The organism is Kitasatospora sp. NPDC058048 (assembly GCF_042885555.1).
Lineage (GTDB): Bacteria > Actinomycetota > Actinomycetes > Streptomycetales > Streptomycetaceae > Kitasatospora > Kitasatospora lactacystinica.
Map to the genome: position 1 here is coordinate 343209 of NZ_JBHVRT010000002.1, position 56592 is coordinate 399800.

Here is a 56592-nt window from a genome sequence, read left to right on the forward strand (position 1 = left end):
GTCGGCACCCCGGCCCGGGCCCCGCGCCCGGGCCGGCTCCGCCCAACCGGGCCGGGCCCCGCGCCGCCCGGGCCGGCCGGAGGCGCCACCGCACCGCTCCGAGTCGTGAGGTGTACCCATGTCACTGCTCTCCCGCGTCACGTCGCCGGCCGAGCTGCGCAAGCTCCCGGCGGCCGAACTCCCGCTGCTCGCCGACGAGATCCGCGACTTCCTGATCGACGCCGTCACCCGCACCGGCGGCCACCTGGGGCCCAACCTCGGCGTGGTGGAGCTGACCATCGCGCTGCACCGGGTCTTCGACTCGCCGTACGACCGGATCGTCTTCGACACCGGACACCAGAGCTACGTCCACAAACTGCTCACCGGCCGCCAGGACTTCAGCCGGCTGCGGATGCGCGGCGGACTCTCCGGATACCCCTCGCGCGGCGAGTCCGAGCACGACCTGGTCGAGAACTCGCACGCCTCCACCGCGCTCTCCTACGCCGACGGCCTGGCCAAGGCCGCCCGACTGCTCGGCCAGCACGACCGGCACACCGTCGCGGTGATCGGCGACGGCGCGCTCACCGGCGGGCTCGCCTGGGAGGCGCTCAACAACATCGCCGAGGCGCGCGACCGGCCGCTGGTCATCGTCGTCAACGACAACGAGCGCTCCTACGCCAGGACCATCGGCGGCCTCGCCAACCACCTGGCCACCCTGCGCACCACCCAGGGCTACGAGCGCTTCCTCGCCCTCGGCAAGGAGGCCCTGCAGCGCACCCCGCTGGTCGGCCAGCCGATCTTCGACGCGCTGCACGGTGCCAAGAAGGGGTTCAAGGACGCCTTCGCCCCGCAGGGCATGTTCGAGGACCTCGGCCTCAAGTACCTCGGACCGATCGACGGCCACGACCTGGGCGCGGTCGAACAGGCGCTGCGCCAGGCCCGCAACTTCGGCGGGCCGGTCATCGTGCACTGCCTGACCGTCAAGGGGCGCGGCTACCGGCCGGCCGAGCAGGACGAGGCCGACCGCTTCCACGCCGTCAACCCGATCGACCCCTACACCTGCCTGCCGATCTCGCCCAGCGGCGGCGTCTCCTGGACCTCGGTGTTCGGGGACGAGCTGGTCACCCTCGGCGCCGAGCGGCCGGACCTGGTGGCGATCACCGCCGCCATGCTCCAGCCGGTGGGCCTGGCCCCGTTCGCCAAGGCCTACCCGGAGCGGACCTTCGACGTCGGGATCGCCGAGCAGCACGCCGTCACCAGTGCCGCGGGGCTGGCCACCGGCGGGCTGCACCCGGTGGTCGCGGTCTACGCGACCTTCCTCAACCGGGCCTTCGACCAGGTCCTGATGGACGTCGCCCTGCACCGGCTGGGCGTCACCTTCGTGCTCGACCGCTCCGGGGTGACCGGGCCGGACGGCGCCTCGCACAACGGCATGTGGGACATGTCGATCCTCCAGGTGGTCCCCGGCCTGCGGCTCGCCGCGCCCCGCGACGCCGAACAGCTGCGCGCCCAGCTGCGCGAGGCCGTCGAGGTCAAGGACGCCCCGACCGTCGTGCGCTTCCCGAAGGGGAACGTCGGGCCCGCGGTGCCGGCCGTCGAGCGGATCGGCGGGGTGGACGTGCTGCTGCGCACCGGGCGGGTGCCGGAGATCCTGCTGGTCGCGGTCGGCACCACCGCCTCCGCCTGCCTGGACGCGGCCCGGCTGCTGCTCGCCGAGGGCTTCACCGCGACCGTGGTCGACCCGCGCTGGGTCAAGCCCGTCGACCCGGCGCTGCCCGAACTGGCCTCCGCCCACCGGCTGGTGGTCACCGTCGAGGACAACGGCCGTACCGGCGGCGTCGGTTCGGTCCTCGCCCAGGCGCTGCGCGACGCCGACGTGGACGTGCCGGTGCGGGTGCTCGGCCTGCCCCAGGAGTTCCTCGGCCACGCCTCGCGCGGGGAGATCCTGGAGGAGGCCGGACTGACCGGCACCGGGGTCGCCGCCCAGACCGCCGTCTTCGCCAAGAACCTGCTACCGATCCGAGGAGCGAACCCGCGCCATGCCGGCTGACCCAGACCGCCCCTTCGACCTCGCCGCGCTGATCGCCGAACGCGGCGGCGAGCGCTACGAGTTGCAGAGCCGATACCTCAATCCGCAGCTGCCGCGCATGCTGCACACCATCGGCTTCGACAAGTACTACGAGCGTGCCGAGGGCCAGTACTTCTACGACGCCGAGGGCAACGAGTACCTCGACATGCTGGCCGGCTTCGGGATCTTCGCGCTCGGCCGCCACCACCCGGTGGTGCGCTCGGCGGTCCGGCAGGTGATGGACCTCGACCTGCCGGACCTGGTCCGCTTCGACTGCCCGCCGCTGCCCGGACTGCTGGCCGAGCGGCTGCTGTCGTACGCGCCCGGGCTGGACCGGGTGTTCTTCGGCAACAGCGGCACCGAGGCGGTGGAGACCGCGCTCAAGTTCGCCCGGTACGCCACCGGACGCCGGCGGATCCTCTACGCCGACCACGCCTTCCACGGACTGACCACCGGCTCGCTCTCGGTCAACGGGGAGAACGGATTCCGCAAGGGCTTCGACCCGCTGCTGCCGGACACCGCCATCCCGCTCGGCGATCTCGGCGCGCTGGCCAAGGAGTTGAAGCGCGGCGACGTTGCGGGGCTGATCGTCGAGCCGATCCAGGGCAAGGGCGTCCAGGCTCCGCCGCCCGGCTGGCTGCGCGCCGCCCAGGCCCTGCTGCACGAGCACAGGGCGCTGCTGATCTGCGACGAGGTGCAGACCGGCATCGGCCGCACCGGCGAGTTCTTCGCCTACCAGCACGAGGACGGAGTCCTGCCCGACCTCGTCTGCGCGGCCAAGGCGCTGTCCGGCGGGTACGTGCCCATCGGGGCGACGCTCGGCAAGGGCTGGATCTTCGAGAAGGTGTACTCCTCGATGGACCGGGTGCTGGTGCACTCGGCCAGCTTCGGGTCCAACGCCCAGGCCATGGCGGCCGGGCTGGCGACCCTGGAGGTGATGCGCGACGAGCAGGTGGTGGAGAACGCCCGCAAGGTCGGCGACCACTTCCGCGAACGGCTGGCCGCACTGGTCGACACCTACGAGCTGCTCGCCGAGGTGCGCGGACGCGGGCTGATGATCGGGATCGAGTTCGGCCGGCCCAAGTCGCTCAAGCTGCGCACCGCTTGGACCGCGCTCCAGGCGGCGCGCAAGGGGCTGTTCGCGCAGATGGTGGTGGTGCCGCTGCTGCAGCGGCACCGCATCCTGACCCAGGTGTCCGGCGACCACCTGGAAGTGATCAAGCTGATCCCGCCGCTGATCATCACCGAGCGCGATGTGGACCGGTTCGTGGATGCCTTCACCGACATCATGGACGAGGCCCACCGGGGGAGCGGACTGATGTGGGACTTCGGGCGGACGCTGGTCAAGCAGGCGGTCGGCGGCCGCTGAGACCGGGGCCGCGGGTGGCGCGGCGTGGGAAGTCGGCGGCGCGGAGCGGGAGTCGGGGGCGCGGAGTCGGCGGCGTGGGAGTGGGAAGTCCGTGGCGGGGAGTGGGAAGTCGGCCGGGCCGACTTCCCACTCCATGGGAGACACCGCGTCAGAGTTCGGTCCGGCGACGCCGGATCACCACCACGAGATCGACGGCGGCGAACAGGGTGAGCAGGCCGCAGGCCACGGCGAAGCCGGTGAGGGTGCCCCGGCTGGGTGCGCCGTTGGCGGGGGAGGCGGCCGCCCAGAGCGCGAAACCCACCGTCGCCAGTGCGAACAGCGGCGTGAAGGTGAGCGAGAGCAGGTAGCGGAGCTTGAGATCGCTGCGGGCGGTGGCCGGCTCGGTGCCGCTGCGCCACCGTCGCGGGGTGGTGGTGCGCATGCCGTTCACCTCTTGACCACGCCGGTCGGGCTACGATTCCAGCGTACGTCCGAGGAGGCGAGCCGGGGAGGCGCGATGTCGGGTTCGGGCGCGGTGGGGGCGGGGTCCGGCGCGGCGGGTCCGGGCGCCGGTGCGGGGGCGGGGGGCCAGGACGGCGAGGGATACGCGGGGCTGCGGATCGAGCGGGCCCGGGAGCTGGCCCGGAGGCACGGCTGGGCGTCGGTCCGGGTGCTGGAGCCGGGGGACCTGATGACCATGGAGTACCGCCAAGGGCGGCTCAACCTCGCGGTGCGCAACGGTGTGGTCGAGCGCAGCTGGGAGGGGTAGGTCCGGCCCGTTCCGTCGGTTCGGGGGCCGGGTTCGGCTTCGGGTCCGCGGTGGCTCGGGTCGGGTGCGATCCGGGTGCGGGTTCGGGTTCAGCAGGGCAGGTGCCGGCGGGCGAAGCGCCGGTGGAGCCGCTGTTCGGCGGTGGCTACCAGGGGCTCCAGCAGCGGCAGCGAGAGCAGGACGAGCAGTCCGGCGGCCCAGCCGGCCAGGACGTCGGTGACCCAGTGGGTGCCCAGGTAGACCGTGGTCAGGCCGATCGAGCAGGCGGTGGCGGCGGCGATCAGCGCGCCGGTGCGCCGCCAGCGGACGGCGAGGTAGGCGAGCACCCCCCAGGTGACCACCGCGTTGGCGGTGTGGCCGGAGGGGAAGATGGTGCCGCCGGAGAAGAGCTCGGGCGAGCCGACGTACTGGGCGTAGTGCGGGCCGAGCCGGCCGGTGACGATCTTGACCGCGCCGACGGTGACGTTGAGCAACAGCAGCGCGATGCCCATGACCAGCAGCGGGCGCAGCCGGCCGAGGCGGCGGGCCCGCCAGCCGAGCCAGCAGAAGGCGGCGATCGCCGAGGGCCCGCGTTGCCCGGCGACCACCCAGGTGTCGAGCAGCGGCTCCAGCCGGGGCCACCGCTCGTAGGGACGCAGCAGTCGGACCGACCAGTCGAGGTCGACCAGCTCGGTGTTGAGCAGGACCCCGGCCAGTACCAGCAGGTAGCCGGCGAGGGTGACGGCGAGCAGGGCGGCCTGCCGTCGGCCCATCGGGGGCCAGCCGGGTTCACCGGGGCCGGGGCCGGCCGGGGGGACGGTGTGTCCCGGGGTGGTGGGGCGTTCCCGGCGGTCGGGCTCGGGGGTGCGGCGCTCCGGCCTCTGGCGCGGAATGGGAGCGTGGGTACTTCTGGATTGCACGGGGTGACCTTACCCAGCCGGACAGGGCTATTCCGGTGGTAATTGTCATTTTCCCGGGAAATCGACAATTGGGTCGATCGGGGCTGGCTCGGGGGGTGATTTCCACTATTCCAGGATCGAAAGTCAGTGTGGTCGTCGAATGATTCTGCAAAAGCCCCGGTAAAGCAGACGGAGTGGGAGGCCGGTGCGGCCGGCTTCCCACTCCGTGGTAACCCTGTGTAGGTTCCGTGCTCAGTCGAGGGGGCCGCCCGCGACGTAGATCACCTGGCCGGAGACGAAGCCGGCGCCCTCGCTCGCGAGGAAGGAGATGGTGTGGGCGACGTCCTCAGGCTCACCGACCCGCTGGACCGGGATCTGCGAGGCCGCGGCCCGCTTGAAGTCTTCGAAGTCCATGCCGACCCGGGCGGCGGTGGCTGCTGTCATGTCCGTGGCGATAAAGCCGGGGGCGACCGCGTTGGCCGTGATGCCGAACTTGCCCAGCTCAATGGCCAAAGTCTTGGTGAAGCCCTGGAGCCCCGCCTTGGCGGCCGAGTAGTTGGCCTGGCCGCGGTTGCCCTGGGCCGAGGAGGAGGACAGGTTGACGATGCGGCCGAAACCGGCGTCGACCATGTGCTTCTGCACGGCGCGGGTCATCAGGAAGGCGCCGCGGAGGTGAACGTTGATGACCGTGTCCCAGTCGGACTCGGACATCTTGAAGAGCAGGTTGTCGCGGAGTACGCCCGCGTTGTTCACCAGGACGACCGGGGCGCCGAGCTCGGCGGCCACCCGGTCGACGGCGGCCTGGACCTGCTCGGCGTCCGAGACGTCGGCGCCGACGGCCAGCGCCCTGCCGCCGGCGGCGGTGATCCGGTCGACGGTCTCCTTGCCGGCCGCCTCGTCGAGGTCCAGGACGGCGACCGCGTAGCCGTCGGCGGCCAGCCGGACGGCGGTGGCGGCGCCCAGGCCGCGGGCGGCGCCGGTGACGACGGCGACCCGGGGGGCGGTGCTCTGCTCGGTCATGCTCGGTCTCGTCTCTCTCGGGGTTGCCTCCCGGGGAGAGCCCCCGGAGAGGGGTGGCCACACCCTACCGGCGGGTAGGGAGGGCGACCAGGGTGGAGAGACGCAGGTGACGGTGGGTAAGGACCGACCGGTCGGCTTTCTGCTGAGAACGGGTTACTGCAAGCCGTTCGCAGTCCGTAAATATGCCAATGTTGCCGAACCTGCGTCTACTATCCGCCCCTGCCTGCCAGCAAGGGCCCGCCGTTTGTATAGTGTCCGCCAGCAGCCACCGGCTGCACGGCTGGAGCGCCCTCCCTCATAGCTGGACGCCCACTCGCCGTTACTGCCCCACCCGGGTGTCCCACACACACCGGGTGTGACATCGGGACGGATACATGGTGCTGGGGGAGATCCCGACAACCCGCGTGTCTGCGCGACTGCAGCAGTCGCCCGGACACCTCATTCGCGTTGCACAGCAGGTCCACACCCGTTTGTGGTCCGAACACGTCGGAGCCGATCTCACGGCTCCGCAGTTCGCCGTGCTGCTGGTCCTGGCCCTGGAACCGGGTGCGGACCAGCGGACGGTCGGCGAGCGGGCCTCGCTCGACAAGGCCACGATGGCGGAGATGGTCGCGCGGCTGGTCCGCCGCGGCCTGGTGCTGCGCAGGCGCGACCCGGCCGACGGCCGGCGCAAACTGTTGGCGCTCTCGCAGAGCGGCGCCCAGGCGGTGCGCGAGGCCACCGGTGGTGTGGTCCGCGTACAGCGCGTCCTGTTCGAGCCGCTCACGGCGGAGGAACAGGTCGAGATCGTCCGGGTGATGGCCAAGATAGCCAGGCTGGAGCCCGCGGCGGTCGCCGTCATCACCGACGCGCGGCCGATACTGGACGCCCAGCGGGCGATCGGCTACCTGATCAGGGTGAGCCAGCAGGTGCACACCAAGCTCTGGTCGGAGCACGTGGGCGCCGAGCTGACGGCTCCGCAGTACGCGGTGCTGGACGCGCTGGAACTGGAACCGGGCGCCGACCAGCGCACGGTCGGCGAGCTGGCCTCGCTGGACAAGGCCACGATGGCCGAGATGGTCAGCCGACTGGTGCGCCGCGGTCTGGTGCAGCGCCGGCGCGACCCCTCGGACGGGCGGCGCAACCTGCTCTCGCTCTCACCGGCGGGACAGGACCTGCTGCACCGCTCGGCCGCCGGGGTGGCCGAGGTCCAGCGGCTGCTGCTGGCCCCGCTGGAGGAGAGCGAGCACGAGGCCGCGCTCGCGCTCATCGCGAAGGCGGGCAGGCTCTAGGTCAAGACTTCGCCGCAGTAGCCAAAACGATTCGCCAAAACGCTGAGGGTCCATGGCCATGGACTTTGGCGGATCGGGGTACACCTGAGGCCGCCCGCTCCCCCCACGGGAGCGGGCGGTCTTCGGCATGACGGCCGTCAGACGATCCGGGTGTCCGGGGGCCGGGCCCCCGGGCCGGGCGTCAGTTCCAGTCGAACTCCTGCGGGTCCGGGCCGATCCGCTTGCCGGTGGCCACGGCGGCGATCGCCGCGAGGTCCTCGGCGTCCAGCTCGAAGCCGGCGACGTCCAGGTTCTCGCGGATCCGGGACGGGGTGACCGACTTCGGGATGGCGATCACGCCGCTCTGGAGGTGCCAGCGCAGCACCACCTGGGCGACCGTGCGGCCGTGCTTCTCGGCGATCTTCACCAGGGCGGGCTCGGCGAGCAGGTCCTTGCCCTGGCCCAGCGGGCTCCAGGCCTCGGTGGCGATGCCGTGCTCGGCGTGGAACGCGCGCAGCTCCGCCTGGGGGAAGTACGGGTGCAGCTCGACCTGGTTCAGGGCCGGGGCGACGGAGGCCTCGTCCAGCAGGCGGCTCAGCTGCTCGGTGCCGAAGTTGGAGACGCCGATCGACCTGACCCGGCCGCCCGCCTTCAGCTGCTCGAAGGCCTTCCAGATGTTCAGGTAGCTGTCGCCGTGCATCGGGCGCGGCCAGTGGATCAGGTAGAGGTCGAGGTATTCGAGGCCGAGCTTGGCCAGCGAGGCGTCGAACTCGCGCAGCACCGCGTCGCGGCCCTGCTCGCCGGACCAGTCACGGGTGCCCGAGTTCCACAGCTTGGTGGTGACGTAGAGGTCCTCGCGGGCGACGCCGCCCGCCAGGGCCTCGGCGATCGCCGCGCCGGTGCCGGCCTCGTTCTCGTAGATGGCCGCGGTGTCGATGGAGCGGTAGCCCGCCTCGATCGCGGTGCGGACGGCCGGGGTGGCCTCGGCGTCCGGGACCTGCCACACGCCGAAGCCGAGCTGCGGGATCTGCGCGCCGTCGTTGAGGGTGACGGTGGGGATGGTGCTCACGGGAAGGGGTGCCCTCCTGATTGTCCTGTGGTTCCAGTGGGGCAACTGGCGTCCCGGTGTGATTGTTCCCGCCGAACGGGCGAATCTTGGGTGAAGCTTTGCGGGGGTTTGGTCGAGGGGTCGGCCGACCCGGGGCGGGGCGTGGACCGCCCTGGCGGGGCGTGCGGGGGGCGTGCGGGTCCGGCTCGCGGTGGCCGGGGTGCGGAGCGCGCGGGCCGGGGCGAAAAGCCGTGGTGAAAAACACGTTGCGCAGATCGCGCGGAGGTTGGCAGGCTCCCGATCATGACGTCCTGACTCTCGGGCCCTTCGTGCCCATCCCACCCCGTCCGGCTCCGCTCCGGGCGCATCGTCGACGTCGCGCCGCAGCCGTGCTGCCGTGCCGCGCGTCATCCGCCTGTCGGCTCGGGCCGCTCCTCGTCGGGCCGCCCGCCGTAGGGCTGCCGTCCGCACTGCGCGCACGTCACCCCGGTGCTCCGTGTGCGCCGTTCCTCGAACTCCTGTAGCTCTCCCGAACCCCTGTGCGCTCGTGGCCGCGCACCGCTCGTATCGGAGTGTCATGCTGCTCACCCCCCTGCCGCTGGCCGATCCCGGCAGTCCCGACCTCTCCTCACCCCCGGCCTTCCTGCGCTGGCTGCAGCGCCGCCAGCGGCGCGGGCAGGTGCTCGCCACCCTCTGGTCGCTGATCGAGATGGGGTGCCGGGCCGCCCTGCCGATACCGCTCGGGGTCGGCGTGCAGGCCGCCGTGGACGGTGACGCCGGCGGGATCTGGCGGGCCGGCGGGATCCTGCTGCTGCTCGGCGCGGGTGCCGCGCTCGGCGCCGTGCTGGTGCACCGCCAGGCGGTCTGGAACTGGATCCACGCGGCCACCCACGTACGGCAGTTGGTGTCCCGGCAGGCCTCGCACCTCGGGGCCGGGCTGTCCCGCCGGATCGCCACCGGAGAGGTCGTCGCGGTCGGCAGCGGGGACGTCGAGCGAATCGGCTGGTACGTCGAACTGGTCGCCCGGGTCCGGTCGGCGGTGATCGTCTGGCTGGCCGTCAGCGTGGCGGTGCTGCTGGTCGATCCGGTGCTCGGGGCCGGGGTGCTGCTCGGCGTCCCGGTGCTGGCGGCCTCCGTCTGGCCGTTGATCGGGCCGTTCGAGCGGCGCTACGAGCAGCAGCGCACCCTCGGCGGCAAGGCCACCGAGCTGGCGGCCGACACCGTCGCCGGGCTGCGGGTGCTGCGCGGCATCGGCGGCGAGGAGCTGTTCCTGGAGCGGTACCGGGCCGCCTCCCAGAAGGTCCGGGCCGCGGCTGTCCGCTCGGCCCGGATCCAGTCGCTGATGCAGGCTCAACAGGTTTTGCTTCCAGGCCTGTTCGTGGTCGGCGTCACCTGGTACGGCGCCCGGCTGGTGGCCTCCGGCGAGCTCGCCGTCGGCACCCTGATCGCGGTCTACGGCGCCACGGCCTTCCTGGCCGCCCCGCTGCGCATCCTGGGCGAGGCGGCGCACGCGTGGAGCGTGGCCCGGGTCTCCGCCGCGCGGACCGTCCGGGTGCTCTCGCTCGGCCGGACGGCCGGCACGGCGGAGGCCGCACTGGTCCGGCCGGACAAGGCCGACCTGCACGACCCGGCGAGCGGGCTGACGGTGCGGGCCGGCGAGCTGACCGCGGTGGTCTGCGGGGACCCGGACTTCGCGGGGGCGCTGGCCGAGCGGCTCGGCGGCCACGTCCCGCTGGCCGAGGGCGAGCGGGCGCAGGCCCCGGTGCGGCTCGGCGGCACGGAGCTGGACGCGGTGCCGCTGGCCGAGGCCAGGGCGGCGGTGCTGGTCCACGACAAGGAACCGGTGCTGCTCTCCGGCACACTGGCCGAGCTCTTCGACATCCCGTCCTCGGGGCGGGTCACGGCCGCCGCGGCCCTGGCGGCCGCCCGGTCGGAGGACGTGCTGACGGCCCTGGCGGACGGCTCGCCGGAGTGCGGGGGAGACCCGATGCGCGCCCGGATCACCGAGCGCGGACGCTCGCTCTCCGGCGGGCAGCGCCAACGGCTCGCCCTGGCCCGCGCCCTGCTGGCGGACCCGCCGGTGCTGGTGCTGGACGAGCCCACCAGCGCGGTGGACGCCCACACCGAATCGAGGATCGCCTCCGGGCTGCGGGACACCCGGGCGGGCCGCACCACCGTGGTGTTCGCGACCAGCCCGCTGCTGCTCGACCGGGCGGACCGGGTGGTGCTGCTGCAGGAGGGCCGGGTCGTCGCGGCCGGGCCGCACCGCGAGCTGATGCGCACCGAGCCGGCCTACCGGGCCGTGGTCACCCGCGGTGATGAGGCGGCCGCTCCGGTGGGTGAGGCCGTATGAGGAACATCGTCAACTTCCCTGCTACGCACGCGAGGAGCACGTCATGAAGCCTCCGTTCCAGGAGGAACAGGAGCCGGCCGCCACCCTGCCGGTCGGCTCCCCGGCCGCGGTGCGCGGATACCTGCTGCTGCTCGCGCGGCGGCACCGCGCCGGGTTCTCCGCGGTGGTGTCGCTGCACTCCGTGGCGACCGTGGCCGGGCTGGTCGGGCCCTGGGTGCTCGGGCGCCTGGTCGAGTCGCTGGCCACCGGGACCGTCGGGTCCACCATCGCGGTGACGGTCGCCTGGTACCTGCTGGCACTCGTGGTGCAGGCGGCCTTCACCGGCTGGTCGCGGATGCGCGGCGCGGTGCTCGGCGAGCGGGTGCTGGCCGACCTGCGCGAGGACTTCCTGGTCCGCTCGGTGGCCCTGCCGACCGGAGTGCTGGAGCGGGCCGGCACCGGTGACCTGGTCTCCCGGGGCACCACCGACATCGACCGGCTGGACAAGTCGGTGCGCGAGGCGGTGCCCGAACTCGCCGTCGCCGTGGTGTCGTTGCTGCTGGTGCTCGGCGCGCTGCTGGTCACCTCGCCACTGCTCGCGCTGACCTCGCTGATCGGGCTGCCGCTGCTGCTGGTCAGCTCCCGCTGGTACTTCCGGCGCGCACCGCAGTCCTACCGCAGCGAGTCGGCCGGGTACGCGGCGGTGAGCAACGTGCTGGCCGAGACGGTGGACGCCGGGCGGACGGTGGAGGCGCTGCGGCTGGGGGACCAGCGGGTCCGGCTGACCGACCGCAAGCTGCGCGAGTGGCTGGCCTGGGAGCGGTACACCCTGTGGCTGCGCTCGGTCTGGTTCCCGACCATCGACGCGGTCTACACCTTGGCGGTGCTCGCCACCATGCTGTTCGGCGGGCTGTTCGCCGTCCAAGGCTGGATCACCGTGGGCCAGTTGACCACCGGTGTGCTCTACGCGCAGATGCTGACCGGCCCGGTGGACATGATCCTGCGCTGGTACGACGAGCTCCAGGTCGGCCAGGCCTCGCTGGCCCGGCTGGTCGGCGTGCGCGAGGTGCCCGAGCACGAGGGGGACGAGTCCGTCCTGCCGGACGGCCGTCGGGTCGAGGCGAAGGACGTCCGGTTCGGGTACCGCGAGGGCGCCGACGTCCTGCACGGGATCAGCCTGGACGTTCCCCCGGGCAGCCGGGTCGCGCTGGTCGGGCCGTCCGGCGCGGGCAAGTCCACCCTCGGCCGGCTGCTGGCCGGGATCTACGCCCCCGGCCGCGGCAGCGTGACCCTCGGCGGGGCGGCGCTGGCGCGGATGCCGGCCGAGCGGGTGCGCGCGGAGGTCGCCCTGGTGAACCAGGAGCACCACGTCTTCGTCGGCACCCTGCGGGACAACCTGCGGCTGGCCGCGCCCGGGGCGGACGACACCGAGCTGCGGGCCGCGCTGGACGCCGTGGACGCCGGAGCCTGGGTGGACGCCCTGCCGGACGCCCTGGACACCGAGGTCGGCTCCGGCGGCACCTCACTGACCCCGCCGCAGGCCCAGCAGCTGGCGCTGGCCCGGCTGGTGCTGGCCGATCCGCACACCCTGGTGCTGGACGAGGCCACCTCCCTGCTGGACCCGCGGGCCGCCCGCCACCTGGAGCGCTCGCTCTCCAGGGTGCTGGAGGGGCGGACGGTCATCGCCATCGCCCACCGGCTGCACACCGCGCACGACGCGGACGTGATCGCGGTGGTCGAGGGCGGGCGGATCAGCGAGTACGGCAGCCACCCGGAGCTGGTCGCGGCGGGCGGTCCGTACGCGGCGCTCTGGCGGTCCTGGCGGGACGAGCGGTAGCGGGACTCCGGTCCGGCCGGAGTCGGACCGGAGGCGGGCCGGACTGGACCGGAGCGGACCGGAGCGGACTCAAACCCGTACGGGGCCTGATTGCCCCGTACGGGTTACTCCCTGCCCCGGAAGAGCGCGTAACCGGGCAAATCGGCCGTCAGGCCCGCAGACTGCTCCGGTGACCAAGATTTCAGACGGACCATCCCGTTCCCCGCGCGGTGAGATCGGCGGCATCCCCACGCGCTACATCGGGATCGGCGTCATCGTCGTCCTCGCCGTGTGGTTCCTGTTCGCCAACCTCGACAGGGTCCAGATCCAGTTCTGGGTCTTCACCGTCACCGCGCCGCTCTGGATCGCGCTGCTGGCCACGCTGATCGCGGGCGTCGCGCTGGGCTGGTTGCTGAAGGGACGGCGCAACAGGTGACCGCAGCCCCCGGGCCGGCGCCGGCCGGCGCCTCGGCCTTCACCCCGCTGATCGAGATGCGCGCGGTCAACAAGCGCTTCGGGGACCTGCACGTCCTGCAGGACATCGAGCTGACGGTCGGGCGCGGCGAGGTGGTCGTGGTCATCGGCCCGTCCGGCTCCGGCAAGTCGACCCTCTGCCGGGCGATCAACCGGCTGGAGCCGATCGAGGACGGCACCATCCTGATCGACGGCCGCCCGCTGCCAGAGGAGGGCAAGGGCCTGGCCAGGCTGCGCGCCGAGGTCGGCATGGTGTTCCAGTCCTTCAACCTGTTCGCGCACAAGACCGTGCTGCAGAACGTCTCGCTCGCGCAGATCAAGGTCCGCGGCCGGCCCAGGGCGGAGGCGGACGCCAAGTCCCACGCGCTGCTGGAGCGGGTGGGCCTCGCCGACCAGGCCGCCAAGTACCCGGCGCAGCTCTCCGGAGGGCAGCAGCAGCGGGTCGCGATCGCCCGCGCGCTGGCCATGGAGCCGAAGGCCCTGCTGTTCGACGAGCCCACCTCGGCGCTCGACCCCGAGATGATCAACGAGGTGCTGGACGTCATGCGCCAGCTCGCGAGCGAGGGCATGACGATGATCGTGGTCACCCACGAGATGGGCTTCGCCCGGGCCTCCGCGAACCGGGTGGTGTTCATGGCCGACGGCCGGATCGTCGAGGACCGCGCCCCGGAGGACTTCTTCAGCGCCCCTGAGAGCGATCGCGCCCGGGACTTCCTGTCCAAGATCCTGAAGCACTGAGGCGGCGCCGTGAACCGTGAGACGACGCCCGTGGTGCGCCCTGCGGGGAGGCCGGTCGCGCGGCCCGGGATGCGGTCCGCCGCCCGGGCGGGCAGACGCGTGCTCGCCGTCGCCCTGCTGCTCGCCGCGCTGGCGGCCGGCTGCGGCAAGCCCGGGACCCCGCCGCCCAAGGGCCCGCAGCCCAGCGCCCTGCCCAGCTACCAGGTGCAGGACGCCTCCGCGATCACCGGCTCGCCGACCCTGGACGCCGCCCGCAGCCGGGGCCACCTGGTGGTCGGCGTCAAGGAGGACCAGCCGTACCTGGGCCAGAAGAACCCGGCCACCGGCGAGTACTCCGGCTTCGACATCGAGATCGCCAAGATGGTCGGCGCCTCGCTGGGCTTCCCGCCGGACCGGATCCAGTTCAAGACCATCGCCTCGGCCAACCGCGAGACCGCCCTGCAGAACGGCCAGGTGGACTACTACGTCGGCACCTACACCATCAACGACAACCGGAAGAAGCTGGTCGGCTTCGCCGGCCCGTACTTCATCGCCGGGCAGTCGCTGCTGGTGCGCAAGAACAACGACACCATCCACGGCCCGGAGGACCTGGACGGCAAGAAGGTCTGCTCGGCGGCCGGATCGACGCCGTACCAGCGGATCCAGTCGAAGTACCCGAAGGCCGAGCTGATCGGCTACGACACCTATTCGGCCTGCGTGGACAACCTGATCACCAACCAGGTCGACGCGGTGACCACGGACAACGCGATCCTGCTCGGGTACGCGGCCAAGGCGCCGGACGAGCTCAAGGTGGTCGGCCCGCTGTTCTCGACCGAGCCGTACGGGATCGGGGTGCCGAAGGAGGACACCGTGCTGCGCGGCGCGATCAACGACGCGCTGGAGCACCACATCCAGAACGGCGACTGGCAGAGGGCCTTCGAGGCGACCCTCGGCCTCTCCGGGGAGCCGGCGCCCACCCCGCCGCAGATCGACCGGTACTGAGAGGGCCGCGCCGTGAAAACGCTGATCGACAACTGGTCGACCTACTGGGAGGGGTTCCTCGGCACGCTCTCGCTGTTCGCGGTGAGTGCCGTGCTGTCGCTGGTGCTGGGCGTGCTGATCGCGGGCTTCCGGGTCTCGCCGGTCAAGCCGCTGCGGGTGTTCGGGACGGTGTGGGTGACCTTGCTGCGCAACACGCCGCTGACGCTGCTGTTCTTCATCGTGGTGCTGGGCCTGCCCCGGTTCAACATCACCCTGCCCTTCTACACCTTCGCGGTGCTCGCGCTGGGCTGCTACACCTCGGCCTTCGTCTGCGAGTCGATGCGCTCGGGCATCAACACGGTGCCGACCGGGCAGGGCGAGGCGGCCCGCAGCCTGGGCATGAGCTTCGGGCAGACGATGAGCCTGGTGGTGCTGCCGCAGGCGTACCGCTCGGTGGTGGCGCCGCTCGGCAGTGTGATGATCGCGCTGGCCAAGAACACGGCGATCGCCGGCTCGTTCAGCGTCACCGAGCTGCTGGGCACCTACCGGACCATCAACGAGCTGGGCTACAGCATCGTCTGGACCTTCGTCTGGATCGCCGTCGGATACCTGATCATCACCCTGGCCATCAGCGCCGTCTTCAACCTGCTGGAACGACGAGTGGCGGTGTCCCGATGACCGTTGAATCCTCGGCGCTGTACGACATCCCCGGCCCGAAGGCGCTCGCCCGGCACCGGCTGTACGGCGGGATCGCGCTGCTGCTGATCGCGGCGCTGATCGGCTGGGTGATCTACATGCTGTTCCACACCAACCAGTTCACGTACGCCAAGTGGCAGCCGTTCGAGTACCGGGGCGTGCAGGAACTGCTGCTGCGCGGGCTCGGCAACACCCTCAAGGCCTTCGGCTGGACGGTGCTGTTCGCGCTGCCCTTCGGCGCGCTGTTCGCGGCCGGGCGGCTCTCCGACCACCGGGTGGTGCGCTGGCTCTCCACGCTGGTGGTGGAGTTCTTCCGGGCCATGCCGGTGCTGGTGATGATCTTCTTCGTCTTCGTCGCGCTCAAGGTGCAACCGCTCTGGGCGCTGGTGACCGGGCTGGTGCTCTACAACGGCTCGGTGCTGGCCGAAGTGTTCCGGGCCGGCGTGCTCGCGGTGCCCAAGGGGCAGCGGGAGGCGGCGTACGCACTGGGCATGCGCAAGACCCAGGTGATGTCGTACGTCCTGGTGCCGCAGGCCAACCGGGCGATGCTGCCGGCCATCATCAGCCAGCTGGTGGTCGCGCTCAAGGACACCTCGCTGGGCTTCCTGATCACCTACGAGGAGTTCCTCCACGCGGGCAAGCTGATCGCCACCAACCTGGACTACGACCTGCCGTTCATCCCGGTGGTGATGGTGATCGCACCGATCTACATCGGCATGTGTCTGCTGCTCTCCTGGCTCGCCCGCTTCGTGGAACGGCGCAGCCGGCGCAGCCCGGGCGTGCGCGGCGGGGCACCGGTGGTCAAGGCCGAGGTGGCGATGGGGCTGCCGCCGTCGGCGCAGCAGTGAGGAGCCCGGTTCGGGGCTGAACCATAGGTACGGGTGGGGTTGGGGTCGATACCTCCAAATTCCTCTTATGATTCTCGGGCGTCCGGGCGAGGCCCGGGCGCGGTCCGAGCACGGTCCGGGCGGGGCCGGAGCGGGGCTGTCGAGAACGGATGGGCGGGAGGGGTCATGGAGCCGATGTTCGATTCGCGGCACATCAGGACGTTCCACGAGGTCGTCCGGGCCGGTTCCTACTCGGCCGCCGCCCGCGAGCTCGGCTACACCCAGCCCGCCATCACCCAGCAGATGAAGGCGCTCGAACGCACCGTCGGTGTGCCGCTCTTCACCCGGGCCGGGCGCGGACTGCGGCTCACCGAGGCCGGCGAGGCACTCTCCCGGCACGCGGAGCTGATCCTCGACAGCATGTCCGCCGCCCAGCAGCAGCTCGCCGCACTGGCCCGGTTGCGCGCCGGGCGGGTGCGGGTCTGCGCCTTCCCCAGCGCCAACGCCACCCTGATACCCGAGGCGATGGCCCGGCTGCTGGCCGAGCACCCCGGCGTGCGGGTCGAACTGCTGGAGGCCGAGCCGCCGGACTCCGTCCAGCGGCTGCTGCGCGGGGAGTGCGACATCGCGCTGGCCTTCCGTTACCCCGGTGTGGCCACCGAGGTGCCGGAGGGCGTGGACGAGATCCCGCTGATGGAGGACCTGCTCACGGTGCTGCTGCCGGTCGGGCACCCGCTCGGCCGCCGGCACGCCGTACGGCTGGCCGACCTCGGCGGCGAACGCTGGATCGCCGGCTGTCCGCGCTGCCGGGCCAACCTGCTGCACGTCTGCGCGGAGGAGGGGTTCGCGCCGGACATCGTGTTCTCCACCGACGACAACCTCGCGGTGCAGTCGCTCGTCGCCGCCGGGGTCGGGATCGCGCTGATGCCGGCACTGGTGCTCTCCTTCATGTGCCACCGCAAGGTCACCGGGCGGGCCGTCGAACCGCACCTGCGGCGGCAGGTGAGCGCGTACGTGCTGCGCGAGCACCGCCGGATCCCGGCCACCGGGCTGGTGCTGGACCACCTGCGGCAGGCGGCGGCGAGTCGGGTCGGGTGCTGAGCGCCGATCCGGGTGACGACTCCCGGCGGCGAGCGGCAGCAGGAGGGCGCCGGCGACCGGCAGCAGGTGACCGGCAGGCGGTAACGGGCGAGCGGCAGTAGGTAGCCGGCAGTAGGTGACCGGTGACTGGCTGGCTGGTGACATATAAGCGTTAGTGGGGAGGTTCCTTACCAACCCTCCTTGGACGTGATAGGTCACCAGGGTCGAACCTGCTGGGATGACTCCCTCAGCCACGGTCGGCAGCGACCGACTCACCGAGCGGATGACCGCGCTGATCAGTGAGATCCGCGCCGTCGTGGACCGCGGACTCCCGCCGGAGCTCACCGCCTACCTGGTCGGCGAGCGACTCGCCCCGCACCTGCACGCCGACCCGGACGGTCCCGACGCGCTGCTCGCCCCCGCCCACCGTGAGGGCGACCCGCAGCGCTACCGTCAGCACGTCCTGCACGCCGAGGAGGACGGCAGCTTCTCCGTCGTCGCGCTGGTCTGGCTCCCCGGGCAGCAGACCCCGATCCACGACCACGTCTCCTGGTGCGTGGCCGGCGTCCACCAGGGGCAGGAGAGCGAGACCCGCTACCGGCTGGTCTCCGGCGGCCCCACCGCCCGGCTGGTCGAGACCGAGCACGTGGCCGGCCCGGCCGGTACCGTCGCCGCCTTCGCCCCGCCCGGCGACATCCACCTGGTGCGCAACTCCTGTAGTAGCACGGCGATCTCCATCCACGTCTACGGTGCGGACGTCTCCCGGCTCGGCACCAGCATCCGGCGGGTCTACCGGATGCCCGCCGACGGGCAGCAGTGATCCCGGCGTGGCACTGACCCTCCGACACCGCGCCGCCCGTACCCGCTCGTTGCCCCCGATGCGGGGGGACACCCCCGGGCTGCTGCTCGCCGCCCTCGGGGTGGCCGCCGCGCTCGGCGTCCACGCGCTGGTGCCGGCCGTGCCCAAGCTCACCGCCGCCGTCGTGCTCGGCATGGCGGCGGCCCACCTGCCCGGGGTGCGCCCGGTGGTCCGCGGGATCGCCCGGCCGGGGCTGTCCACGGCCGGGAAGCGGCTGATGCGGCTCGGGATCGTGCTGCTCGGGCTCAAGCTCAGCCTGGACGACGTGCTCGGCCTCGGCTGGGCCACCGTGGCCATGGTGCTGGCCGTGGTCGCGGCCACCTTCGCGGGCACGCTCTGGCTGGGCCGGCGGCTCGGCCTGCCCGGCGACCAGCCGCTGCTGGTCGCCACCGGGTACTCGATCTGCGGGGCCTCGGCGATCGGCGCGGTCAGCCAGGCGGCGGGCAGCGAGGAGGAGGACGTCGCGGCCTCGGTGGCGCTGGTCACCCTGTGCGGGACGCTGGCGATCGCCGTGCTCCCGCTGCTCCAGCATCCGCTCGGGCTCGACGAGCTGGAGTTCGGGCGCTGGGTCGGGGCGAGCGTGCACGACGTCGGGCAGGTGGTCGCCACCGCGCAGACCAGTGGGGCCGGGGCGCTGCGGGAGGCGGTGCTGGTCAAGCTGATGCGCGTGGTGCTGCTGGCGCCGCTGGTCGCGGGGGTGGCCGTCATGGTGCGGCGGAACCTGCGGGCGGCGCGGATGGTGCGGGTGGCTTCGGTGAAGGTCGCGGCGGGGGCTCCGGCGGGGGTTTCGACCGGGGCTTCGGCGGCGGTGACGTCGGCGGCGGTGACGTCGACGGCGGGGGCTCCGGCGGAGGGCGAGGCGGACGGGAAGCCGGGTGAGAAGTCGGTGAAGACCGGCAACCGTCCGCCGATCGTGCCGCTGTTCGTGGCGGGCTTCCTCGCGATGATCGTCCTGCGGACCACCGGGGTGCTGCCCGAGCGGGCGCTCGGCCTGGCCTCGGACGCCCAGGAACTGCTGCTGGCCGCCGCGTTGTTCGGTCTCGGCAGTGCGGTGCACCTGCCGACCATGGCCCGCACCGGCGGGCGGATCGCTCTGCTCGGGCTCGGATCCTGGGTGGTCGTCGCGGGAGTCTCGTACGCGGGGGTGCTGGTCACGACCTGACGGACCCCGGTGCGGACTCGGCTATTGTCGGGCGCAAGCCCACCCCGCCCGCCGGTACCAGGGCGGTGGTGCGGCCGAGTTCAACCGAGTTCACCCGAGTCCGCCAAGGAGGACGGATGACCACAGCACTGCCCGAACGCGACGGCCGCGAGGCCGTCGTCACGCTCGACCGGCGGGAGGGCCCGTACGGTGAGGTGGTGCTCCGGCAACGCGGTCGGGACTTCGAGATCATCGCCAACGGCTGCTTCCTGATGGACACCGCCGACGGGCGCTCGGAGCGGCTGCTGATCCAGACGGCGCTGGACGAGCTGGACCGTACGGGCGGCGGTCCGGTCGAGCGGCCGTCGGTGCTGATCGGGGGCCTCGGGGTCGGATTCTCGCTGGCGTACGCGGCGGCCGAGCCGCGTTGGGGGCGGATCGCCATCGTCGAGCGGGAGTCCGCGATCATCGACTGGCACCGGACCGGCCCGCTCGGCGCCTTCTCGGACGGCGCACTGGACGACGAGCGGGTCGAGGTTCTCCACACCGACCTGCTGGAGTACCTCGCGGCGGCGGACGGCGAGCGCTACGACGCGCTGTGCCTCGACATCGACAACGGGCCGGACTGGACCGTCACCGAGTCCAACGACGGGCTGTACGGCGCGGACGGGCTGACGGTGCTGTGGCACCGGTTGCGGCCCGGCGGGGTGCTGGCCGTGTGGAGTGCGCAGCCTTCGCAGGCCTTCGAGGACGCGCTGCGGGCGGTGGGCTTCTCGGACGTGGTGACGCACGAGGTCCCGGTCGCCCGGGGAGTGCCGGACGTGGTGCACCTGGGCCGGAGGGCGGGCTGAGCGCCGAAGCCGGTCCGGCCGGGGCGGAGCAGGTGCGCCCGGAGCGTGGGTGAACCCCTGGGCGGTGTGCGGCGGTTGACGGCGGAGCGGATCGCGGCCGACCTCCGACGGCGCTCGCGGCAGGGGAGTCGGCGCCGAGGGGAGAGGGGCCGGAAGCGGGTAACGGATGACAGCTGACAGATAACAGATTTCAGATTTCGTTCGCTGAAATCTGAAATCTGTCTGCTGTCGACTGTCGGCCGTCATCCGTTCGCCGTGTCACCGCGCGGTGGCTCGCCGCGCCTCCGGCTCAGCCGAACGGGCGGTTCTCCGGCTCGGCGCCGACCGCGGCTACCGGCTCCGGCTCGTCCGTCGGCAGGGCCGGGATGCCCTCCATGGAGAAGGGGTTGAAGTCCGGCGGCGGGACCATCACCGGTGTGCCCTTGCGCGGACCCGCCTCCTCCGCGTCCTCGGGCTGCTCCGATCCCTGTGCCGCCGCTTCCACCGCGACGGGCGGGGCCTGGGCCGGGACGACGGGCGGGGTCGAGGGCGGCGGCGGAACGGAGGGGCCCTGCGAGGGGAGGGTGGTGCCGAACGGATCGGCCTTCTGGTCGGCCGTGACCGTGGTCCCGAACGGGTCGGCGACCGGGGCGGCGTCGGCGGGCCGGGCCGCGGGTGCGTCGCCCGGCGCGTCCGGGATGCCCTCCATGGAGAAGGGGTTGAAGTCCGGCGGCGGGACCATCACCGGCGTGCCCTTCGGGCGGTCCTCGGCATCCGGCGCCGTGTCCTCCCCGCCGGAGGAGGGGACCTCCGCGACGGGCGCGAAGGGGTTGAAGTCCGCGGGAGGTACCCGTACCGGTGTGCCGCGCAGGTGCACCGGCTTCTCCTCCGCCTCCTTCTCTGCGGCGACGGCAGCGACGGCAGCGGGGGCTTGAGCCGGAACCTGAGTCGGAGCAGGGGCCTGCGCCGGGGCGGGCGTCCGGACCGGCGCGGGAGCCTGGACCGGAACGCCGCTCATCGCGGCCGGCACGCCGTCCCAGCCGAACTGGACGCTCTTCAGCAGCTCCGCGAACGCCTCCGTGTACAGCTCCCAGTCCTCCGGCCGCGCCGTGGACAGCTGGGCGCACAGCACCGTCCCGCCGTCCGGCAGCGGCACGAAGGCCTGGACGGCCGAGGTGACCACCCAGCGCCGCTGCCCGTCGGCGGCCAGCGGGCCGGGTACCGGGGCGGTCCGGCCCTCGACCAGGACGGCGGCCGGACCGGCCGGCAGCAGGACGGTCCACACCTCGGCGTGCCGCCGGACGGTGGCCAGTTCGGTGGCGAGCGCGGTGATCGGCAGCGGGTGCCGGGCGAGCGAGACGACGAGGGCGGCGTCCGAGGTGCGGTCGTCCAGCTCCAGGGCGCAGACGCCGGCGTAGACGACGCCCGCGTCGCGGATCAGGTCGGCCAGAGTGGCGGAGATCACCGCGAAGTCGCGCCGCGGCTCCGGGCCGGTGGCGCTGAACAGTTCCTCGGCGACCTCCGCCAGGTGCCGGGCCAGCTCGTCGGCGGCCGCCACGGTGGCCGGGTCCGCACCACCCGTCCGGTCCGTACCACCCGTCCGGTCCGTATCGCGGGGCCGGTGCGTGCCGTCGGGCAGTGCCGGCAGCGGGGGCACCGCACGGGCGGAGACGCCGGGCGGGCCGCCCGGGGAGGTCAGCGCGTGGAAGCCGGGCGGCACGACCAGCCGGACCTCGGCGCCCGCGCCGGTGGGCAGTTCGACCGGTTGCCGGGTCTGCTGCCCGGCCGCCAGCGCGGCCAGCGCGGGGGCGAACGGCGGGCGCAGCTTGGCGTCGGCGAACTCGCCGGTGACCGGGAGCTGGAACAGCGCGGCCGAGGTGGTGCCCCGGTCGGCGATGGCACCGCGCACCGCGCCGCCGCCGTACCGGGCCTGGAGCGCGGTGACCACCCGGTCGGTGAGCCGTGCTCCGGTGCCCGGCCGGGCGGTGCCGGCGGTGGTCACCGTGCCGAGCCGGTCGAGGGCGGTGTGCACCGGGCCGTTGGGGGCCAGGGGCAGGCCGAACAGCGTTTCGGCGGCGGGGTGTTCGGCCGCCCGCGGGGCGCTCAGCGAGGCCGCCGGGTGGCGCGAGGTGCGCTCGTCGAAGAGGGCGTCGGTGAGGGTGCCGAGGGTCGCGCAGACCTGTTCCGCCGCCGCGAAGGGATTGGCCTCCACGCTGAACTGCACGTCCTGGGTCACCTGGTGAGCCCCCCGCTCTGCTCCGTCTGCCGTCGGTGGTTCGGGTGGGACCGGGCCCGCCGCGGCGGCGGGTCGTCAGATCCCGGCTCATTCCTATCAGAGCCCGCCGTCCGGACCGAACCGCAGGATGACCCGATGATCACTCGGTGGTGGTGCCGGTGGCCTGCGCGGACCCGTCCTCGGGGGTGCCGGCGGCGAGCGCGGTGACCGCCTCGACGATCCCCGGCACGGCGAACAGCCCCGCGAGGTCCCGCACCAGGCGCCCGGTCGGGCCGTCCGGGCGTTCGTCGGCGAAGAAGGAGGCCAGTTCGGCGGCGAGGGCCGGTTCGCGGGCGGCGGTGAGGGTGAGCGAGGCGACGAACTCCTGCACCAGGTGCAGCTGGAGCTCCTCCAGCGGCACCGAGCGCTCGACCAGCCACTCCAGCGAGGTGATCTCGGCGTTGGCGATCCAGGCCCGGACGGTCAGCCGCAGTCCGGCGCTCGGCTCGGGGAGCGCCAGGTGGGCCAGGATCTGCTCCTGTGCGGCCCTGCGCACGTCGTCGATCACCGCCGAGGTGCCCGCGCTGGCCGCCACCGAGCCGCCGCGCAGCAGCGCGGCGAAGCCCGGCCCGTGGCTCTGCACGAAGTCCAGGTAGCGGCCCATCACCCGGTGGAGCCGCTCCGACAGCGGCCCGTCCATGGGCTCCTCGAACCGGGCCGACAGCTCCTGCCCGGCCCGCCGCAGCGACTCCTCGTACAGCGCCTGCTTGCCGGGGAAGTAGTGGTACACCAGGGGCCGGGAGGCTCCCGCGGCGGCGGCGATGTCGTCGATCGACACTTCCTCCGGCGGCCGTCGGCTGAACAGTTCCAGTGCCACGGCGATCAGCTGCTCCCGCCGCTCGTCCACGCTCAGCCGCCGACGCGGCCGCTCGCCCGCCGCCCGGGCGGAGGCGGAGGTCCGTGCTGCGCGATCGGCCGTCGGTGACGGCGTACGGGAGGCCATGCGCGCCACCCTAGTTCGTCGAGGGCCCTGTGGTGGAGACAGGGGCCCACTGCCCTCCGGCCCGCGCACCGGCGCCGAACGCCGAGGCCGTGGCGGCGCTACGCGGACCGGAGGTCCAGGTAGCGGCGGTAGGCCTCGCGGCCGTCGGGGACGAAGGAGTCGCGGGTGAGGCGGTCGGCTAGTTCGGCGGGGGTGAGCCAGGTGTGCCAGGCGACCTCGGACTCCTGGGGGGAGACCGGGCCGTCCCACTCGGCCTCGTACATGTCGCACCACCAGGAGAGCCGGTCCTGCTCGAAGAGGAACTTGAACAGGGGGCGCGGGGTGATGCCGTGCACGCCGAGCTCCTCCTCGGCCTCGCGGACGGCGGCCTCGGCGTAGGTCTCGCCGGAGCCGACCACGCCGCCGACGAACATGTCGTACGCGCCGGGGGCGAAGAGCTTGGTGTCGGTGCGGCGGTGGACGAAGATCCGCCCGGCCGGGTCGCGGACCAGGATGAAGACGCAGCGGTGGGTGAGCCCGCGCCGGTACACCTCGCCGCGCAGGGCGGTCCCGATCACGCGGTCGTGCTCGTCGACGATGTCCAGCAGTTCCTCGGCAGGGTTGGTCATGAGGGACAGGTTAGGGTTTCGGGGCTCGGTTCGAACGGATTCGATCGAAGGAGATCGAGAACGAACACGAGCGGCACAAGAAGCAACGGAACTGGTCGAGGGCGGCACGCGGTGGTGGAGATCTGGGGCGAGACGGCCGAGGGGTTCGAGCCCGTACGCGCGGCCTTCGTGCGGAACTTCGCCGACTACGGCGAGCTCGGTGCGGCCTTCGCGCTGTACGTGCGCGGCCGCAAGGTGGTCGACCTGTGGGGCGGTGACGCCCGGCCCGAGGTCGGCGGCCGGCCGGCGCCCGCGGTGCCGTGGACGGCGGACACCGCGCAGGTGCTGCGCTCGGTCACCAAGGGCCTGACCGCGACCACCGCGCTGCTCCTGGCCGAACGCGGCCTGCTCGACCTGGACGCCCCGGCAGCCTCGTACTGGCCGGAGTTCGCGGCGGCCGGCAAGGGCCGGATACCGGTGGGCTGGCTGCTCTCGCACCAGGCCGGAGTGCCCGCGCTGGACGTGCCGCTGCGGCTGGAGGACGTGCTCACCTGGGAACGCGCGGCCGCCGCCGTCGCCGCGCAGGCGCCCGCCTGGGAACCCGGCACCGCGCACGGCTACCACCCGTACACCTTCGGCTGGCTGGTCGGCGAGGTGGTGCGCCGGGTCAGCGGCCGGACGGTGGGCCAGTACTTCGCCGAGGAGGTCGCCCGGCCGCTCGGGCTGGACCTGTGGATCGGGCTGCCGGCCGGCGCCGCGCCCAGGGTCGGCAGACTCGTCGACCTCCCGGCGCCGGACGCGGCCCGGACCGGTCCGAGCGGGCTGCGGCTGCGACCCAAGCAGTCCGTCCGGGACGCCTACCAGGACCCGGCCTCGCTGACCGCCCGCTCCTTCGCCTCGGTGCGCCCCGGCGTGGACCTCAACGACCCGGCGGTGCAGGCCGCCGAGATCCCCGGCGCCGGCGGCATCGGCACCGCCCGGTCGCTCGCCCGGTTCTACGCGGCACTGATCGGCGCGGCCGACCGCCCGGACGGCTCCGGCGCGCTGCTGCCGCCGCTGCTCGGCCCCGAGGTGCTGGCACGCGCGGTCGAGCCGGCGGTGAGCGGGCCGGACCGGGTGCTGATCGTCAACTCCACCTTCGGCCTGGGCTTCTGGCGGCACGGCCCGACCGCGCCGATGGCCTCCCCGGCGAGCTTCGGCCACCCGGGTCGGGGCGGTTCGCTCGGCTTCGCCGACCCCGACCTGGGGCTGGGCTTCGGCTACGTCACCAACGGCATGCAGCCGGGCGTCACCGGGGACATCCGCTCGCGGAACCTGATCCGCGCGGTGCGGGGGTGCCTGGGGCTGGACCGGTAGCCTCAGGCCTGGCCGGTCTCGAAGCGGTGGATCTTCCCGCCGTCGACGGTGAAGCGCCAGGCGGTGCGCATGGTGCCCCAGGTCTCGTTGGTGAACTCGGCGACCAGCGCGTGGCCTCCGCTCGACTCGGTCTGGACGGCCATCCGGCCGTTCGGGCCGAAGATCTCCCGGTCGACCCAGTCCGCCAGGTCGCGCTCGGATCCGTCGTCGGCCATGGTCGCGTCCGGGGCCAGCAGCGCGAAGAAGGCGTCGCGGTCGCCCGCGTTGACCGCGGTGACGAAGGCGCGGACGGCGGGGTCGCTGAGTTTCGTGGGGGCGATGGTCACGCGGGACTCCCTGATGGGGGTGAGGGGCGGGGAGTCCTGTCTACGGCTTTCGCGCGGGCCGTCCGGGCATGTCGGCGGCGCGTCGGTGAATTGGCCGCATTCATGTGCTTTGATCCCCGGAACAGGCGAATCGCCCCGAAGCCCGCCACGGGGAGTGGCGAGGAGCGGGAGGCCCCGATGGGCCTCCCGCTCCGCTTTCCCGGCCTCCCGGGCTCGTCGGGTCTAGAAGAAGCCGACCGCGTCGGGGGAGTAGCTGACCAGCAGGTTCTTGGTCTGCTGGTAGTGCTCCAGCAGCGCCTTGTGGGTCTCCCGCCCGATGCCGGAGTTCTTGTAGCCGCCGAAGGCCGCGTGGGCCGGGTAGGCGTGGTAGCAGTTCGTCCAGACCCGACCCGCCTGGATGGCGCGCCCAGCCCGGTGGGCGGTGTTGATGCTGCGGGTCCACACGCCCGCGCCGAGCCCGTACTGGGTGTCGTTGGCGAGCGCGACGGCCTGGTCGAAGCCGTCGAAGCGGGTGACCGAGACGACCGGTCCGAAGATCTCCTCCTGGAAGACCCGCATCGAGTTGTCGCCCTCGAAGACCGTCGGCGTGACGTAGTACCCGCCGGCCAGCGCGCCGCCGAGGTCGGCCCGCTCGCCGCCCACCAGGATCCTGGCGCCCTCGTCCTGGCCGATCTCGAAGTAGGAGAGGATCTTCTTCAGCTGCTCGACGCTGACCTGGGCGCCGACCTGGGTCTCGGTGTCCAGCGGGTTGCCCTGGCGCATCGCCCGCACCCGCGCCAGGCCGTCGCCGAGCAGCCGCTCGTAGACCGGGGTCTCGATCAGGGCGCGGCTGGGGCAGGTGCAGACCTCGCCCTGGTTGAGGGCGAACATCGCGAAGCCCTCGACGGCCTTGTCGTAGAAGGCGTCGTCGGCGGCGGCGACGTCCGCGAAGAACACGTTGGGGCTCTTGCCGCCGAGTTCCAGCGTGGCCGGGATCAGGTTCTCGGCGGCCGAACGGGCGATCAGCCGGCCGGTGCCGGTCTCGCCGGTGAAGGCGATCTTGCGGATCCGGGGGCTGGCGGCCAGCGGGGCGCCGGCCTCCTCGCCGAAGCCGGTGACGATGTTGACCACGCCGGGCGGCACCAGGTCGGCGGTCAGCTCGGCGAGCAGCAGCACCGAGGCCGGGGTCTGCTCGGCGGGCTTGAGCACCACCGCGTTGCCGGCGGCGAGCGCCGGGGCGAGCTTCCAGACCGCCATCAGGATCGGGAAGTTCCACGGGATGATCTGGCCGACCACGCCCAGCGGCTCGTGGAAGTGGTACGCCACGGTGTCCTCGTCCAGCTGGGAGAGGCTGCCCTCCTGGGCCCGCAACGCACCGGCGAAGTAGCGCAGGTGGTCGACCGCGAGCGGGAGGTCGGCGGCCAGCGTCTCGCGCACCGGCTTGCCGTTCTCCCAGCTCTCCGCGACGGCCAGCTGCTCCAGGTTGGTCTCCATCCGGTCCGCGATCCGCAGCAGCACCTGCGCGCGATCGGCGGCGGAGGTGCGGCCCCAGGCCGGGGCCGCGGCGTGGGCCGCGTCCAGCGCGGCCTCGATGTCCTCGGCGGTACCCCGGGCGACCTCGGTGAACACCTCGCCGGTGACCGGGGTCGGGTTGCCGAAGTACTCGCCGCGCACCGGAGGCGTCCATTCGCCGCCGATCCAGTGCTCGTACCGGGAGCGGTAGGCGACGATGCTGCCGGGCGTGCCGGGGGGCTGGTAGACCGTCATGTTCGCTGTCTCCTCGCTGCGTCGGGCGCCGCCGGGCACGGCTCTGGCCACGGGCGGCACGCCGGACCGCCCGTTCGGGGGCGGTCCGGCGGGAGGGGTCGGACACGCAATCGGACCGGCGCCCCGCCGGGGCGCCCGCCGCCGAGCACGATAACCGCCGGGCGCCCGGCGCGGCTACGGTCCGTACCCGTGTCCGGTACGGAGGGTGTGTCTTCCGGTCGTTCGCGGGGGCCTGGGCCGCCGGACCTTCCCGGACCGGATCTCCGCGGGAGCCCGGGGTCCGGTCCCGATCTCCGCGGGAGCCCGGGGCCCGGTCCCGATCTCCGCGGGCGTCCCGAAACGGATCACTGCGGGGGCGCGCGTTTCGGACGCACCCCCGCGACCCGCGGCCGCGCGCCGTCGCGCGTCGGTGGGGCCGTCCCCGGCGTGCCTCCGTAAGCCGCCGTGCGTCGGCCGGACCGTCCCCGCGGCGTGCCGCCGTACGCCGCCGTACGGCCGGGGCGGCGCTCTCGGGTCGCGCCACCGCACGCCCGTCGGGCGGCCCAGGGCGCACGCCGGTCAGACCGCGTGGTACCGGCCGGTGCGGGCCTCCCAGCTGAGGTAGCCGGCCAGCCAGGTGAGCAGCCCGTCCGCGTACCGCTGGGCGATCGTGCGTTCGATCCGGGAGAGGCCCAACTCGCGGTGGACGTCGGGCAGCCGGGCGTGCAGTTCGGCGCAGCGGTCGACCATCAGCTGGGCCTCGGCGATGACCGCCGCGCAGGCCTCCTCGGCCGAGCAGCGCCGTTCCCGCTGGACGATCATGACCAGGTTGTTCACGTCCCCGCGCGGCGCCTCCAGCGGGTAGGAGTGCACGTCGTTGCTGAGCGACGGTATGTCGGCGGCCAGCTGGCGGAGCTGACGCAGCACGGGGTGGTGCAGGACGGCGGCCGGGACCTCGAACTGGCCCAGGCGTTCGACCATGTCGAAGATGGTCTCCATCGCCGCGGTGCCCCGGCGGAGCTCCAGGTAGCCGGCGCGGTCCGGCGGCCGGGTGGAGATCCGGCCGGCCGCCTCGGCCGGGTGACTGGCCAGGTAGTACTCCCAGTTGTAGGCGGCGCGGGCCTGCCAGCGGGCCGGCATGCCGCGCATGCTGCGGTTCCACAGATCGGCGAAGGCGGTCTCGACCGCGGAGCCCTGGTCGGGGCGGGCGCCGTGCAGGACGGCGATCAGCCGTTCGCAGATCGGGGCCACCTCGGCGGGACGGCGGCCGAGCGGGCCGTCGAACTGGTCGTCGAAGAGGAAGTAGAAGCCCATCAGGTCGGCGGCCAGGGCGAGTTCGTCCGGGCCGGCGTCCGGATAGCCGAGTGCGGCGAGGTCCACCACCTCCCAGTGCGCGTAGCCGGGATGGTCGGCGTCGGGCAGCAGCGGGTGGCGGATCAGCCAGTCCCTGTGCAGTGCGGTGGCGTGGATGCCGTGCGGACTGCGGCGGTGCGGGAACGGAATCTGAAGTGAGGTGTCGTCAGACATCGGACTCCCGGTGCAGCGGAGGGTGGGGGCGCTTTTTGTTCGAGCGGTGATGGTGGGGGGAGTTGGCGCGACGGGGCGCGGACGGTGAGGGTGGGCTTCGCAAGATCATCCGCGCCTCGAAGGCCGTAGGGTATCTGATGCAATGATGGGATGTTAGGGATGTAGGGCAATTGCCCTTGACAGGGCCCCCAAACCCTCACCGTCCGCCCCAGCCTGCACGAATGCCCCACGGGGAGGTCCGCACGGCGCTAACCTCGGCTCCACGCAGTGATGGAGCTGTGACGCAGCGGGCGAGGCGGAGGCACGACGGTGACCGAGCAGGAGAACGCACTTCGGGCGGGCGGTGGTTCCGCCCACGACGGCGACGGCATCGCGCCCCGGGTCCGGTTGCGCGACCGCGACGCCGAACTGCGCTCGGTGGAGGCCGCCGTCGACCGGCTCTGCCGCGGCTTCGCCGCCGGTGGCACCGAGATCGGCGACCTGCTCACCTTCTCGGGCCGCCCCGGCATCGGCAAGACCAGCCTGCTGCACGAGGTCAGGCGGCTCGCCAAGCTCCGCGACGGCGCCACCGTGCTGTTCGCCCGAGGCGGTGAACGGCAGTTCAAGGAGCCGTACCACGTCCTGCGCCAGCTGCTCCAGCCCGTGCTCACCGACCTGAAGCCCGAGGTGTTCAGCCAGGTCATGGGCACCTGGGAGGAGGTCGTCGGACCGGCCATGGGCCTCAAGCAGCCCAAGGCCGGCGCCCGCCGCCTCGACCCGCAGGGCGTGCGCGACGGCCTCGACTACGTCCTCACCCAGCTCGCACCTCGCCGCGCGCCGATGGTGATGATCGTCGACGACCTGCACTGGGCGGACGGCGAGTCACTCTCCTGGCTGACCAAGTTCGCCATCCGATCGAGTGAACTTCCCGTACTGCTCGTCTTCGCCTTCCGGGAGGACGAGAACGACTGGCCCATCGAGACCCAGGACTTCCGGCGGGACGTCCTCCTCCTCAAGGGCCGCAAGCACGAGCTCAACCGGCTCACCCTCAGCTCCGTCACCGACATGATCCGCGCCGAGCTCGGCGACAGGGCCGAGGACGCCTTCTGCTACGAGTTCTGGAACGTCGTCAACGGCAACCCGTTCGAGGCCAACGCCCTGCTCGACCAGGTGCGCGAGCAGGAACTCGAACCGGTCGAGGAGAACTCCCGGCAGCTGCGCGAACTCGCCGTCGACGCCGCCGGGATGACCCTCAAGAGCTGGCTGGACCGGCTCGGCGCCAGCACCCTGCGCTTCGCCTGGGCCTGCGCGATGCTGGGCACCGACATCCGGGTCGATCTCGCCACCCGGATCTCCACCCAGAGCACCGAGGGCGCCCGCGAGTCCATCAAGCGGCTGCGCAAGCAGCGCGTGCTGACCCAGACCCCCAACGGGAACCTGGAGTTCGTGCACCCGCTGATCGCCAGCTCCATCTACAACACCATGCCGGACGCCACCCGCCTCGGCATGCACGGCATCGCCGCCGCCGAGATCGAGAACGCCGGACTCGGCCTGCTCGCCGCCTCCCGCCACCTGGTCGAGACCCACTCCGGCGAGGGCGACGACCGGATCGTCAAGAAGCTGCGCCGCGCCGCCGTCGAACACCAGCTGATCGGCGCCCCCGAGGCGGCCCAGCGCTGTCTGCACCGCGCGCTCAACGAGCCGCCCGCCGACGAGATCAAGGCCGAGGTGCTCTACGAACTCGGGTGCTCCGCGCTGCTCACCGACCCCGTCGCCACCGTCAACCAGCTCAAGCTGGCCCTCGACCCCGACGAGGTGCCGCTGCGCCCCGCCCTGCGCGTGGACGCCACCTTCCGGCTCTCCGAGGTGCTCGCCCACGCCGGTGAACTGGGCCAGGCGGCCCTGGTCTGCCAGGAAGAAGCACTGAGGACCACCGAACCGGCCGGGCGCCAGCGGCTCCAGGCCGCCTCGTTCATGTGGCACGCCTTCCGCAAGTCCGAGGAGGACGGCCCGGGCCGCTCCGCCCGGCTCGGCGAGATGTGCCGGGGCCTGAGCGGGCGGGAGGCGGCCGACCGGGCCGTGCTCGCCATGCGCGCCTGGGACCTCACCCTGCGCGGCGCCGCCTCCGCCGATGCGCTCGCGCTCGCCGACGAGGTCCTCGACGGCGGCCGGCTGCCCAAGGGCCTCGGCTGGACCGACACCACCTGGGGCTTCGAACTGCCCTCGATGCTCGGCCTGACGTACATCTACAACGACCGCATCGCCCAGGCCGAACGGCTGGCCGCGGACGCCATCATCCAGTTCGAGATCGCCGGGTGGAGCGGCGCCCACCGGGGCTTCGCCTACTTCCTGATGGGCCTGGCCCGGTTCCGCCGCGGCCTGCTCGCCGAGGCTGAGGACTTCCTGCGCCGGGCGTACCGCATCTCCGAGCGGATCGGGGAGAAGCTGCCGCTGGCGTGGGACGCGATCGGCGTGCTCGTCGACACCCTGATCGCCCGCGGCCGGGTCGACGAGGCCTGGAAGCTGGCCAACGAGTTCGGCTTCCACCCGCCGTACCACGCGACGGCCATGGTGCTGCCGGACGCGGCCTCGCTGTACGGCAAGCTGCTGGTCGCCAAGGAGAAGTACGCGGGCGCGGCCGCCGCGCTCACCGAGGCGGGCGCCCAACTGGAGGTCCGCGGCTGGCACAACACCGTCTGGGCGCCCTGGGCCGGCCACCTCGCCATCGCGATCGCGGACGACGAGCCCGAGCGTGCCCGCGACTACGCCCAGCGGGCGGTCCGGGACGCACGCAACTTCGGCACCGCCTCGGCGATCGGCAGCGCGCTGCGCCTGCAGGCCCGGATCGAGGACGGCCAGGCGGCGGTCGAACTGCTGGAGGACGCCGTGGCGTACCTCGGGCAGTCCCCGGCCGGTTACGAGCACGCCGTCGCCCTGGTCGACCTCGGCGCCGCGCTGCGCCGGGTCGGTCGGCTGGAGGACGCCCAGGAGTACCTGTACCAGGGCATCGAACTGGCCCAGCACTGTTCCGCGGAGGGGCTGGTCGACCGGGCCCGGCGGGAGCTGGCCAACTACGGCCTGCGGCCCAACCGGCTGGGGCTGCGCGACTTCCGGGACACCCTGGAGACGCTCAGCAGCGCCGAGTGGGAGGTTGCCAAGCGGGCCGTGCAGGGCGTGCCGCCGCAGCGGATCGCCGACGAGCTCGGGGTGCCGCTCGGGCTGGTCAACCGTCGGCTGGCGGCGGTCTACCGCAAGGCGGGCAGCGGGCCGGACGGCCTGGCCTCGGCACTCGGTCTGCCGCAGCAGCAGCGGGACGCGGGCCGGCTGGAGGAGCTGGACGGCTAGGAGCGGCCCCCGGGTCGGTCGGGGCGCCCCGGTAGTCGTGGCCGGTGCACGGTGCACGGGTGGGGCGCCCGGTTCGTGGCGGGCGCCCGGCGGTCGTGCCCGGAGCCCGGTGCGCGGGTGGGCGCCCGGCGGTCGTAGGGGGCGCCAGATGGTGGACGGCGGCGCGGGAGGCGGCGCGTGGGCTCGCGGAAGCGCCCCCTCGGCCGCCGCCGTCGCTAGGCTGACGGACACGGGGCTGCCGCGGCGACCCCTCGACGGACCCGGAACCGGGCGGCCGCGGTGCGACCCGGCCGCGAGTGAGGAGCAGGCCCATGGCGAGCGAGGCCACCAGCGTGCGGCAGGAACCCCTGGAGCCCTCGGGTGCGGGAGCCGCGATCGAGCGCTGGACGCTCACGGCTGGCCCGTACGAGGCGAGCGTGCTCACCCTCGGCGCGACCCTGCACACCCTGAGCGCACCGGACCGCTCCGGCCGCTCCGCCCAACTGCTGCTGGCCACCGACCGGTTGTCCGAGATCCTCGGCGCGGCCCGGCACTACGGCACGGTGGTGGGCCGGTACGCCAACCGGATCGACGGCTCGTCGGTCACCGTCGACGGCGAGGAGCATCAGCTCGCCCCCACCGGTGGCGGCATGACCCTCCACGGCGGGCCGGACGGCTTCGCGCACCGGATGTGGGAGGCCGAGCCGGTCGACGGCGGCGTGCGGCTGGCGCTGCACAGCCCGGACGGGGACCAGGGCTTCCCGGGCGCGCTGGACGTCACCGTCACGTACACCCTGGACGCCTCCGGCGAGCTGGTGATCGCCTACCGCGCCGTCACCAGCAAGCCGACCGTCGTCAACCTCACCAACCACGCGTACTTCAACCTCTCGGGTGAAGGCAGCGGCGACGTCCTCGGACACCTGCTCACCCTGGACGCCGACGCGTACACCCCCGCCGACGAGCGGCAGATCCCGTACGGCCGGACCGAGCCGGTGGCCGGCACGCCCTTCGACTTCACGGTGGCCACGCCGATCGGCAAGTCGGTGCACGACGAGCACCCCCAGCTGACCGGGCCCGGCGGCTACGACCACAACTGGGTGCTGCGCGCCCGGCCGCAGGACGGCAGCCCGGCGCGGGCCGCGCTGCTGGAGGACCCGGTCAGCGGCCGCACCCTGGAGGTGCTGACCACCGAGCCGGGCGTCCAGGTCTACACGGCGAACAAGTTCCAGGGCGCGGTCACCGGCGCGCGCGGCGTCCCGTACGGGCCGTTCGCCGGGATCGCGCTGGAGACCCAGCACTTCCCGGACTCCCCGCACCATCCGGCGTTCCCCAGCACGGAGCTGCGGCCGGGGGAGGAGTTCCGCTCGACGACCGTGCTCCGGCTGGGGACCAACTAGCGGGCGGCGCTCCGGCCGGCGGCGCCCCGGCGTACTACGGCTTCGCCAGGTCCCGGCGCATGCAGAGCCGGGGCCAGCGGTCCAGACCGTGTTCGGCCTCCTTGCGGCGGATCTCGCGCAGGCCGGGGGTGAGTTCCTCCCCGGCCAGCGGGCGGAAACCGCAGCGGGCGTAGTAGGGGGCGTTCCAGGGGACCTCGGCGAAGGTGGTGAGGGTGAGCGCGGGGGCGTCGGTGGTCTCGGCGAGGTGCTCGATCAGTGCCCGGCCGATGCCGCGGCGGGCGTGGTCGGGGTGCACGGAGACCTGTTCGATGTGCAGCGCGCCGTCCACCGGCTCGGCGAGCAGGTAGCCGGCGACGGTCCCGTCGGGGGCCTCGGCGACCAGGGCGGTGCCCTGCTCCAGGTAGTGCGCCAGCTCCTCCGGTGCCGGGGGTTCGTCCTCGGCGATCTCCGGCATGCCGATCGCGGCGAACGGTGCGCCGGCGGCCCGCTCCAGTTCGGCGAGCAGTGGAAGTTCGTCCCTGGTGACGGCTCTGATTCGCATGCGTCCAGTCTGCTGCAGGCGGCTTTCGGCCACGCACGGTGGTGCCGTCGGCCAGTCGGCGGAGGGGCGAATCGGGCGAACTCGGGCAATCGGTGCGTCCGTCAACTACCGAGCGGCAACGTCCAGGACACGCGGGCGTAACGATCGCGGTTTCTTGCAGAAACTTGCTGCAAGGACTTTCCGTCGATCTTGCACCGCTGTTAACTTCCTTCCCGAGCCCGACGGCAGCAACGGTGCGGTCGGTACGAGGCAGCCATTATGCGCCTGTCTCCGAACATCTCGGGCACCCCCACCCTCCCAAGGAGTTCTCATGCGGCGTGGCATCGCGGCCTCTGCCCTCGTTGTGGCCCTCGCGGTCTCGATGGCTGCCTGTAGCAGCAGCGGCTCCAGCTCCGACGGCAAGGCCGACGGGCCGGTCACCCTCACGTACTGGGACACCTCGAACGCCACCAACGAGGCGCCGAACTACCAGGAGCTCGTCAAGAAGTTCGAGGCTGCGAACTCGAACGTCAAGGTCGACTTCGTCAACGTGCCGTTCGACCAGGCGCAGAACAAGCTCCAGACCGCGATGGGGGCCAAGGGTGCTCCGGACGTGTTCCGCTCCGAGGTCGGCTGGACCGCCGCCTTCGCCAAGGCCGGCTACCTGGAGCCGCTGGACGGCACCCCGGCCGCCGCGGACACCTCCGCCTTCCAGCCGAGCCTGATCCAGCAGGCCAAGTACGAGGGCAAGCTGTACGGCGTGCCGCTGGTGACCGACACCCTCGGCCTGCTCTACAACAAGGAGCTGTTCACCAAGGCCGGCATCACCGAGGCGCCGAAGACCTGGGACGAGCTGAAGACCGACGCCGCCGCCGTCAAGGAGAAGGCCGGCGTGGACGGCTTCTGGCTGAAGGCCGCCGACGGCTACTACGCGATGCCGTTCCTGTTCGGCGAGGGCACCGACACCGTCGACGCCGCGGGCAAGAAGATCACCGTCGCCTCGCCGGAGGCCGTCAAGGCCGTCGAGACCTACAAGTCGATGTTCACCGCGCCGGGCACCGTCAAGGCCGACGTCACCACCGACGCCTACGCGCACATGATGGACGCCTTCAACAGCGGCAAGGTCGCGGCGATCGTCCAGGGCCCCTGGGAGATCACCAACATCTACAAGGGTTCGGCCTTCGCCGACAAGAACAACCTCGGCATCGCCGCCGTCCCCGGTGGCTCCGGCGGCAAGGGTGGCGCTCCCACCGGCGGCCACAACATCTCGGTCTACGCGGGCGCCGACAAGGCCCACAAGGCCGCTGCGGAGAAGTTCGCCGCCTTCATGACCTCGGCCGAGAGCCAGGCGTTCATCGCGCAGAAGAACTCCACCCTGCCCACCCGCTCCGACGCCTTCACCGCGGACGTCAAGGCCGACCCGGGCATCGCCGGCTTCCAGGCCGTGCTGAGCAGCGCCAAGCCGCGCCCCGAGCTGCCCGAGTACAGCTCGCTGTTCGCCTCGCTGGGCACCAACCTGGGCAAGGCCGTCCAGGGCACCAGCACCCAGGACGCGCTGAACACCGTCTCCACCGACTACGCCAAGCTCCTGCCGGGCTTCGCCAAGTAGTCCCTGTGCCCGGCCCGCCGGTCGACGGATGACAGCGGGTGGGTGGCGGTGACCGTGCGACGGCGAACGAATGACGGATAACAGATTTCATCATCTGTCAGCTGTCATCCGTTCGCTGTCCGCGGCCCGTCGCCACCCGCCCCGCGGCACCCGTCGCCCACTGCGGACCGGGCCGTCGGCTCCCCCCGAGAATTCCCCCCCGAGAAGGTGCAAACGATGTCAGTCGCCGTGCAGGGCGCCACCGGCAAGGGCAACCGGGAACGCGAGCAGCGTCCAGGCCTGCTGGAACGCGTCAAGCGCTCCTACGCCAAGCACTGGTACGCCTACGCGATGATCGCCCCGGTCGTACTGGTGCTCGGTGCGCTGGTGCTCTACCCGCTCGCCGAGGGCATCTGGCTCACCCTCACCGACGCCAACAGCCTCAACGTCGCCCGCAAGATCGGCGTCAACGAGATCCCGGCGAGCTACGAGTTCGTCGGCTTCCACAACTACGCCGACATCCTGTGGGGCCCCGGCTCGTACGACCGCTTCTGGTCGCACTTCGTCTGGACCATCGCCTGGACGGCCGTCTGCGTCTTCCTGCACTACACCCTCGGCCTCGGCCTGGCCCTGCTGCTCAACCAGAAGCTGCGCGGCCGCGCCGCCTACCGGATGCTGCTCATCCTGCCCTGGGCAGTACCGACCTTCGTCACCGTCTTCTCCTGGCGCCTGATGCTCGCCGACGGCGGCGTCGTCAACAACATCCTCTCCTTCCTGCACCTGCCCGAGCCGGGCTGGCTCACCGACCCGTGGGCGCAGAAGGCGGCCGCGATCATGGTGAACACCTGGGCCGGTGTGCCGTTCATGATGATCTCGCTGCTCGGCGGCCTCCAGTCGATCCCGGCCGAGCTGTACGAGGCCGCGGAGATGGACGGCGCCACTGCCTGGCAGCGCTTTCGGTACGTCACCCTGCCGGGGCTGCGCTCCGTCTCCTCCACGGTCGTGCTGCTCGGCGTGATCTGGACGTTCAACCAGTTCAACGTGATCTTCCTGCTGTTCGGCACCGGCGCCCCCGACGCCCAGCTGCTGGTCACCTGGGCGTACCGGCTCGGCTTCGGCCAGATCCCCCGGGACTACGCGCAGTCCGCCGCCTACGGCGTGATCCTGCTGTCCATCCTGATCGTCTTCACCGCCTTCTACCGGCGCTGGCTCGCCCGCAACGAGCAGGCCAACGGCTGAGGCCCCGGACCCAGTTGACCCACGAAGGCAGGTAACCCCGATGAGCACCACCACCGAACTCCCGGCCCGCCCGGCGGCCGCGGCCCCGGCCGCCCGGCCCGCCAAGGTCCGCCGCCGCGGCGAGCGCAGCCCGATGGCCCGGGCGCTGTCCCACGGCACCCTGATCCTGGCCGGCCTGATCGCGCTCTTCCCGGTCGCGTGGATCCTGTTCGTCTCGCTCGGCCCGGACAAGACCGACTACCTCCACCCCGGCCAGATCCTCGGCAAACTGACGCTGTCGAACTACCAGCACGTGCTGTCCGACACCGACTTCTTCACTTGGTTCGGCAACGCCCTGCTGGTCTCCGGCGTCACCACCGTGTTCGGCGTGATGCTCGCCGCCACCACCGGCTACGCCGTCTCCCGGATGAAGTTCCCCGGACACAAGCCGCTGATGTGGTCGCTGCTGGTCACCCAGATGTTCCCGATCGCGGTGCTGATCGTGCCGATGTACACGATGCTCTCCGAACTCGGCCTGCTGGACAGCTACACCGGCCTGATCCTGGTCTACTCGACCACCACCGTGCCGTACTGCGCCTGGCTGCTGAAGGGCTACTTCGACACCATCCCGGTGGAGATCGACGAGGCCGGCCGGGTCGACGGGCTCAGCCCGTTCGGCACCTTCTGGCGGCTGGTGCTGCCGCTCGCCCGCCCGGGCCTGGCGGTGGCCGCCTTCTACTCCTTCCTCACCTACTGGGCCGAGGTGCCGTTCGCCTCCACGTTCATGCTCAGCTCCGACAAGTACACGTTGGCCGTGGGCCTCCAGACCTTCGTCAGCGAGCACGACGCCCAGTGGAACCTGATGGCCGCGACCGCCGTACTGATCGCGATCCCGTCCGCGGCCTTCTTCTACCTGGTGCAGCGCCACCTGGTCACCGGCCTGACCGCCGGTGCCTCCAAGTCGTAACGGGCAGCCACGTCGTCACGCGCCACCACGTCGTCACAGGACCGCACGCCGTCGCAAGACCGCACGTCGTCACAGAACCGCACCTCGTCGCGCGCCTCCACGTCCCAGCGCCTTCCGCTCCTCTAGTCCCCAAGGGATACCGTCCATGACCCAGAACCTGGCCGACACCTCCCGGCCTGCCGCCGACACCGCTCACGAGGCGAACGTCAGCGCGTCCAGAGGCTGGTGGCGGGACGCGGTCATCTACCAGGTGTACCCGCGCAGCTTCGCCGACTCCAACGGCGACGGCATGGGTGACCTGCCCGGCATCCGCAGCCGCCTGCCCTACCTGCGCGACCTCGGCGTGGACGCGGTCTGGCTGTCGCCGTTCTACGCCTCGCCGCAGGCCGACGCCGGCTACGACGTGGCCGACTACCGCGCGGTGGACCCGATGTTCGGCACCCTGCTGGACGCCGACGCCCTGATCCGGGACGCCCACGACCTGGGTCTGCGGATCATCGTCGACCTCGTCCCCAACCACTCCTCGGACCAGCACGAGTGGTTCCAGCGCGCCCTGCGCGAGGGCCCCGGCTCCCCGCTGCGCGAGCGCTACCACTTCCGCCCCGGCAAGGGCGAGCAGGGCGAACTGCCGCCCAACGACTGGGAGTCCATCTTCGGCGGCCCGGCCTGGACCCGCAGCGAGAACCCGGACGGCACCCCCGGCGACTGGTACCTGCACCTGTTCGCCCCGGAGCAGCCCGACTTCAACTGGGAGAACCCGGCCGTCGCCGACGAGTTCCGCTCGATCCTGCGCTTCTGGCTCGACATGGGCGTGGACGGCTTCCGCATCGACGTCGCCCACGGCCTGGTCAAGGCCCCCGGCCTGCCCGACCTCGGCGGCGCCGACCAGCTCAAGCTGCTCGGCAACGACGTCATGCCGTTCTTCGACCAGGACGGCGTGCACGAGATCTACCGCAGCTGGCGCAGGATCCTCGACGAGTACCCGGGGCAGCGGATCGGCGTCGCCGAGGCGTGGACCCCGACCGTCCAGCGCACCGCCAACTACGTCCGCCCCGACGAGCTGCACCAGGCCTTCAACTTCCAGTACCTGGGCACCGGTTGGGACGCCACCGCGCTGCGCGAGGTGATCGACCTCTCGCTCGACTCGATGCGCCCGGTCGACGCCCCCACCACCTGGGTGCTCTCCAACCACGACGTCACCCGGCACGCCACCCGGTTCGCCAACGAGCCCGGCCTCGGCACCCAGATCCGCACCCCCGGCGACCGCGAGCTCGGCCTGCGCCGCGCCCGCGCCGCCACCCTGCTGATGCTCGCGCTGCCCGGCTCGGCCTACGTCTACCAGGGCGAGGAGCTCGGCCTGCCGGACGTCACCGACCTGCCCGACGAGGTCCGCCAGGACCCGTCCTTCTTCCGTCAGGCCGGCCAGGACGGCTACCGCGACGGCTGCCGCGTCCCGATCCCGTGGTCCGGCACCGAGGCCCCGTACGGCTTCGGACCGGTGGCCGGCGGGCCGTCCTGGCTGCCCCAGCCGGCCGAGTGGGCCGGGCTGAGTGTCGAGGCGCAGACCGGCGACCCGACCTCCACCCTGGAGCTCTACCGCAGCGCGCTGGCCGTCCGCCGGGCGCAGCCCGACCTCGGCGCCGGCACCGGGGTCGAGTGGCTGGAGAGCCCCGAGGGCACCCTGGCGTTCCGTCGCGGCGCCTTCGTCTGCACCGTGAACACCACCGGCGAACCGGTGCGGATCGCCGCCCCGGGCACGCTGCTGCTGGGCTCGGCCGACCTCGTGGTGGACGGCGGCGAGACGGTGCTCGCTCCGGACAGCACCGGCTGGTGGGCGGTCTGACGTGGTTGGAATAGGCTCTGGGACCGTGACTACGGCGCGACTCTCAGACATCGCGGCGCAGGCGGGGGTCAGCGAAGCCACCGTCTCCCGCGTGCTCAACGGCAAGGCGAACGTTTCCGCCGCTACCCGGCAGACCGTGCTGGCGGCGCTCGACGTGCTCGGGTACGAGCGGCCGACCCGTCTCCGCCAGCGCAGCGCCGGGCTGATCGGTCTGATCACGCCCGAGCTGAGCAACCCGATCTTCCCCGCGCTGGCCCAGGTGATCGAGCAGGTGCTCAGCCGGCACGGCTACACGCCGGTGCTGTGCACCCAGACCCCGGGCGGGTCCACCGAGGACGAACTGGTGGAGATGCTGGTGGACCGGGGCGTGGCGGGCATCGTCTTCGTCTCCGGGCTGCACGCCGACACCACCGCCGACCACGACCGCTACGCCCGGCTGGCCGGGCGCGGGGTGCCGTTCGTGCTGATCAACGGCTACAGCGAGAAGATCGACGCGCCGTTCATCTCGCCGGACGACCGGGCCGCGATGTGGATGGCCGTCCAGCACCTGGCCGAACTCGGGCACGAGCGGATCGGGCTGGCCGTCGGTCAGCGCCGGTACGTGCCGGTGCTGCGCAAGATCGAGGGCTTCACGGCCGCGCTGCGCGAGGTGCTCGGACTCTCCCGGGAGGAGGCCGACGACCTCGTCCACCACACGCTGTTCAGCGTGGAGGGCGGGCACGCGGCGGCCGGCGCGCTGCTCGACAAGGGCTGCACGGCGATCGTCTGCGGGAGCGACATGATGGCGCTCGGGGCGATCCGGGCGGTGCGGCAGCGCGGGCTGTCGGTGCCGCAGGACGTGTCGGTGGTCGGCTTCGACGACTCGCCGCTGATCGCCTTCACCGAGCCGCCGTTGACCACGATCCGCCAGCCGGTCGAGGCGATGGCCACGGCGGCGGTGGACGCGCTGCTGGAGGAGGTCGGCGGAAACGCGGCCCAGCGCGGCGAGTTCATGTTCCAGCCGGAGCTGGTGATGCGCGGGTCCACCGGGGCCTGCGCGCGCTGAACCCCGGCCGTCACGGCCGACGGAAGGGCCCCGGAGGGCGGTTGCTCTCCGGGGCCCTTCGGCGTGCGTGCGGTCGGCCGCCCCGGGCCGTCGGGCGGTCAGCCCTCCTGGGCGGTGGGGCGGTCGACGGTCGGTCGGTGCCCGTCGGCCGCCTCGCCGGTACGGGTCTCGGTACGGCGGCCGCGGGCCAGGTAGTCGCGCAGGACCAGTTCGACGGCGTCCTGCGGGTTCTTGGTGCCGGAGAGCAACATCGCGTCGATCGCGAGGTTCGCGTCGAGGGTGACGGTGACCTGGGCCATGTGACTCCTCCTCGGGTGCAGAGCAGCAGCATGCCCGTTGGGGCGGGGAATCACCACGGGGATTCGCCATGGGGATTCAGCACGGGGCTTCGCCGCAGGGATTCGCCACGAGGTACGGCCGGAGGCATGCCGGAACCCCCGGGGAGGAGCGACCAGACTCTCCCCGGGGGCGTGGGCGGTCAGCGTTCGGATAACAGCTGACAGATGATGAAATCTGTTATCTGTTATCCGTCAGCTGTTATCCGTCGTCCGTCGTCCGTCGGCTGTTCGCCGTTCTCAGACCCGGCCGGCGAAGTCCGGGGCCCAGTTGGCGATGCTCTGCTCGCGGACGCCCGAGCTCGGGTTGGCGGCCTCGACGTACTTGCCGTTGCCGACGTAGATCGCGACGTGGTAGACGCCGGAGTCCTTGCCGTTGTTGGACCAGAACAGCAGGTCGCCCGGCTGGAGGCTGTCCAGCGAGACGTGGGTGCTGGCGGCGGCCTGGTCGGCGGCGACGCGCGGGACGGAGACGCCCGCGGCGCGCAGCGCGGCCTGGGTCAGGCCGGAGCAGTCCCAGCCACCGTTGCCGGTGCCGCCGTAGACGTACGCCTGACCGACCTTCGACTCGGCGAAGGAGACCGCGGCGGCCATGCTGCCGGTGGCGGCCGGAGCCTGGGTCTGGGCCGGAGCCTGGGTCTGCGGAGCGGGCTTGGCAGCCGGCTTGGTGGACGGCTTGGCGGCCGGGGTCTGGGCCTGCGCGGTCGGCTGGGCGTTCACGGCACCGCCGTTCGCGGACTGGCCGGACTTCTGCGAGCGGTCGAACCAGGTGAAGTCCGAGCCGGACTTGCCGGTGGCGGACTGGCCGGCCTGGGCCTGGCCGTTGCCGCCGAAGGACAGCTGCTGGCCCGGGTAGATGCTGTCCGGACCCTCGGTCAGGGTGCCGCGGTTGAGCTCGTACAGCCGCTGCCAGCCGCCCTGCACCTTGTGCTGGTCGGCGATCGCGGACAGCCAGTCGCCCTCGACCACGGTGTAGTCGCCGTTCTGGGCCTGCTGCTGGCGCTTCTGGACCCAGTCGCTCCGGTTTCCGGAGGCGGCGGAGTCGGTGCCGGCCTGCGTGCCGTCCTGGGCGGGCGCGGCGGGCTTGGCGGCCGGGGCCTGGGTCTGCGGAGCGGGCTTGGCGGCCGGGGCGGCCGGCTTGGCGCTCTGGGCGGGCTGCGCGGGCTTGGCGGCGGTCGAGCCGGCGGTGGAGCCCGCCGAGGTGTCGACGGCGGCCGCGGCGCCGCCCTTGGTGAGGCCGGCCTGGACCGAGCACACCGGCCAGGCGCCGGGGCCCTGCGAGGCGAGGACCTTCTCGGCGACGGCGATCTGCTGGTCCTTGGTGGCCAGGTCGGCGCGCGCCGCGAAGGCGCTGCCGCCGAAGGCGGACCAGGTGCTGGAGGTGAACTGGAGGCCGCCGTAGAAGCCGTTGCCCGTGTTGATGCTCCAGTTGCCGCCGCTCTCGCACTGGGCGACCTTGTCCCAGGTGGCGACGGTGGCGGCGGAGGCGGTGCCGGAGGCGATGCAGGGGACGGTGAGGCCGACGCCCGCGACGCCGAGGGCGGCGATCACGCGATGGGTGCGGCTGGACAGACGAGTGCCGTTGGTGGGCAGCATGAAGACGCGGTCCTCTCCCACGCCTGCGAGGTGAGCTGTCGGATTCGGGCTGGAGTTGCCCGGCCGCGCTGTGGGCGCGGCTTCACCCCTAGCCCTGGACCGTTCCGGAGATCGGTCCGGGGCGACTTACCTGTGGGTCCCCCGCTCCTGCCGTGGTGCGATTTCGCGCTGCCAGGACATCCGACGGCAGGACTCGGCGTCGCGGATGAACCGGGTTCGTGTGGTCACGAACGGGGAGCACGTTAATCAGACTTAAGTTCAAACTGCAAACGGCTGTGATGCGCATCACGGTTTAGTGGGAACTGCCAAAATTGCCGCTCTTCATGATCGTAAATGATCGTTTTCAGGCAACCCTGTTGCGGAAGCCCACAACTGGCAGCGCTTCAGAAGTGGTGTGACGGCGCGTCGAATCGCGGGCCGGAGCGCCCCGGCGGATGCTGCGGCGGCAGTGATGCGAGCGCCCGCGACCGCGTTTCCTATTTCCTTTCAAATAGGCCAGAACGGACATTCCACTTCATTGCCGTCCGACTTCCGCGGGACGGCCGTGGGCGGGCGGAGCAAAACCGAAGGGCCCGGAACGCATGCCGTTCCGGGCCCTTCGGTGCGCGCGAACCGGCGCGCGGCGTCGACTACCGCCCTGCGGGCTCCTGGGAGGCCGCGTGGGCGCCGCGGACGCCCTCCAGGGCCCCCTCGGCCTCGGCGGCGGCCGCGGCCTCCGCCTCGGCCCGTGCCAGGTCCTCCGGGGACGGCGCGGGCAGCGCCGCCAGGTAGGTGGAGGCGATCAGCTGGCCGACCGACGGGTACGAGCCCAGCGGCGCGGCCGACGGGCAGCCGGTCTCCTCGGCGGCGGTGGCGAGCAGTTCGGAGTCCGCCTCCGGGCCGATCACCAGCGGGGCCAGCGCCGGGCGCTGCGAGCCGGTGTCCCTGAGGTGGTTGACGGCCGCGGCCACCGAGCCGGGCACGTCGAGCGCGGCGGCGACGACCGGCACGGCCAGTCGGGCGGCCAGCAGCACGCCGGTGATACCGGCCGCCGCGGCCGCGTCCTCGCCGCCGACGGTGGTCAGCACCACGCCGTCCGCGGCGGTCGCGATGGCGAACAGCCGGGCGCGGTCGGCCCGGGCCAGCCCGGCCTCGGACAGCCGGACGTGCACGGCCTCGGCCAGCAGCGGGTGCGGGCCCAGCGGGTCGGTGACGGGCGCGCCGTACTCGGCGGCGAGCGCGTGAAGCTCGGTCAGGAAGGTGTGCGGGCCGGGCACCAGCGGCACCAGGACGGGCGTGGGCAGCCCGGCCTCGGCCGCCATGGCCAGCAGCTCGGCCACGGTGCGGTCCTCGCCGCCCGCGCCCTCGCCGCCGTTGCCGGGCAGGTAGCCGACCGCGGTCCGGACGCCGTTCTGCTCGGTGCGGACGATCGAGAGCAACTCCTCGACGACCGAGCGGGACTCGGGCCCGGCGGTCGCGGGCACGGCGAGCACCAGGGCCGGGGCGCCGGCCGGGATCTCGGGGCGCTCGGGACGACGGTGGCGCCCCCGCGCACGGGAGCCTGGAGTACGGACGGGCAGTGGCGCGCCCGGGATGGCTGCGGTGCTCATGCCGGAGATCGTAGGACATCTGCCCGTCCGGCTTGCAGTCGGCTGCCGGGTGGGTTTCACGCGGCAGCGGTCCGGAGCCCGGTGCGTCTCCGGCGCCGGTCCGGGCACTTTGCCTACAATCCGGACATTCCGCTCCCAATCCCCGCGCGACCGCCGGTGGTTGCCTCGACGTGACCCGAGGGGGCCGACGTTGCACCTGGGGCGCGTGAGATGTCTCACAGCATGAGGATGGTTTGACGGAGGGTCACGGGGGTGCGACTCCCGGCATTCGAAGATCAACATTCAGCGGGGAGGCGCTCACGGCCGGTTATCGCGCGCCCGACGATTCATCGGCTATGTCCGTTTACGTACCGTCAGGAGAAGGGTCCGTGAAGAGTTCGCGGCTGCGGGCAAAAGGCCACGTGCACCTGCAACGTCCCGTGCTGATGCACGTGCACTGCAGCTATCATCGCGTCAAGTGAGGCGTTGTGCCGGACCGGTACGGGGCCGGTCCGTTCGTTTCGACGGTGCCGGGGGCGCCGCGCTGGACGACAACTCCGGAAGCTCTTCGGGAGATTTCTATGCACGACTCGCAGGACACGCACGGCTCGTACGACACCTACAACGGGATGGCCGCCGCCGATCTCCAGGGGGTGGTCTGGCAGAAGAGCCGGCACAGCAACTCCCAGGGCAACTGCGTCGAGTTCGCGGCCCTGCCCGGCGGCGATGTGGCGATGCGCAACTCGCGGTTCCCGGACGGCCCGGCCCTCATCTACACCCGGGCCGAGATCGCTGCCCTGCTGCTGGGGGCCAAGGACGGGGAGTTCGACCACCTGGCGGTCTGACCGACCGCCGTGCTCCATCATCGGGGGGCCGTCGTGGGTGCCGACACCACGACGGCCTTTGTCTTTGTCTCCTCCGGGGACCTCCTCGCCGGCGGTCTCCGCTCCGGAGGCGTCCGCACCGGACCGGAAGTCCTCGGCGGTGCCGGGTGGAAGGGCCCGGGGTGTGGTCCTCCCGGGGCTTCCGTCGACCGGCCGTGCGCCGCCCGGCGCAGGGGCCGTCCTGGGCGCGCGGCCCGCTCGGGTCGGGGGCCCGGCCGGGGCGCACGGCCCGTCCTAGGCCGAGCGCCGATGCCGTCCGCCGATCTCGACGGGGCCGTCGAGCGGTGAGCGGCCGCCGAGTCCGGGGTGCCCGTCCAGCGGGGAGCCGACGATCGTCTCCGCCTCGAACATCGCCCAGACCACCTTGCCGCTGCCCAGCGGGTGCCAGCCCCAGGAGCGGCTGAACGACTCCACCAGGTGCAGCCCGCGGCCGGATTCGGCGACGAAGTCGGCCTCCCGTGCGATCGGGCCGATGCTGCTCGGATCGCTCACCGCGCAGACCACCTGGGGTGCGCGGTGCACCAGGCTTATTCGGATCGGGAGCCGGCCCTCCGGGGTCGGCTGTATGGGAAAGTCGTACTCGCCCTGGGTGCCGCCCGACGGGTCGGGCCGTGCGCCGATCGCATGCCGGAGCGCGTTGGTCACGAGTTCCGAGGCCACCAGCGCGACGTCGTCGAACAGCTCCGTCAGGCCCCAGTGCTGGAGCGTGCTCCGAGCGAAGTCGCGCGCGGTTCTGACGGCTTCGAAGCGAGGAGCGAGCGTACAGGTGACCACAAGGGGGTCAACCGCCAAAGCCGTACCGGTGCTCATGAAGAGCTCCTCCCATAAGGGGGCGGACACGGCTGGACCCGCCGGGGTCATGCCGGTCACCTCCGACTCGCTCGGCCGCTCGGCCGCCCCCTCGACCAGGCGCACGCGCACTCGAACGCCCGATGACGCGGGGGACGTCGTCGGGTCGGTGCACGGAGTCGCGCGTGGGGTCGACACGGAGCCCGCGGGATTGCCAGGGATGTGCAGGTGCACGTGCACCATGGTGGTGTGCGCTCACTGCAGATGCAAGAGTCGATTCACGTGCAGTCGCACTATTGGCATATGCAAGCGCCGGATGCACGTGCATCCTGGTGTGTGGAGTGCGGAACTGATAGGAACATCCGTCAGTATCGGCACCGTGAGCGCTCAACTGATGGCAGACTGTGCGCTGTTTGCCCTAGGTGGAGGTTTCGACCGCATGACCACAGTTCAGCCGGGCGGCGGCTCGATGGTCCGCCGGATCCTCCTCGGCTCGCAGCTGCGCCGCCTGCGTGAGGCGCGCGGCATCACCCGCGAGGACGCGGGCTACGCGATCCGGGCCTCCGAGTCCAAGATCAGCCGCATGGAACTCGGCCGCGTCAGCTTCAAGGAGCGCGACGTCGCCGACCTGCTCAGTCTGTACGGCGTGGACGACGGCATCGAGCGGGAAGCCCTGCTCGGCCTCGTCCGCGAGGCCAACAAGTCCGGCTGGTGGCACAGCTTCAACGACGTGCTGCCGGGCTGGTTCCAGACCTACGTCGGCCTGGAGGAGGCCGCCCAGCTGATCCGCACCTACGAGGTGCAGTTCATCCCCGGGCTGCTCCAGTCCGAGGAGTACGCACGGGCGGTTTTCGGACAGAGTCGGCCGGTCATCAGCGAGGAGGAGGTCGAGCGACGGGTCAGCCTGCGGCTGCGCCGCCAGAAGCTGCTGGCCGAGGGCGCCAGCCCGCGCCTGTGGGCCGTCATCGACGAGGCGGCGCTGCGCCGGCCGGTCGGCGGGCCCAAGGTGATGCGCGGTCAGGTGCAGTACCTGATCGACGTCGCCGAGCAGGCCAACGTGGTGATCCAGGTCATGCCGTTCCGGTTCGGCGCGCACGCGGGCGAGTCCGGGGCGTTCACGATCCTGCGCTTCCCGGAGCAGGACCTCGCGGACGTGGTCTACCTGGAGCAGCTCACCAGCGCGCTCTACCTGGACAAGCGCGACGACGTCGACGCCTACATCCAGGTCATGGAGCGGCTCTGCGTGGACAGCCTCACGCCGGAACGCACGGTGGACCTGCTCGCCTCGATCCTGAAGGAACGCTGAGCCGCTGCCGTCCGGGGCCTGTGAGCTCCCTCCCTCGCGAGGCCCCCCGGCAGCCGGTCACCAGGCCGCCCACCCGCCGTCAGCCGCGGGCCGGCGGCCGTTCGCGTTCCGGCGGGGACTGCTGCGGCGGGCGGCCCAGTTCCCAGGCCAGGCCGTAGCGGCCGAAGAGGTCGGCGCGGATCAGCGCCAGCGGGCTCTCGGCGCCCGGCAGCAGCACCCCGATGCAGCCGCCCATCAGCGCGCTGCGCAGTACCGCGTGCTCGGCGACCGGGTCGGGCGCGCCCCAGTCCCGCAGCAGTCCCTGGAGGATGGCGCCGAGCTGCTGCTGCTCCGGGTCCTGGACGAAGGCGCCGTTGTCCGGGTCGAGGATCAGCGCCAGGTGCGAGCGCATCACCCGGGGGTGGTCCATCGCCAGGCCGAGCACGGTGTCGATCGCCCCGGCCAGCCGCGCGTCGGGGGAGGACCCGGGGGCCAGTTCCGCCAGCGTGGCGGCCAGTGACTGGTGCATCATCCGGTGCGTCGCGGACTGCATGAGCAGCCGTTTGCCGTCGAAGTAGTACGAGAGCAGTCCGCGGGCGAGACCGGCCCGCTCGGCGATGTCCGTGAGCGTGGTGCCCGCGTATCCGCACTGGTCGACCAGCTCGACGGTGGCCCGCATGATCCGCCGGCGGGAGCGTTGCCGCATCTCCTCATTGACCGAATCCCCGCGAGGTGCCATCGTGTCTGCTCCGAACGTTCGTTGGCTCCGGGCCAATATACTTGTGGAGCCGACAGCCGCACCGGGGTACCGTGCCCCGGCGGGCACTGCCCGGGCGGCCGCCACGAAGACGGCCGGCTCCACCGACACGGGGGTTTGGTGGAGCCGGCGCCATGGCCCGACGGCGCGCAGGCCGGTCACGGGGGGTCCGGTTACGGGCGGGGTCCGGTCACGGGGGTCCGGGGGTCAGCGCCCGGTCAGGACGTCGGCCCGGGCCGCGGTCGACCCGACCGGCGGCTCGTCACGATCCGGCACGGGTGCGGGAACCGCCTTGCGACGCCGGTCCACCAGGGCGCCCGCCGTCGCGACCACCAGGCCGACCACCGCGACCACCGTGACGAACAGCAGCGCCGGCCGGTAGCCGTCCAGCTGGGCCTGCGGGCTGTCGCCGCCCGCGCTGCCGGCCGTGATCATCGCGGTCGCCCCGGCGAGGACCACCGCGGTGCCGACCTGGATCGCGGTGTTCACCAGTCCCGAGGCCAGGCCCTGCTCCTCGTCGCTCACGCCGTCGGTGGCGGCGATGTTCACCGAGGGGAAGGCGAACGCGAAGCCCACACCGAGCAGCAGCATCGAGGGCAGCACCAGGCCCGGGTACGAGCTGTGCTCGTCCAGCCGCAGGAACAGGGCGAAGGCGGCGACCAGTGAGGCCAGGCCGATCGGCAGCAGCCGCCCGGTGCCGAAGCGGTCCACGATCGGGCCCATGAACGGCGCCGAGAGCGCGATGAGGGCCGCGGCGGGCAGCAGTCCGAGCGCCATCTCCAGGGCCGACCAGCCGAGCAGGTGCTGGAGGTAGAGGGTGACCACGAACTGGAACCCGCCGTACGCGCCGGTCATCGCGAAGGCGACCACGTTCGCGCGGGCGACCGAGCCGTTGCGGAAGATGCCGAGCCGTACCAGTGGGTGCGCGGTGCGGCTCTCCACCCGCAGGAAAGCGGCGGCCAGCACGGCGACGACCAGCAGTGAGCCGAGGGTGCGCGGGCTCAGCCAGCCGGCGCCCTGGGCCTCGGTCACGGTGAAGACCAGCAGCATGACGGTCGCCGTGCCGGTGATCGCGCCGAGGACGTCGTAGCCGCCCTGGGCGCGCTCCTCGACCGGGCGGGGGAGCAGCCGGACGGCGAAGAGCAGGGCGAGCAGCGCGACCGGGACGGGCATCAGGAAGGTCCAGCGCCAGCCGACCGAGGTGAGCAGGCCGCTGAGCACCAGGCCGAGCGAGAAGCCGCTGGCGCCGCAGGTGGTGTAGATCGACAGCGCGCGGTTGCGGGCGGGGCCCTCCGCGAAGGTCGTGGTGATGATCGACAGGCCGGCCGGGGCGGTGAAGGCGGCGCTGACGCCCTTGAGGAAGCGGGCCGCGATCAGCAGGCCGCCGTCGTCGACCAGGCCGCCGACCAGCGATGCGGCGGCGAAGACGCCCAGGGCGACCAGGAACACCCGGCGGCGGCCGAGCAGGTCGGCGGCGCGCCCGCCGAGCAGCAGCAGGCCGCCGTAGCCGAGTACGTAGCCGGAGACCACCCACTGCAGGGTGGAGGTGGACAGGTGCAGGTCGGAGCCGATGGACGGAAGGGCGACGCCCACCATGGAGACATCCAGGGCGTCCAGGAACATGGCGGCGCAGAGCACGATCAGGGTGCCCCAGAGGCGGGGGGTCCAGTGCGGCCCGCTGGTTGACGGGGCGTCGGGTGACATGACGGTCGCGGTGGTCATGGGGAGGACAGTACATGCACATGCATTCAATGCAAATGAATTAAATGTGAACGCATTAATTGTCGATGCACGTGCTAGGGTGGCGGCGTGGCTGAACTCGACTCCCCGGCGGAGGCCGGTCTCGTCGCGCAGTGGCGCGAACTGCTGGCCCGGCATGCCGCCGCGGCCTGCGCCCTCGACCGCGAGCTGGGCGACCGGTACGGGCTGGGCATGAGCGAGTTCGAGGTGCTGGAGCGTCTCGTCGAGAACTGCGGGGGCGGTGGGGGCCAGTCGGTGCGGGTGAGCGAGCTGGCCCACACCGTCCATCTGAGCCAGAGCGCGCTCTCGCGGCTGATCGCCCGCCTGGAGAAGGCCGGACTGGTCACCCGGGCGATGTGCGAGAGCGACCGCCGGGGCGTCCAGCTCACCCTCACCGAGGCCGGCCGGGAGCGCTACGAGCAGGCCAGGCCGCTCCACCGCCGGGTACTGGAGCAGGCCCTCGGTGACGGTCCCGGCCCGGTCGGCGGATCAGCCTCCGGCTGACGCCCCGTCAGAGGCGCCGCGCCGGTGCGGTGTCGACCTCACAGCAGGGAGTGCAGCCCCGGTGCCGCGGCCAGCAGTACGACCACGGCGGGCGCGGCGAGCGCCGCGACGGTGAGCCGCAGCCGGTGCGGGACGGAGAGCCGCGGACGGCCCGCGAGCAGTCGGTCCACCCGCTTCGGGGACTGTGCCAGGCCGGGCGGGCAGGAGCCGAACACCCCGCGGTCCAGGTTGAGTTCGGCCAGCGCGAGGGCGGTGGTGTGCCGGCCGTGCCGACGGGCGGCCCGGTCGTCGGCGGCCAGTTCGACCAGCTCCGCCACCTGGTCCCGGAAGGCGCTGAACACGCCGACCCCCGGGAAACCCGAGGCGAGCGCCTGGGCGAACTGCTGGAGCCAGTGGTGCCGGGCCCGGACGTGACCGCGCTCATGGCTCAGCACGGCGGCCAGCTCCCGGTCGGTCAGCTGCTGGAGGGCGCCGGTGGTGACCACCAGCCGGGAGTCCGGGCCGGGCAGCGACCAGGCCTCCGGACGGACGTTCTCCAGGACCACCAGCCGTTCCCGGCGGCTCCGGGCGGTCTCGATGGTGTCGGGCAACTCCGGTGCCCGGTTTGTCAGTTGGGCGTGCCGTCGACTGCGCAGCGCCTTCGCCGTACGAACCTCCCGGGTCAGCGCCAGCACCGTCTGCACCCCGCCCGCGGCCAGCACCGCGGCGCACAGCCGACCCCAGCCCTCGGCCTCCTGGAGGCCGTACGCCGCCTCCACACCGCGCGGTGCGCCCGCGAACAGCAGCGAGCGCAGCTCCGGCAGGGCGGCGGAGGCAGCCAGGAGGAGGCCCAGCGCGCAGCAGAGCAGAACGGCCACCACCAGGCACTGCCACACCAGCAGCGCCAGCACCGGTTCGCGCTCCGCCCAGCGGGCCCGGGCAAGCAGCCGGGGCATGAGGGTCGAGAGCAGCAGGCCGAGCAGCAGCAGGCCGATCAGGGCAGGCATCGATGGGCTCCCCGAGTACGCACGGAACGCGACAACGCGCTCCCTGCCAACCTATGCGCTGGCGACGTCCGGTGGAACGGCTTTCGACCGGCCAGTGACCAACGCCACGCTCGGACGGGGGCTTTGGGGCGCCGGGCCCGGCCCGGGCCCGGGCTTTGGTGTGGAGGGGGCGGAGGCAGGGGCAGGGGGCTTCGGCGTGGCGGGCGGAGGCTGTGGGGTGCCGGGCGGGTGTCCCGCAGGTCGTCACATGGTCAGGAGCATGGCGAACATGCCGATGCCCATGGTCAGTCGGCAGGCCTGCGGCAGCCCGGCGGTGCCGACCGCGAGGGTGCCCGCCGGAGTGCGCAGCAGCCGGCTGCCGGTCCAGACGGTGTACGCGGCGAAGTAGAGGAGGAGCACCCCGGTCAGCAGTGGAAGGCCCAGAGCGGCGGCTCGGTGGTGGCCGTGCCCGGAGGTGGACGCCATCGTGAAGGCCATGTACGTCATGGCGAGCGCGCCGATCGCGTGGTGCAGCCGGTGCGCCCGGCCGGCCGGGGCGTGGGCGGCGGCGAGCAGGAAGGCGGTGGCGGGGAGGCCGAAGAGCCCGGCCCAGACGGCGGGCGGGACGGTGGCGCCGGTGACGGCCATCGCGGCCATGCCCAACCCCATCAGGGCCTCGGCGGCGTCGGACTCGCGGGCGAGCGGCCGGTGCCCACTGCCCGGGGCGCAGGGGGAGTGGCGCAGCCGGACCAGGCAGGACGTGCCCGCGCCGGTGGCGAGGAGGGCGAGGAGCCAGTTGACCAGGGTGGGTCCGTGCAACGGCGGCCTCCCGGGGCGGTGGGCGCCGGGGGCGGCGAACAGGGGACAGCGAACAGCGGTCGGCGGACAGATGACAGCGAACAGATGATGAAATCTGTCGGCTGTCATCTGTCATCCGTGAGCTGTCATCTGTTCGCCGCCCCCGTGCGCGGCGACGGACGTCCGGTCCACGATCACCGCACCCGGCCGGGCACGGCCAGGGCGCGCACAGGGGCGCACAGTGGTGCCCGTCGTTGCGAAAGCCCTGGCCGCGCACCCGCCGCGTACTCGTCGCGCACCCGTCGCACGCCTGGTCGCACTCCCCGGCCGAGCGGACCGCTCACCCGGCCGCCACCAGGTGGGGGCGCTCAGCCCTGGAGCCGCCCCGAGGCGACCACCCGGCTGAGGAACTGCCGCGTCCGCTCCTCCTGCGGATCGCCGAACACCTGCTCCGGCGGCCCCTGTTCGAGCACCACCCCGCCGTCCAGGAAGCAGACCTGGTCGGCGACCTCACGGGCGAAGCCCATCTCGTGGGTGGAGAGGACCATCGTCATCCCCTGTTCCTTGAGGTCCCGCACCACCGACAGCACCTCGCCGACCAGCACCGGGTCGAGCGCCGCGGTGATCTCGTCGAGGAGCAGCAGCCGCGGCCCGGTGGCCAGCGCGCGCACGATGGCGACCCGCTGCTGCTGCCCGCCGGAGAGCCGGTCCGGGTACTCCTCGGCCTTGGCCGCCAGCCCGAGCCGGTCGAGCAGTTCCAGCGCCCGGGTCCGGGCCTCGGCCCGGGCGACGCGGTGCACCCGGCGCGGGGCGAGCGTGATGTTCTCCAGCACCGTCAGATGCGGGAACAGGTTGTACGACTGGAACACCACGCCGATCCGGCGCCGCACGGCGTCCTCGTCCGCGCGCGGATCGGTGATCTCCTCGCCGTCCAGGAAGATCGCCCCGTCGTCGATCCCCTCCAGCAGGTTGACGCAGCGCATCAGCGTGGACTTGCCGGAGCCGGACGCCCCGATCAGCGCCGTCACCGAGTGCTCGGCCACGGCGAGGTCCACGTCGCGCAGCACCACCTGGCCGCCGAAGGTCTTGCGCACCGACTCCAGCCGGAGCACGTCGCTCGACGTCACACCGCACCTCCCTGAAGCTGGCGGCGGTTCATCCGGGCGGTCAGCCAGTCGGCGAACCGGGTCAGCGGAATGGTCAGCACGATGAACACCAGGCCCGCCACCAGGTACGGCGTGAAGTTGAAGGACCGGGCCGCGATGATCTTCGCCGCGTACACCGCGTCGATCGCGCCGCCGATCGAGACCAGCCCGGTGTCCTTCTGGAGGCTCACCAGGTTGTTGAGCAGCGGCGGCACGACCCGGCGGACGGCCTGCGGCAGCACCACGTACCGCATCGTCTGCGCGTTGGTCAGCCCCAGCGACCGCGCCGCGGCCCGCTGGCTGGGGTGCACCGACTCGATGCCGGAGCGGAACACCTCCGACACGTAGGCCGAGTAGGTCAGCACCAGGGCGGCCCCGCCCAGCAGCAGCGGATCGGTGGTCACCCCGGTCAGCCGCAGCGCCGGCACCCCGGTGATCATCACCAGCAGGCAGATGATCATCGGCAGCCCGAGGAAGAAGTCCACGTACGCGGTGGCCAACAGCCGTACCGGCAGGAAGACCGGACCGCGCAGCGTCCGCAGCACCGCCAGCAGCAGCCCGAACAGCAGGATCAGCGCCCCGCAGCCGAGCATCAGCTCCAGGTTCAGCCGCAGTCCCTTCAGTACCTCGGGCAGTGCCTGACGGGCGTAGTCGAGGTTGAAGAAGGTCCGCCGAGTCACCTCCCACCCGGGGGAGTTGACGATGAGGAGGTAGAGCACGACGGCTGTGGCCAGGGTCGAGCCGGTGGCGATCAGCGCCGAGCGGCGGGCCCGGGACCGCCGGTACGCCTCGTGCGCCAGCCGCCGCTCGGACGGACGGTAGTCGTCCTCCGTCGTCGGCGCCCCGGTCGGCGGTGCGGTGCGCGGCGCCGGCGCCTTGGTGAGCTCCGCCGGACCGGCGGCGCCCGGCGCCTTCCCGCCCGATGTCTCCAGGCCCGGTGTCTCCAGGCCCGGTGTCTCCAGGCCCGACGCCTCCCCGCCCGGCCCGGGGCTCAGGTCAGCGCTCACTTCAGCACCGGTGCCGAGACGGCGTCGGACAGCCACTGCTTCTCCAGCTTCGCCAGCGTGCCGTCGGCGCGCAGCGCGTCCACGGCCTGGGAGACGCAACCGGTCAGCTTGGAGCCCTTGTCCAGCACCAGACCGAACTGCTCGGCCTGCGCGGCGGCCTCGAACTGGCCGACCACCTGGGCCTCCGGGACCTCGGCGCCGGTGATGTAGAAGGCAGTCGGCAGGTCCACCACCAGGGCGTCGATCTGGCCGTTCTTCAGCGCGGCCTTGGCCAGGTCGTTGGAGTCGAAGACGGCCGGCTGGGTGCTCGGCTTGATGGTGTTGGTGATGGTGTCCAGGCTCGTGGTGCCGACCTGCGCGCCGAGCTTGGCACCCTTGAGGTCGGCGATGCTCCTGGCGCCCGCCGCCTTGGAGTTCTTCAGCGCGATGACGGTCTGGCGCACGTCGTAGTAGCCGGAGGAGAAGTCCACGGCCTGCTTGCGCTCGTCGCTGACGGACACCTGGTTGATGTCGAAGTCGAAGTCCTTGGCGCCCGGGGAGGTCGCCTTGTTGAACGGCGCGACCACCCAGCCGACCTTCTCCTTCGGGTAGCCGAGCTTCTCGGCGACCGCGTAGGCCACGGCGGACTCGAAGCCCTTGCCGTTCTCCGGCTTGTCCTCGGAGAACCACGGGTCGTACGCGGGCTTGTCGGTGCCGACGGTCAGCGTTCCGGCGGTGCGCGTGGCCAGCGCCCCCGGCGCGCAGCCCGCCGCCGTCCCGCCCGCGCCCGAGGCGGCGTCGGACTTCGAGTCCTGCGGCGCGCAGGCGGTCAGCACGGCCGCGGCGGCGACCAGCGCGGCGATGGGCAGTACGGCGGAGGGCTTGCGGAGGGTCATGACGGGGCTCCAGGGAAGGACCGGCGGGACGGGGGGGGGAACGAGGAGGGGCACGGGAGGGCGCGACGGGCGGCCCGCATCCCGGCGGGTCACTTCCCCCCGGTGGCGGCGCCGGAACACACGCGGCATGGTCGGCGTACGGGCCCGCGTCCGCGGCGCCCCCCGAGCCGGATCGGCAGCAGCCGGGGCGGCGGCAGGCCGGTCAACAGCAGCGGCGACAGCGGCAGCTCAGGCCGCGCGCGCGACAGCGACGGCAGACGTGCCGACGGGAGGGCGCCCGGAAGGGGCTGTCGTGGCGTACGGCCACCGTGATCACCGCCGGGAGCATGCGGGGAGGTTCGCATCAGAACAGCGCATCTGTCCAGAACATCCAGACCACTGTCCACATGCCGGACAATCCGCCTCCCGTCGAAGGTTTGGGCGCCGGAGGGGCGGTGCACCGGAGCTTTGCCGGTCCGGGCCCTCTTGAACAGGAGAACCTTTCGTACTTATGGTGTCCCCGTTGAAATAACTCCTGTCGAAGTGAGTCCACGATGCAGAATCTTTCGCCAAGGCTCGCTGTGGCGGCCGACGCCCCGGTCTCGACCCTCGCCGGCCACCCGGCCTGGCTGCGCCTGAAGGAGGCCGTCGAGACGCTGCGCCCGCTCCAGTCGAAGGACGGCTCGATCGACCTGGCCGCCGTCCAGCGGCACACGGTCGACCCGCTGGTCGCCACCGTCCGCGCCGCCGTCCAGGAGCTCGCTCCGAACTTCCCGCACGACGCCGCCTACCTGGCCGCCGTCGACGCGGACCTCGCCAAGTGGGCCGACACCGGCTACCGCGAGCCCGACTTCCTGGACTCGCTGCTCGCCTTCCAGCCCGCCGACCAGCGCGAGGACGGGCTGGAGCACCTGGTCGTCTTCCCGATGTACACCCAGAACGGCAACCCGGACCGCAACCTGGAAGCCGTCCTGCTGAGCGTCGTGTGGCCCGACTGGCTGGCCGAGCTGGAGCGCACCCGCTTCGACAACCCGATGTTCGTGCCGATCACCTTCACGGACTTCACCGCCGGCTACGACACCAACTCCGCCGTGCTCTTCCCCGAGACGGTCTCCGTGCGCAAGGCGCCGGAGCGTTTCACCTGGGGCGGCATCTTCTGCGACCGCGAGGCCGCCCGCTTCCGCGCCGTCTCCACCAGCGCCGTCCAGCAGCTCGGCCTGGAGATCCCGGCCGACGCCGAGGGCCTGCTCCAGGACCAGCAGCGCGCGCAGGAGACCTTCGTCCTGTGGGACCTGGTCCACGACCGCACCCACAGCCACGGCGACCTGCCGTTCGACCCCTTCATGATCAAGCAGCGCAGCCCGTTCTGGATGTACGGCCTGGAGGAGCTCCGCTGCGACCTCACCACCTTCAAGGAGGCGGTGAAGCTGGAGACCGAGGGCAACCGGCACGCCCGCGACGTCCAGTACGCGGTCCTCTTCGACCGCCTGTTCCGTTTCCCGGTCTCCGGCGACCGGGTGCGCAACTACGACGGCATGGGCGGCCAGCTGCTCTTCGCCTACCTGCACAAGCACGACGCGCTGCGCTGGCGCGACAACCGCCTCAGCATCGACTGGGAGCGCGCCCCGCAGG

The 56592-nt window shown here is 72.4% G+C and carries 49 protein-coding genes and 1 riboswitch (1 of these 50 cut by a window edge); of the genes, 27 read left to right on the forward strand and 22 right to left on the reverse strand.

The annotated features are described in order from the left end of the window. The first annotated feature begins 118 nt into the window (after positions 1 to 118). Both dxs and ACFVVA_RS03545 read left to right on the forward strand, forming a co-directional pair. A complete protein-coding gene (dxs, locus tag ACFVVA_RS03540; RefSeq protein WP_387685255.1) occupies positions 119 to 2029 on the forward strand; it encodes a 1-deoxy-D-xylulose-5-phosphate synthase in 1911 nt (636 codons plus the stop codon). After that, a complete protein-coding gene (locus ACFVVA_RS03545) occupies positions 2019 to 3416 on the forward strand; it encodes an aspartate aminotransferase family protein (protein ID WP_387685257.1) in 1398 nt (465 codons plus the stop codon). Before dxs ends, ACFVVA_RS03545 begins: the two co-directional genes overlap by 11 nt. Before the next feature lie 148 nt (positions 3417 to 3564). Here the strand turns inward: ACFVVA_RS03545 and ACFVVA_RS03550 are convergent, their stop codons facing one another. Then, positions 3565 to 3837 (reverse strand): DUF6343 family protein, encoded by a 273-nt coding sequence (locus ACFVVA_RS03550; RefSeq protein WP_387685259.1) that lies wholly within the window; start codon positions 3835 to 3837, stop codon positions 3565 to 3567. 75 nt (positions 3838 to 3912) lie between these two features. Here ACFVVA_RS03550 and ACFVVA_RS03555 point away from each other — a divergent pair, with 75 nt between their 5' ends. Beyond that, complete coding sequence (locus ACFVVA_RS03555) at positions 3913 to 4164, forward strand: I78 family peptidase inhibitor (RefSeq protein ID WP_387685261.1); 252 nt, start codon at positions 3913 to 3915, stop codon at positions 4162 to 4164. Between the two features lie 89 nt (positions 4165 to 4253). On the opposite strand, the gene ACFVVA_RS03560 is transcribed toward ACFVVA_RS03555, so the two are convergent. Together ACFVVA_RS03560 and fabG are read right to left on the reverse strand one after the other, a co-directional pair. Beyond that, positions 4254 to 5063, reverse strand: a complete 810-nt coding sequence (locus tag ACFVVA_RS03560) for a phosphatase PAP2 family protein (RefSeq protein WP_387685263.1) — start codon at positions 5061 to 5063, stop codon at positions 4254 to 4256. A gap of 231 nt (positions 5064 to 5294) precedes the next feature. After that, positions 5295 to 6062 (reverse strand): 3-oxoacyl-ACP reductase FabG, encoded by a 768-nt coding sequence (gene fabG / locus ACFVVA_RS03565; RefSeq protein WP_387685265.1) that lies wholly within the window; start codon positions 6060 to 6062, stop codon positions 5295 to 5297. Positions 6063 to 6532: 470 nt separating this feature from the next. On the opposite strand from fabG, the gene ACFVVA_RS03570 reads away from it, so the two are divergent. Then, positions 6533 to 7333 carry a MarR family winged helix-turn-helix transcriptional regulator gene (locus ACFVVA_RS03570; RefSeq protein ID WP_387685267.1) on the forward strand — a complete coding sequence of 267 codons (801 nt, stop codon included), beginning with the start codon at positions 6533 to 6535 and terminating at the stop codon, positions 7331 to 7333. Between the two features lie 181 nt (positions 7334 to 7514). Here ACFVVA_RS03570 and ACFVVA_RS03575 read toward each other — a convergent pair whose 3' ends face one another. Then, positions 7515 to 8381, reverse strand: a complete 867-nt coding sequence (locus ACFVVA_RS03575) for an aldo/keto reductase (protein ID WP_387685269.1) — start codon at positions 8379 to 8381, stop codon at positions 7515 to 7517. A gap of 556 nt (positions 8382 to 8937) precedes the next feature. On the opposite strand from ACFVVA_RS03575, the gene ACFVVA_RS03580 reads away from it, so the two are divergent. From ACFVVA_RS03580 to ACFVVA_RS03630, 11 genes are all read left to right on the forward strand, one after another. Beyond that, a complete protein-coding gene (locus ACFVVA_RS03580) occupies positions 8938 to 10713 on the forward strand; it encodes an ABC transporter transmembrane domain-containing protein (RefSeq protein WP_387685271.1) in 1776 nt (591 codons plus the stop codon). A gap of 43 nt (positions 10714 to 10756) precedes the next feature. Beyond that, entirely contained in the window at positions 10757 to 12529 is a 1773-nt protein-coding gene (locus ACFVVA_RS03585) for an ABC transporter ATP-binding protein (RefSeq protein WP_387685274.1), read from the forward strand. Positions 12530 to 12698: 169 nt separating this feature from the next. Continuing rightward, positions 12699 to 12944, forward strand: a complete 246-nt coding sequence (locus ACFVVA_RS03590) for a LapA family protein (protein WP_359911650.1) — start codon at positions 12699 to 12701, stop codon at positions 12942 to 12944. Between the two features lie 47 nt (positions 12945 to 12991). Continuing rightward, complete coding sequence (locus ACFVVA_RS03595) at positions 12992 to 13720, forward strand: amino acid ABC transporter ATP-binding protein (protein WP_387685369.1); 729 nt, start codon at positions 12992 to 12994, stop codon at positions 13718 to 13720. Positions 13721 to 13789: 69 nt separating this feature from the next. Continuing rightward, positions 13790 to 14701 carry a glutamate ABC transporter substrate-binding protein gene (locus ACFVVA_RS03600; RefSeq protein WP_387685371.1) on the forward strand — a complete coding sequence of 304 codons (912 nt, stop codon included), beginning with the start codon at positions 13790 to 13792 and terminating at the stop codon, positions 14699 to 14701. A gap of 12 nt (positions 14702 to 14713) precedes the next feature. Further along, complete coding sequence (locus ACFVVA_RS03605) at positions 14714 to 15358, forward strand: amino acid ABC transporter permease (RefSeq protein WP_359911656.1); 645 nt, start codon at positions 14714 to 14716, stop codon at positions 15356 to 15358. Continuing rightward, positions 15355 to 16224 carry an amino acid ABC transporter permease gene (locus ACFVVA_RS03610; RefSeq protein ID WP_359911659.1) on the forward strand — a complete coding sequence of 290 codons (870 nt, stop codon included), beginning with the start codon at positions 15355 to 15357 and terminating at the stop codon, positions 16222 to 16224. The genes ACFVVA_RS03605 and ACFVVA_RS03610 overlap by 4 nt, the downstream gene beginning before the upstream one ends. A 174-nt stretch (positions 16225 to 16398) precedes the next feature. Further along, positions 16399 to 17304, forward strand: coding sequence for a LysR family transcriptional regulator (locus tag ACFVVA_RS03615; protein WP_359911662.1), 906 nt, complete (start codon positions 16399 to 16401; stop codon positions 17302 to 17304). A 217-nt stretch (positions 17305 to 17521) separates the two neighbouring features. Then, on the forward strand, positions 17522 to 18103 hold the full coding sequence (locus tag ACFVVA_RS03620; protein WP_359911665.1) for a cysteine dioxygenase family protein: 582 nt from the start codon (positions 17522 to 17524) through the stop codon (positions 18101 to 18103). Positions 18104 to 18161: 58 nt separating this feature from the next. Continuing rightward, positions 18162 to 19304: a YeiH family protein gene (locus ACFVVA_RS03625; protein WP_387685373.1), complete on the forward strand. Its 1143-nt coding sequence runs from the start codon at positions 18162 to 18164 to the stop codon at positions 19302 to 19304. A gap of 116 nt (positions 19305 to 19420) precedes the next feature. Then, the gene (locus ACFVVA_RS03630) at positions 19421 to 20134 is read left to right on the forward strand and encodes a spermidine synthase (protein ID WP_387685277.1); all 714 of its coding nucleotides are present in this window, start codon (positions 19421 to 19423) and stop codon (positions 20132 to 20134) included. A gap of 289 nt (positions 20135 to 20423) precedes the next feature. On the opposite strand, the gene ACFVVA_RS03635 is transcribed toward ACFVVA_RS03630, so the two are convergent. From ACFVVA_RS03635 to ACFVVA_RS03645, 3 genes are all read right to left on the reverse strand, one after another. Next, positions 20424 to 22349: a hypothetical protein gene (locus tag ACFVVA_RS03635; protein ID WP_387685279.1), complete on the reverse strand. Its 1926-nt coding sequence runs from the start codon at positions 22347 to 22349 to the stop codon at positions 20424 to 20426. 139 nt (positions 22350 to 22488) lie between these two features. Continuing rightward, complete coding sequence (locus ACFVVA_RS03640; protein ID WP_359911674.1) at positions 22489 to 23331, reverse strand: TetR/AcrR family transcriptional regulator; 843 nt, start codon at positions 23329 to 23331, stop codon at positions 22489 to 22491. A gap of 98 nt (positions 23332 to 23429) precedes the next feature. After that, positions 23430 to 23939, reverse strand: a complete 510-nt coding sequence (locus tag ACFVVA_RS03645; protein ID WP_387685281.1) for an NUDIX hydrolase — start codon at positions 23937 to 23939, stop codon at positions 23430 to 23432. A 111-nt stretch (positions 23940 to 24050) separates the two neighbouring features. Between ACFVVA_RS03645 and ACFVVA_RS03650 the strand changes: the two genes are divergently transcribed. Beyond that, positions 24051 to 25274: a serine hydrolase domain-containing protein gene (locus ACFVVA_RS03650; RefSeq protein WP_380539566.1), complete on the forward strand. Its 1224-nt coding sequence runs from the start codon at positions 24051 to 24053 to the stop codon at positions 25272 to 25274. Positions 25275 to 25276: 2 nt separating this feature from the next. Here ACFVVA_RS03650 and ACFVVA_RS03655 read toward each other — a convergent pair whose 3' ends face one another. From ACFVVA_RS03655 to ACFVVA_RS03665, 3 genes are all read right to left on the reverse strand, one after another. Continuing rightward, positions 25277 to 25600, reverse strand: a complete 324-nt coding sequence (locus tag ACFVVA_RS03655; protein ID WP_387685284.1) for a nuclear transport factor 2 family protein — start codon at positions 25598 to 25600, stop codon at positions 25277 to 25279. Between the two features lie 222 nt (positions 25601 to 25822). Next, positions 25823 to 27346, reverse strand: a complete 1524-nt coding sequence (locus ACFVVA_RS03660) for an aldehyde dehydrogenase family protein (RefSeq protein WP_387685285.1) — start codon at positions 27344 to 27346, stop codon at positions 25823 to 25825. 558 nt (positions 27347 to 27904) lie between these two features. Beyond that, entirely contained in the window at positions 27905 to 28852 is a 948-nt protein-coding gene (locus tag ACFVVA_RS03665; RefSeq protein ID WP_380539572.1) for a terpene cyclase, read from the reverse strand. A 309-nt stretch (positions 28853 to 29161) separates the two neighbouring features. Here ACFVVA_RS03665 and ACFVVA_RS03670 point away from each other — a divergent pair, with 309 nt between their 5' ends. Together ACFVVA_RS03670 and ACFVVA_RS03675 are read left to right on the forward strand one after the other, a co-directional pair. Beyond that, the gene (locus ACFVVA_RS03670) at positions 29162 to 32176 is read left to right on the forward strand and encodes an ATP-binding protein (protein WP_387685288.1); all 3015 of its coding nucleotides are present in this window, start codon (positions 29162 to 29164) and stop codon (positions 32174 to 32176) included. 311 nt (positions 32177 to 32487) lie between these two features. Beyond that, entirely contained in the window at positions 32488 to 33552 is a 1065-nt protein-coding gene (locus ACFVVA_RS03675; RefSeq protein ID WP_387685290.1) for an aldose epimerase family protein, read from the forward strand. Between the two features lie 34 nt (positions 33553 to 33586). Here ACFVVA_RS03675 and ACFVVA_RS03680 read toward each other — a convergent pair whose 3' ends face one another. Next, complete coding sequence (locus ACFVVA_RS03680) at positions 33587 to 34093, reverse strand: GNAT family N-acetyltransferase (protein ID WP_387685292.1); 507 nt, start codon at positions 34091 to 34093, stop codon at positions 33587 to 33589. Positions 34094 to 34403: 310 nt separating this feature from the next. Between ACFVVA_RS03680 and ACFVVA_RS03685 the strand changes: the two genes are divergently transcribed. The 5 genes from ACFVVA_RS03685 (at position 34404) to ACFVVA_RS03705 (ending at position 40733) form a co-directional block, all read left to right on the forward strand. Continuing rightward, on the forward strand, positions 34404 to 35681 hold the full coding sequence (locus ACFVVA_RS03685) for an extracellular solute-binding protein (RefSeq protein WP_387685294.1): 1278 nt from the start codon (positions 34404 to 34406) through the stop codon (positions 35679 to 35681). Positions 35682 to 35897: 216 nt separating this feature from the next. Further along, entirely contained in the window at positions 35898 to 36899 is a 1002-nt protein-coding gene (locus tag ACFVVA_RS03690) for a carbohydrate ABC transporter permease (protein ID WP_387685296.1), read from the forward strand. A 40-nt stretch (positions 36900 to 36939) separates the two neighbouring features. Further along, on the forward strand, positions 36940 to 37845 hold the full coding sequence (locus ACFVVA_RS03695) for a sugar ABC transporter permease (RefSeq protein WP_387685299.1): 906 nt from the start codon (positions 36940 to 36942) through the stop codon (positions 37843 to 37845). A gap of 145 nt (positions 37846 to 37990) precedes the next feature. Beyond that, positions 37991 to 39688, forward strand: a complete 1698-nt coding sequence (locus tag ACFVVA_RS03700) for a glycoside hydrolase family 13 protein (protein WP_387685301.1) — start codon at positions 37991 to 37993, stop codon at positions 39686 to 39688. 25 nt (positions 39689 to 39713) lie between these two features. Then, a complete protein-coding gene (locus ACFVVA_RS03705) occupies positions 39714 to 40733 on the forward strand; it encodes a LacI family DNA-binding transcriptional regulator (RefSeq protein ID WP_359911712.1) in 1020 nt (339 codons plus the stop codon). 98 nt (positions 40734 to 40831) lie between these two features. On the opposite strand, the gene ACFVVA_RS03710 is transcribed toward ACFVVA_RS03705, so the two are convergent. The 3 genes from ACFVVA_RS03710 to ACFVVA_RS03720 form a co-directional block, all read right to left on the reverse strand. After that, complete coding sequence (locus ACFVVA_RS03710) at positions 40832 to 41032, reverse strand: hypothetical protein (protein WP_359911715.1); 201 nt, start codon at positions 41030 to 41032, stop codon at positions 40832 to 40834. 276 nt (positions 41033 to 41308) lie between these two features. Continuing rightward, positions 41309 to 42685 carry a transglycosylase family protein gene (locus ACFVVA_RS03715; RefSeq protein WP_387685303.1) on the reverse strand — a complete coding sequence of 459 codons (1377 nt, stop codon included), beginning with the start codon at positions 42683 to 42685 and terminating at the stop codon, positions 41309 to 41311. After that, positions 42672 to 42842, reverse strand: a riboswitch (cyclic di-AMP (ydaO/yuaA leader). Its footprint overlaps the gene before it by 14 nt. Before the next feature lie 451 nt (positions 42843 to 43293). Then, the gene (locus ACFVVA_RS03720) at positions 43294 to 44253 is read right to left on the reverse strand and encodes a hypothetical protein (RefSeq protein WP_387685305.1); all 960 of its coding nucleotides are present in this window, start codon (positions 44251 to 44253) and stop codon (positions 43294 to 43296) included. 560 nt (positions 44254 to 44813) lie between these two features. Between ACFVVA_RS03720 and ACFVVA_RS03725 the strand changes: the two genes are divergently transcribed. Next, positions 44814 to 45077 carry a DUF397 domain-containing protein gene (locus tag ACFVVA_RS03725; protein WP_097235176.1) on the forward strand — a complete coding sequence of 88 codons (264 nt, stop codon included), beginning with the start codon at positions 44814 to 44816 and terminating at the stop codon, positions 45075 to 45077. A 273-nt stretch (positions 45078 to 45350) separates the two neighbouring features. Here the strand turns inward: ACFVVA_RS03725 and ACFVVA_RS03730 are convergent, their stop codons facing one another. Continuing rightward, a complete protein-coding gene (locus ACFVVA_RS03730) occupies positions 45351 to 45926 on the reverse strand; it encodes an ATP-binding protein (RefSeq protein WP_387685308.1) in 576 nt (191 codons plus the stop codon). A gap of 418 nt (positions 45927 to 46344) precedes the next feature. Between ACFVVA_RS03730 and ACFVVA_RS03735 the strand changes: the two genes are divergently transcribed. After that, entirely contained in the window at positions 46345 to 47211 is an 867-nt protein-coding gene (locus ACFVVA_RS03735; protein WP_387685310.1) for a helix-turn-helix domain-containing protein, read from the forward strand. Positions 47212 to 47290: 79 nt separating this feature from the next. On the opposite strand, the gene ACFVVA_RS03740 is transcribed toward ACFVVA_RS03735, so the two are convergent. Together ACFVVA_RS03740 and ACFVVA_RS03745 are read right to left on the reverse strand one after the other, a co-directional pair. Further along, the gene (locus tag ACFVVA_RS03740; protein ID WP_387685312.1) at positions 47291 to 47896 is read right to left on the reverse strand and encodes a TetR/AcrR family transcriptional regulator; all 606 of its coding nucleotides are present in this window, start codon (positions 47894 to 47896) and stop codon (positions 47291 to 47293) included. Positions 47897 to 48154: 258 nt separating this feature from the next. Then, entirely contained in the window at positions 48155 to 49669 is a 1515-nt protein-coding gene (locus ACFVVA_RS03745) for an MFS transporter (protein WP_387685314.1), read from the reverse strand. 87 nt (positions 49670 to 49756) lie between these two features. Here ACFVVA_RS03745 and ACFVVA_RS03750 point away from each other — a divergent pair, with 87 nt between their 5' ends. Then, positions 49757 to 50191, forward strand: a complete 435-nt coding sequence (locus ACFVVA_RS03750) for a MarR family winged helix-turn-helix transcriptional regulator (protein ID WP_387685316.1) — start codon at positions 49757 to 49759, stop codon at positions 50189 to 50191. A gap of 38 nt (positions 50192 to 50229) precedes the next feature. On the opposite strand, the gene ACFVVA_RS03755 is transcribed toward ACFVVA_RS03750, so the two are convergent. The 5 genes from ACFVVA_RS03755 to ACFVVA_RS03775 form a co-directional block, all read right to left on the reverse strand. Continuing rightward, positions 50230 to 51177 carry a M56 family metallopeptidase gene (locus ACFVVA_RS03755; protein WP_387685318.1) on the reverse strand — a complete coding sequence of 316 codons (948 nt, stop codon included), beginning with the start codon at positions 51175 to 51177 and terminating at the stop codon, positions 50230 to 50232. A gap of 243 nt (positions 51178 to 51420) precedes the next feature. Continuing rightward, positions 51421 to 51975 (reverse strand): DUF5134 domain-containing protein, encoded by a 555-nt coding sequence (locus ACFVVA_RS03760; protein ID WP_387685320.1) that lies wholly within the window; start codon positions 51973 to 51975, stop codon positions 51421 to 51423. A 347-nt stretch (positions 51976 to 52322) separates the two neighbouring features. Further along, complete coding sequence (locus ACFVVA_RS03765) at positions 52323 to 53081, reverse strand: amino acid ABC transporter ATP-binding protein (RefSeq protein WP_380348837.1); 759 nt, start codon at positions 53079 to 53081, stop codon at positions 52323 to 52325. Beyond that, positions 53078 to 53899, reverse strand: coding sequence for an amino acid ABC transporter permease (locus tag ACFVVA_RS03770; protein WP_359914669.1), 822 nt, complete (start codon positions 53897 to 53899; stop codon positions 53078 to 53080). Before ACFVVA_RS03770 ends, ACFVVA_RS03765 begins: the two co-directional genes overlap by 4 nt. 203 nt (positions 53900 to 54102) lie before the next feature. Next, positions 54103 to 54981 (reverse strand): ABC transporter substrate-binding protein, encoded by an 879-nt coding sequence (locus ACFVVA_RS03775; RefSeq protein WP_387685323.1) that lies wholly within the window; start codon positions 54979 to 54981, stop codon positions 54103 to 54105. Positions 54982 to 55514: 533 nt separating this feature from the next. Between ACFVVA_RS03775 and ACFVVA_RS03780 the strand changes: the two genes are divergently transcribed. Beyond that, a protein-coding gene (locus ACFVVA_RS03780) for a DUF6421 family protein (protein WP_387685325.1) crosses the window boundary here: on the forward strand, positions 55515 to 56592 show its 5' portion. Its footprint extends 323 nt past the window's final position; the window shows 1078 of its 1401 coding nt (coding positions 1–1078); its start codon is at positions 55515 to 55517; its stop codon lies off the right edge, out of view.

Coding starts and splice junctions, on each gene's coding strand:
- ACFVVA_RS03730 (WP_387685308.1), bottom strand. CDS start 45,926: ATGAGCACCGGTACGGCTTTGGCGGTTGACCCCCTTGTGGTCACCTGT.
- ACFVVA_RS03600 (WP_387685371.1), top strand. CDS start 13,790: ATGCGGTCCGCCGCCCGGGCGGGCAGACGCGTGCTCGCCGTCGCCCTG.
- ACFVVA_RS03675 (WP_387685290.1), top strand. CDS start 32,488: ATGGCGAGCGAGGCCACCAGCGTGCGGCAGGAACCCCTGGAGCCCTCG.
- ACFVVA_RS03660 (WP_387685285.1), bottom strand. CDS start 27,346: ATGACGGTCTACCAGCCCCCCGGCACGCCCGGCAGCATCGTCGCCTAC.
- ACFVVA_RS03550 (WP_387685259.1), bottom strand. CDS start 3,837: ATGCGCACCACCACCCCGCGACGGTGGCGCAGCGGCACCGAGCCGGCC.
- ACFVVA_RS03585 (WP_387685274.1), top strand. CDS start 10,757: ATGAAGCCTCCGTTCCAGGAGGAACAGGAGCCGGCCGCCACCCTGCCG.
- ACFVVA_RS03725 (WP_097235176.1), top strand. CDS start 44,814: ATGCACGACTCGCAGGACACGCACGGCTCGTACGACACCTACAACGGG.
- fabG (WP_387685265.1), bottom strand. CDS start 6,062: ATGACCGAGCAGAGCACCGCCCCCCGGGTCGCCGTCGTCACCGGCGCC.
- ACFVVA_RS03710 (WP_359911715.1), bottom strand. CDS start 41,032: ATGGCCCAGGTCACCGTCACCCTCGACGCGAACCTCGCGATCGACGCG.
- ACFVVA_RS03735 (WP_387685310.1), top strand. CDS start 46,345: ATGACCACAGTTCAGCCGGGCGGCGGCTCGATGGTCCGCCGGATCCTC.
- ACFVVA_RS03645 (WP_387685281.1), bottom strand. CDS start 23,939: ATGACCAACCCTGCCGAGGAACTGCTGGACATCGTCGACGAGCACGAC.
- ACFVVA_RS03690 (WP_387685296.1), top strand. CDS start 35,898: ATGTCAGTCGCCGTGCAGGGCGCCACCGGCAAGGGCAACCGGGAACGC.
- ACFVVA_RS03695 (WP_387685299.1), top strand. CDS start 36,940: ATGAGCACCACCACCGAACTCCCGGCCCGCCCGGCGGCCGCGGCCCCG.
- ACFVVA_RS03700 (WP_387685301.1), top strand. CDS start 37,991: ATGACCCAGAACCTGGCCGACACCTCCCGGCCTGCCGCCGACACCGCT.
- ACFVVA_RS03615 (WP_359911662.1), top strand. CDS start 16,399: ATGTTCGATTCGCGGCACATCAGGACGTTCCACGAGGTCGTCCGGGCC.
- ACFVVA_RS03620 (WP_359911665.1), top strand. CDS start 17,522: ATGACTCCCTCAGCCACGGTCGGCAGCGACCGACTCACCGAGCGGATG.
- ACFVVA_RS03680 (WP_387685292.1), bottom strand. CDS start 34,093: ATGCGAATCAGAGCCGTCACCAGGGACGAACTTCCACTGCTCGCCGAA.
- ACFVVA_RS03685 (WP_387685294.1), top strand. CDS start 34,404: ATGCGGCGTGGCATCGCGGCCTCTGCCCTCGTTGTGGCCCTCGCGGTC.
- ACFVVA_RS03625 (WP_387685373.1), top strand. CDS start 18,162: ATGCGGGGGGACACCCCCGGGCTGCTGCTCGCCGCCCTCGGGGTGGCC.
- dxs (WP_387685255.1), top strand. CDS start 119: ATGTCACTGCTCTCCCGCGTCACGTCGCCGGCCGAGCTGCGCAAGCTC.
- ACFVVA_RS03580 (WP_387685271.1), top strand. CDS start 8,938: ATGCTGCTCACCCCCCTGCCGCTGGCCGATCCCGGCAGTCCCGACCTC.
- ACFVVA_RS03775 (WP_387685323.1), bottom strand. CDS start 54,981: ATGACCCTCCGCAAGCCCTCCGCCGTACTGCCCATCGCCGCGCTGGTC.
- ACFVVA_RS03745 (WP_387685314.1), bottom strand. CDS start 49,669: ATGACCACCGCGACCGTCATGTCACCCGACGCCCCGTCAACCAGCGGG.
- ACFVVA_RS03720 (WP_387685305.1), bottom strand. CDS start 44,253: ATGAGCACCGCAGCCATCCCGGGCGCGCCACTGCCCGTCCGTACTCCA.
- ACFVVA_RS03610 (WP_359911659.1), top strand. CDS start 15,355: ATGACCGTTGAATCCTCGGCGCTGTACGACATCCCCGGCCCGAAGGCG.
- ACFVVA_RS03740 (WP_387685312.1), bottom strand. CDS start 47,896: ATGCGGCAACGCTCCCGCCGGCGGATCATGCGGGCCACCGTCGAGCTG.
- ACFVVA_RS03755 (WP_387685318.1), bottom strand. CDS start 51,177: ATGCCTGCCCTGATCGGCCTGCTGCTGCTCGGCCTGCTGCTCTCGACC.
- ACFVVA_RS03630 (WP_387685277.1), top strand. CDS start 19,421: ATGACCACAGCACTGCCCGAACGCGACGGCCGCGAGGCCGTCGTCACG.
- ACFVVA_RS03555 (WP_387685261.1), top strand. CDS start 3,913: ATGTCGGGTTCGGGCGCGGTGGGGGCGGGGTCCGGCGCGGCGGGTCCG.
- ACFVVA_RS03665 (WP_380539572.1), bottom strand. CDS start 28,852: ATGTCTGACGACACCTCACTTCAGATTCCGTTCCCGCACCGCCGCAGT.
- ACFVVA_RS03545 (WP_387685257.1), top strand. CDS start 2,019: ATGCCGGCTGACCCAGACCGCCCCTTCGACCTCGCCGCGCTGATCGCC.
- ACFVVA_RS03640 (WP_359911674.1), bottom strand. CDS start 23,331: ATGGCCTCCCGTACGCCGTCACCGACGGCCGATCGCGCAGCACGGACC.